The organism is Candidatus Pantoea communis (genome assembly GCF_011752685.1).
Classification (GTDB): domain Bacteria; phylum Pseudomonadota; class Gammaproteobacteria; order Enterobacterales; family Enterobacteriaceae; genus Pantoea; species Pantoea communis.
Map to the genome: position 1 here is coordinate 57,672 of NZ_VWXC01000001.1, position 57,671 is coordinate 115,342.

47 protein-coding genes (2 of these 47 cut by a window edge) are annotated in these 57,671 nt (G+C 54.2%); 19 read left to right on the forward strand and 28 right to left on the reverse strand.

The window, feature by feature from the left end; genetic code table 11:
- On the forward strand, positions 1-807 hold the 3' portion of the coding sequence (locus F3J37_RS00270; protein WP_166931076.1) for a purine-cytosine permease family protein. The gene continues 624 nt to the left of window position 1, outside the view; only the last 807 of its 1,431 coding nucleotides appear in the window; its start codon lies off the left edge, out of view; its stop codon occupies positions 805-807.
- A 36-nt stretch (positions 808-843) separates the two neighbouring features.
- Here the strand turns inward: F3J37_RS00270 and F3J37_RS00275 are convergent, their stop codons facing one another.
- Positions 844-1,395 carry a YbhB/YbcL family Raf kinase inhibitor-like protein gene (locus F3J37_RS00275; RefSeq protein ID WP_166931079.1) on the reverse strand — a complete coding sequence of 184 codons (552 nt, stop codon included), beginning with the start codon at positions 1,393-1,395 and terminating at the stop codon, positions 844-846.
- Between the two features lie 113 nt (positions 1,396-1,508).
- Between F3J37_RS00275 and F3J37_RS00280 the strand changes: the two genes are divergently transcribed.
- The gene (locus F3J37_RS00280; RefSeq protein ID WP_240154039.1) at positions 1,509-6,098 is read left to right on the forward strand and encodes an ATP-dependent helicase; all 4,590 of its coding nucleotides are present in this window, start codon (positions 1,509-1,511) and stop codon (positions 6,096-6,098) included.
- Here F3J37_RS00280 and F3J37_RS00285 read toward each other — a convergent pair.
- The 6 genes from F3J37_RS00285 to F3J37_RS00310 all read right to left on the reverse strand — a co-directional run bounded on the left by F3J37_RS00285 (position 6,095) and on the right by F3J37_RS00310 (position 14,006).
- Positions 6,095-8,194 (reverse strand): FUSC family protein, encoded by a 2,100-nt coding sequence (locus F3J37_RS00285; protein WP_166931085.1) that lies wholly within the window; start codon positions 8,192-8,194, stop codon positions 6,095-6,097. The genes F3J37_RS00280 and F3J37_RS00285 overlap by 4 nt on opposite strands.
- A 348-nt stretch (positions 8,195-8,542) precedes the next feature.
- A complete protein-coding gene (locus F3J37_RS00290; RefSeq protein WP_205298832.1) occupies positions 8,543-9,658 on the reverse strand; it encodes a lactonase family protein in 1,116 nt (371 codons plus the stop codon).
- A gap of 9 nt (positions 9,659-9,667) precedes the next feature.
- Positions 9,668-11,011: an enolase C-terminal domain-like protein gene (locus F3J37_RS00295; RefSeq protein ID WP_166931088.1), complete on the reverse strand. Its 1,344-nt coding sequence runs from the start codon at positions 11,009-11,011 to the stop codon at positions 9,668-9,670.
- Positions 10,989-12,344 (reverse strand): MFS transporter, encoded by a 1,356-nt coding sequence (locus F3J37_RS00300; protein ID WP_166931091.1) that lies wholly within the window; start codon positions 12,342-12,344, stop codon positions 10,989-10,991. Before F3J37_RS00300 ends, F3J37_RS00295 begins: the two co-directional genes overlap by 23 nt.
- A gap of 197 nt (positions 12,345-12,541) precedes the next feature.
- Positions 12,542-13,774: a type II toxin-antitoxin system HipA family toxin gene (locus F3J37_RS00305; protein ID WP_166931094.1), complete on the reverse strand. Its 1,233-nt coding sequence runs from the start codon at positions 13,772-13,774 to the stop codon at positions 12,542-12,544.
- The gene (locus F3J37_RS00310) at positions 13,767-14,006 is read right to left on the reverse strand and encodes a helix-turn-helix domain-containing protein (RefSeq protein ID WP_234473204.1); all 240 of its coding nucleotides are present in this window, start codon (positions 14,004-14,006) and stop codon (positions 13,767-13,769) included. Before F3J37_RS00310 ends, F3J37_RS00305 begins: the two co-directional genes overlap by 8 nt.
- Positions 14,007-14,159: 153 nt before the next feature.
- On the opposite strand from F3J37_RS00310, the gene curA reads away from it, so the two are divergent.
- Complete coding sequence (gene curA, locus F3J37_RS00315; RefSeq protein WP_166931097.1) at positions 14,160-15,197, forward strand: NADPH-dependent curcumin/dihydrocurcumin reductase; 1,038 nt, start codon at positions 14,160-14,162, stop codon at positions 15,195-15,197.
- 47 nt (positions 15,198-15,244) lie between these two features.
- Here the strand turns inward: curA and F3J37_RS00320 are convergent, their stop codons facing one another.
- Positions 15,245-15,394: a hypothetical protein gene (locus F3J37_RS00320; protein ID WP_160832916.1), complete on the reverse strand. Its 150-nt coding sequence runs from the start codon at positions 15,392-15,394 to the stop codon at positions 15,245-15,247.
- A gap of 110 nt (positions 15,395-15,504) precedes the next feature.
- Positions 15,505-16,386 carry a 23S rRNA pseudouridine(2604) synthase RluF gene (gene rluF / locus F3J37_RS00325; RefSeq protein ID WP_034823556.1) on the reverse strand — a complete coding sequence of 294 codons (882 nt, stop codon included), beginning with the start codon at positions 16,384-16,386 and terminating at the stop codon, positions 15,505-15,507.
- Between the two features lie 190 nt (positions 16,387-16,576).
- On the opposite strand from rluF, the gene F3J37_RS00330 reads away from it, so the two are divergent.
- Complete coding sequence (locus F3J37_RS00330) at positions 16,577-17,323, forward strand: HPP family protein (protein WP_160867311.1); 747 nt, start codon at positions 16,577-16,579, stop codon at positions 17,321-17,323.
- 35 nt (positions 17,324-17,358) lie between these two features.
- On the opposite strand, the gene F3J37_RS00335 is transcribed toward F3J37_RS00330, so the two are convergent.
- Genes F3J37_RS00335 through F3J37_RS00355 form a run of 5 tightly spaced genes read right to left on the reverse strand, consistent with a single transcriptional unit; the run spans position 17,359 to position 22,428 of the window.
- Positions 17,359-18,270, reverse strand: coding sequence for a metallophosphoesterase (locus F3J37_RS00335; RefSeq protein WP_369410636.1), 912 nt, complete (start codon positions 18,268-18,270; stop codon positions 17,359-17,361).
- A gap of 12 nt (positions 18,271-18,282) precedes the next feature.
- On the reverse strand, positions 18,283-19,101 hold the full coding sequence (locus tag F3J37_RS00340) for a carbohydrate ABC transporter permease (RefSeq protein ID WP_166931100.1): 819 nt from the start codon (positions 19,099-19,101) through the stop codon (positions 18,283-18,285).
- A complete protein-coding gene (locus tag F3J37_RS00345; RefSeq protein WP_034823561.1) occupies positions 19,098-20,009 on the reverse strand; it encodes a carbohydrate ABC transporter permease in 912 nt (303 codons plus the stop codon). Before F3J37_RS00345 ends, F3J37_RS00340 begins: the two co-directional genes overlap by 4 nt.
- 10 nt (positions 20,010-20,019) lie before the next feature.
- The gene (locus F3J37_RS00350; RefSeq protein WP_034823562.1) at positions 20,020-21,297 is read right to left on the reverse strand and encodes an ABC transporter substrate-binding protein; all 1,278 of its coding nucleotides are present in this window, start codon (positions 21,295-21,297) and stop codon (positions 20,020-20,022) included.
- A gap of 27 nt (positions 21,298-21,324) precedes the next feature.
- Positions 21,325-22,428 carry an ABC transporter ATP-binding protein gene (locus F3J37_RS00355; RefSeq protein ID WP_166931103.1) on the reverse strand — a complete coding sequence of 368 codons (1,104 nt, stop codon included), beginning with the start codon at positions 22,426-22,428 and terminating at the stop codon, positions 21,325-21,327.
- Between the two features lie 176 nt (positions 22,429-22,604).
- Here F3J37_RS00355 and F3J37_RS00360 point away from each other — a divergent pair, with 176 nt between their 5' ends.
- Positions 22,605-22,916 carry a hypothetical protein gene (locus tag F3J37_RS00360; protein ID WP_166931106.1) on the forward strand — a complete coding sequence of 104 codons (312 nt, stop codon included), beginning with the start codon at positions 22,605-22,607 and terminating at the stop codon, positions 22,914-22,916.
- Here the strand turns inward: F3J37_RS00360 and F3J37_RS00365 are convergent.
- The 7 genes from F3J37_RS00365 to F3J37_RS00395 all read right to left on the reverse strand — a co-directional run bounded on the left by F3J37_RS00365 (position 22,913) and on the right by F3J37_RS00395 (position 30,537).
- Positions 22,913-23,716 (reverse strand): DUF4225 domain-containing protein, encoded by an 804-nt coding sequence (locus F3J37_RS00365; RefSeq protein WP_166931109.1) that lies wholly within the window; start codon positions 23,714-23,716, stop codon positions 22,913-22,915. The two genes, F3J37_RS00360 and F3J37_RS00365, sit on opposite strands and share 4 nt — an antisense overlap.
- A gap of 218 nt (positions 23,717-23,934) precedes the next feature.
- Positions 23,935-24,900 (reverse strand): sugar-binding transcriptional regulator, encoded by a 966-nt coding sequence (locus F3J37_RS00370; protein WP_160867306.1) that lies wholly within the window; start codon positions 24,898-24,900, stop codon positions 23,935-23,937.
- 107 nt (positions 24,901-25,007) lie between these two features.
- Positions 25,008-25,865, reverse strand: coding sequence for a phosphogluconate dehydrogenase C-terminal domain-containing protein (locus F3J37_RS00375; RefSeq protein WP_166931112.1), 858 nt, complete (start codon positions 25,863-25,865; stop codon positions 25,008-25,010).
- Entirely contained in the window at positions 25,862-26,680 is an 819-nt protein-coding gene (locus F3J37_RS00380) for a sugar phosphate isomerase/epimerase family protein (protein ID WP_166931115.1), read from the reverse strand. Before F3J37_RS00380 ends, F3J37_RS00375 begins: the two co-directional genes overlap by 4 nt.
- Positions 26,680-27,453, reverse strand: coding sequence for a triose-phosphate isomerase family protein (locus F3J37_RS00385; RefSeq protein WP_166931118.1), 774 nt, complete (start codon positions 27,451-27,453; stop codon positions 26,680-26,682). Before F3J37_RS00385 ends, F3J37_RS00380 begins: the two co-directional genes overlap by 1 nt.
- A gap of 2 nt (positions 27,454-27,455) precedes the next feature.
- On the reverse strand, positions 27,456-29,201 hold the full coding sequence (locus F3J37_RS00390; protein ID WP_166931121.1) for a dihydroxyacetone kinase family protein: 1,746 nt from the start codon (positions 29,199-29,201) through the stop codon (positions 27,456-27,458).
- Between the two features lies 1 nt (position 29,202).
- Positions 29,203-30,537, reverse strand: coding sequence for an MFS transporter (locus tag F3J37_RS00395; protein WP_166931124.1), 1,335 nt, complete (start codon positions 30,535-30,537; stop codon positions 29,203-29,205).
- Positions 30,538-30,980: 443 nt separating this feature from the next.
- Between F3J37_RS00395 and F3J37_RS00400 the strand changes: the two genes are divergently transcribed.
- The 3 genes from F3J37_RS00400 (at position 30,981) to lplA (ending at position 34,730) form a co-directional block, all read left to right on the forward strand.
- Positions 30,981-31,439, forward strand: a complete 459-nt coding sequence (locus tag F3J37_RS00400) for an RpiB/LacA/LacB family sugar-phosphate isomerase (protein WP_039328632.1) — start codon at positions 30,981-30,983, stop codon at positions 31,437-31,439.
- Between the two features lie 29 nt (positions 31,440-31,468).
- Positions 31,469-33,460 carry a transketolase gene (tkt, locus tag F3J37_RS00405; protein ID WP_166931127.1) on the forward strand — a complete coding sequence of 664 codons (1,992 nt, stop codon included), beginning with the start codon at positions 31,469-31,471 and terminating at the stop codon, positions 33,458-33,460.
- A 253-nt stretch (positions 33,461-33,713) separates the two neighbouring features.
- Complete coding sequence (lplA, locus tag F3J37_RS00410; RefSeq protein ID WP_166931130.1) at positions 33,714-34,730, forward strand: lipoate--protein ligase; 1,017 nt, start codon at positions 33,714-33,716, stop codon at positions 34,728-34,730.
- On the opposite strand, the gene F3J37_RS00415 is transcribed toward lplA, so the two are convergent.
- From F3J37_RS00415 to F3J37_RS00425, 3 genes are all read right to left on the reverse strand, one after another.
- Positions 34,723-35,301: a TetR/AcrR family transcriptional regulator gene (locus F3J37_RS00415; protein WP_166931133.1), complete on the reverse strand. Its 579-nt coding sequence runs from the start codon at positions 35,299-35,301 to the stop codon at positions 34,723-34,725. The two genes, lplA and F3J37_RS00415, sit on opposite strands and share 8 nt — an antisense overlap.
- Positions 35,298-35,894 carry an NAD(P)H-dependent oxidoreductase gene (locus F3J37_RS00420; RefSeq protein WP_166931136.1) on the reverse strand — a complete coding sequence of 199 codons (597 nt, stop codon included), beginning with the start codon at positions 35,892-35,894 and terminating at the stop codon, positions 35,298-35,300. Before F3J37_RS00420 ends, F3J37_RS00415 begins: the two co-directional genes overlap by 4 nt.
- 839 nt (positions 35,895-36,733) lie before the next feature.
- Positions 36,734-37,414: a pirin family protein gene (locus F3J37_RS00425; protein ID WP_166931138.1), complete on the reverse strand. Its 681-nt coding sequence runs from the start codon at positions 37,412-37,414 to the stop codon at positions 36,734-36,736.
- A gap of 222 nt (positions 37,415-37,636) precedes the next feature.
- Here F3J37_RS00425 and F3J37_RS00430 point away from each other — a divergent pair, with 222 nt between their 5' ends.
- Positions 37,637-38,200, forward strand: coding sequence for a TetR/AcrR family transcriptional regulator (locus tag F3J37_RS00430; RefSeq protein WP_058959940.1), 564 nt, complete (start codon positions 37,637-37,639; stop codon positions 38,198-38,200).
- Positions 38,201-38,202: 2 nt separating this feature from the next.
- Here F3J37_RS00430 and F3J37_RS00435 read toward each other — a convergent pair whose 3' ends face one another.
- From F3J37_RS00435 to F3J37_RS00450, 4 genes are all read right to left on the reverse strand, one after another.
- A complete protein-coding gene (locus F3J37_RS00435; protein WP_160867455.1) occupies positions 38,203-38,784 on the reverse strand; it encodes a TetR/AcrR family transcriptional regulator in 582 nt (193 codons plus the stop codon).
- Between the two features lie 136 nt (positions 38,785-38,920).
- Positions 38,921-40,345: an efflux transporter outer membrane subunit gene (locus F3J37_RS00440; RefSeq protein WP_034823599.1), complete on the reverse strand. Its 1,425-nt coding sequence runs from the start codon at positions 40,343-40,345 to the stop codon at positions 38,921-38,923.
- Between the two features lies 1 nt (position 40,346).
- Positions 40,347-43,508 carry an efflux RND transporter permease subunit gene (locus F3J37_RS00445; protein ID WP_166931141.1) on the reverse strand — a complete coding sequence of 1,054 codons (3,162 nt, stop codon included), beginning with the start codon at positions 43,506-43,508 and terminating at the stop codon, positions 40,347-40,349.
- Between the two features lies 1 nt (position 43,509).
- On the reverse strand, positions 43,510-44,658 hold the full coding sequence (locus F3J37_RS00450; protein WP_166931144.1) for an efflux RND transporter periplasmic adaptor subunit: 1,149 nt from the start codon (positions 44,656-44,658) through the stop codon (positions 43,510-43,512).
- Positions 44,659-45,454: 796 nt separating this feature from the next.
- Here F3J37_RS00450 and F3J37_RS00455 point away from each other — a divergent pair.
- From F3J37_RS00455 to tssM, 10 genes are all read left to right on the forward strand, one after another.
- A complete protein-coding gene (locus tag F3J37_RS00455) occupies positions 45,455-47,701 on the forward strand; it encodes a type VI secretion system Vgr family protein (RefSeq protein ID WP_166931147.1) in 2,247 nt (748 codons plus the stop codon).
- Between the two features lie 50 nt (positions 47,702-47,751).
- The gene (locus F3J37_RS00460; protein ID WP_166931150.1) at positions 47,752-50,046 is read left to right on the forward strand and encodes a DUF2169 family type VI secretion system accessory protein; all 2,295 of its coding nucleotides are present in this window, start codon (positions 47,752-47,754) and stop codon (positions 50,044-50,046) included.
- Between the two features lie 2 nt (positions 50,047-50,048).
- The gene (locus tag F3J37_RS00465) at positions 50,049-51,134 is read left to right on the forward strand and encodes a pentapeptide repeat-containing protein (protein WP_166931153.1); all 1,086 of its coding nucleotides are present in this window, start codon (positions 50,049-50,051) and stop codon (positions 51,132-51,134) included.
- Positions 51,121-51,729, forward strand: a complete 609-nt coding sequence (locus tag F3J37_RS00470) for a DUF3540 domain-containing protein (protein ID WP_034823608.1) — start codon at positions 51,121-51,123, stop codon at positions 51,727-51,729. Before F3J37_RS00465 ends, F3J37_RS00470 begins: the two co-directional genes overlap by 14 nt.
- Positions 51,730-51,740: 11 nt before the next feature.
- Complete coding sequence (locus F3J37_RS00475) at positions 51,741-52,121, forward strand: DUF4150 domain-containing protein (RefSeq protein ID WP_034823609.1); 381 nt, start codon at positions 51,741-51,743, stop codon at positions 52,119-52,121.
- Positions 52,122-52,258: 137 nt separating this feature from the next.
- Positions 52,259-52,762: an SH3 domain-containing protein gene (locus F3J37_RS00480; RefSeq protein ID WP_370662119.1), complete on the forward strand. Its 504-nt coding sequence runs from the start codon at positions 52,259-52,261 to the stop codon at positions 52,760-52,762.
- Positions 52,762-53,253: a type VI secretion system lipoprotein TssJ gene (gene tssJ / locus F3J37_RS00485; RefSeq protein ID WP_166931156.1), complete on the forward strand. Its 492-nt coding sequence runs from the start codon at positions 52,762-52,764 to the stop codon at positions 53,251-53,253. The genes F3J37_RS00480 and tssJ overlap by 1 nt, the downstream gene beginning before the upstream one ends.
- Positions 53,254-53,272: 19 nt before the next feature.
- A complete protein-coding gene (gene tssK, locus F3J37_RS00490) occupies positions 53,273-54,616 on the forward strand; it encodes a type VI secretion system baseplate subunit TssK (RefSeq protein WP_166931159.1) in 1,344 nt (447 codons plus the stop codon).
- 21 nt (positions 54,617-54,637) lie between these two features.
- Positions 54,638-55,861, forward strand: coding sequence for a DotU family type VI secretion system protein (locus tag F3J37_RS00495; protein ID WP_166932000.1), 1,224 nt, complete (start codon positions 54,638-54,640; stop codon positions 55,859-55,861).
- Between the two features lie 11 nt (positions 55,862-55,872).
- On the forward strand, positions 55,873-57,671 hold the 5' portion of the coding sequence (tssM, locus tag F3J37_RS00500) for a type VI secretion system membrane subunit TssM (RefSeq protein ID WP_166931162.1). The gene runs 1,795 nt beyond the window's last position; the window shows 1,799 of its 3,594 coding nt (coding positions 1-1,799); the start codon lies at positions 55,873-55,875; its stop codon lies beyond the right edge, outside the window.

Here is a 57,671-nt window from a genome sequence, read left to right on the forward strand (position 1 = left end):
TTTCTGCTGGCCGTTTCGCTCTCTTCCTCCTGGCAGATAGCATTTTGCCCGTATGTCTCTGATTACTCACGCTACCTGCCGGCCAACGTATCGGCGAAGAAGCTGTTCAGCTCGGTGTTTTTCGGCACCGTTTTAGGCACCCAAGCCTCAATGACGTTGGGCGTGATTGTGGCGGCGATTGCCGGAAAAGCGTTTTCCGGCAATGAAGTGGGATATATCGTGGGTCTGGGCAGTAGCGCGACCATGGCAATGGTGATCTACTTTGCTATCTGTTTTGGCAAGATTACCTTCACTACCCTGAATGCTTACGGCAGCTTTATGTCACTCACCACCATCGTGTCAGGCTTCCGGCAGCAAACGTCCCTCAGCCGTGGCGGTCGGGTTATGTTTGTGGTGTTGATGGTCACGATCGCCTGCATCATCGCCCTGATCAGTGAACCGGCCTTCCTCAAGTCGTTTACCCATTTCCTGTTGTTCCTGCTGGCCTTCTTTGTTCCGTGGAGCGCAATCAGCCTTACCGATTTTTGTCTGATCACCAAAGGGCGCGTGGATATTCCGGCACTTTCACAGCCTGATGGTCGTTATGGGCGCTGGAACTGGGCAGGGATTGTGGTCTATTTCCTGGGTGTGATGGTGCAACTGCCGTTTATTGATAATCCGCTGCACCATGGCTCATTGACCTGGATATTTGCAGGCAATGATGTGTCGTGGATTATTGGCTGGTTTGTCACCGCATTGCTGTGGTTAGCCGCACGCCGACTGGATCGTCGGGGCGCGTTGGCAGAATCTATCTATCCTGTAGAGTGACGTTGTCACGGCCGCCAGTTCAGGCGGCCGTATGACTTACTTATCGTTGGTAAACCGTCCCACAATGGAGGCAGCCCCCAAGGTATGGCCTTTCAATTTGGCGATCAACTCATCATGTGTCAGTCCGCCAGGTAATTGATTTACCGGCAAATCTGTTGCCACCATCACGAAGTTATAATGATGTATGCCACTTCCCACTGGCGGGCAAGGACCGTAATAACTTGTGGTGCCCGGCGAATTCTTACCTCCAGTGTATCCTTCGCCTTTACTTAATTCGCCCTGCGCAAACTGCGTGCGATCCGCCGCGATGTTATAGGCCACCATATGTGTCACGCCTAAGCCTTTTCCTCCTACGGGATCGGTCAGCATCAGCGCAAAGCTACGGGTGCCGGCCGGTGCATTTGACCAGCTTAGAGCGGGAGATACATTGTCGCCGGTGCATGACGGGTTACTTTTGTTGTTGCCTGCAAAGGTTTTATTCAGCATGGCACTGTCGTTAAAATCCGATGATTGCAGCGTAAAGACCGGGGCAGCCAGCACGCTTCCCGGCAGCAGCGCCAATAATAGTGCGCGTTTGAACATCATCATTTCTCACTCCTGTTGATGAAAAAATCAGCCAAAACATCAAGTATATAACCTGATCACATTCATGCCGCAGGCTACACTGCTGAATGTCCTCTTTGAAACCCCAGGAGCATCGGATGCCAGCCTCTTCACTCGCGTTGTTTACCGCCGCCACGCAGCAATGGTTTCGCGACTCCTTTAAGGCGGCGACGCCCGCACAACAGGAAGCCTGGCAGGCCATTTCGAGCGGTAAGAACTGTCTGGTGATTGCGCCCACCGGTTCTGGTAAAACGCTGGCGGCATTTCTCTATGCGATTGATGCCCTGTTTCGTGAACGCAGTGCCGAAGATCTCCCCGAACGAAGCCACAGAACACGCATTCTTTACCTCTCTCCGGTGAAAGCGTTGGCGGCGGATGTTCAGCGCAATCTGCAACGGCCTTTAGCGGGGGTGGCTGAAGAGCGGCGCAAACGCGGTGAAGCCAAGATCACCCTGGAGGTGGGCATGCGATCGGGCGATACGCTCAGCAGCGAGCGGGCAAAATTACAGCGGCGCCCACCGGATATTTTGATCACCACGCCCGAATCATTATTTCTGATGCTGACATCAAAAGCCCGCGACACGCTGCGTGGCATCTCTACGGTGATTGTTGATGAAGTACATGCCATCGCGGGCAGCAAACGCGGTGCGCATCTGGCGCTCAGCCTTGAACGACTGGATACGCTGCTAACGCACCCTGCGCAGCGTATCGGCCTCTCCGCCACGGTAAAACCGCCGGAGGCCGTCGCACAGTTTCTAGGGGGGAGTCGCGAAACGCTGATCGTGAATCCGGCCGCACAGCGTCCATTGCAGCTCACCATCCGCGTGCCTGTTGAAGATATGACGGATATTCAGCAGCGCCCCGATAGCCGTTCAGTGCAGGATGCCACACTGTCCGCAGGATCCATCTGGCCACACATTGAAGCCGGGATTCTGGATGAGGTGTTACGCCATCGCGCCACTTTGGTGTTTACCAATTCCCGTGGATTGGCTGAAAAACTTACCGCGAGGCTGAATGAGCTCTACACGCGTCGTCTCGGAGAAAAGCCCACTGCGCCAGAAGAGTCCTTTGCCTACGGTTCCTTTACCGGCGGTACAGAGAAACGCACCGTCACACCGAATGACTTATTGGCCCGATCCCACCACGGTTCTGTTTCTAAAGAACAACGGCTTGAAATTGAAAACGCGCTAAAAGCGGGCGAGCTGCGTTGCGTGGTCGCCACATCAAGTCTGGAGCTGGGTATTGATATGGGCGATATCGATCTGGTGATTCAGGTGGGTGCGCCCCCTTCGGTTGCCAGTGCACTCCAGCGCGTGGGCCGCGCAGGTCATCAGGTCGACGGTACGCCGAAAGGCATCATCTGGCCGCGCACCCGACGCGATTTGGTGGATGCGGCTGTCATTGTTGAGTCGATGTTGGCGGGTGAACTCGATGCGATTACCCTGCCACACAATCCGCTGGACCTGCTGGCTCAGCACACGGTCGCCGCCGCCTCAATGGACACGCTGGAAATCGACAGCTGGTTTGAGCTGGTACGGCGTGCAGAACCGTTTAAAACGTTACCACGTCACGCATTTGACGCCGTATTGAATATGTTAGCCGGTCGCTATCCTTCAGAAGAGTTCGCCAACTTACGTCCACGCGTGATATGGGATAGGCAGAACAATACGCTTACCGGCCGACCCGGCGCACAGCATCTGGCTGTCACCAGCGGTGGCACCATCCCGGATCGTGGGATGTTCAGCGTTATGCTGCCCGAAGGTGAAGAACAGACGGGCGCACGACGCGTCGGGGAATTGGATGAGGAGATGGTTTATGAGTCGCGGATTAACGACATCATTACCCTGGGCGCAACATCATGGCGCATTCAGCAAATCACCCACGATCAGGTGGTGGTGGTGCCTGCACCGGGCCGTTCAGCGCGTCTGCCATTCTGGCATGGCGACAGTCTCGGCCGTTCAGCGACACTGGGTGAAGCGATTGGTGGTTATTTACGACAGGCCCATAGTGAAACGTCACTGCCAGGCGACAGCCTTGACGCCAATGCCCGATACAATATTAAAAGCCTGATCGCAGAACAAATTCAGGCAACCGGCGAATTGCCTACCGACCGCAACCTGTTGATTGAGCGCTGCCGGGATGAAACCGGCGACTGGCGCGTGATCCTGCACTCCCCTTATGGTCAACGCGTGCACGCGCCCTGGGCGCTGGCGGTGGCAGAACGCATTGGCCGCATCATGGGGATCGATCCGGCTGTGGTCGCCAGCGACGACGGTATCGTGGCACGCTTCCCCGATAGTGACGGTCGGGTGCCGGGTGCCGAGCTCTTTTTATTCGAACCTGATGAACTACAACGTATCGTCATGGCATCAGTCGGGCATTCGGCGCTGTTCGCCGCTCGTTTTCGCGAATGTGCTGCCCGTGCCCTGCTATTGCCACGCCGCAATCCCGGCAAACGTTCTCCTCTCTGGCAACAACGTTTACGCGCGAGCCAGTTGCTGGAAGTGGCGCGTCAGTTTACAGACTTCCCGATCCTGATTGAGACGGCACGCGAATGTTTGCAGGATGTATACGACCTGCCCGCGCTGCATCACCTGATGGCGCGATTACATCAGGGTGATGTGCGGTTGACAGAAGTCACCACCGAAACGCCCTCGCCGTTTGCCGCACCGCTGCTGTTTGGCTATGTCGCCGAGTTCATGTATGCCAGTGATGCACCGCAGGCTGAACGACGCGCTTCAATGCTGGCGCTCGACAGCAATCTGCTGAGTGATCTCCTGGGTCAGGCGGAGATGCGTGAGTTACTGGAACCCGCCGTGATTGCACGTGTTGAACAGGAGTTACAGCGCTGCGTGGCAGAGTATCAGGCGCGCACTATTGAAGCTCTGGTGGATATGCTGCGCGAACTGGGTCCGTTATCAACCGAAGAACTTGTTGCACGCTTCAATGGCGATGAGCCCCTTGAGCCCGGCTTACACGCGCTGCAACAGGCGCAGCGGATCGTCAGTGTGAAAATCGCGGGTATCGCACGCTGGGCAGTGGCTGAAGATGCGGTACGTCTGCACGATGCGCTGGGTTGCGTGTTGCCGACAGGCCTCCCGGCTGCACTGCTCGAACCGGTCATCCGCCCATTGCAGGATCTATTGGGGCGCTACGCCCGCACCCACGCCGTGTTTACCAGTTTGCAGGTGGCTCAACGCTTTGGCCTCGGTCGCGCCGTTGTGGATGAAGCTTTGGATCAGCTTCGCCAGCAGAATAAGTTACTTAAAGGCGATTTTCTCCCTCCCGGACCTGATGAGTCTGCGCAGTGGGCAGCAGAAAGCGTATTTCGCCGCTTGCGTGTGCGATCGTTACAGTCCGCGCGCCACGCCACTCAACCCGTTGCACCAGCCGCATACGTGGTGTTTCTGCTTGAGCGCCAGGGGCTGTTGAGTGATGCGAACGCGCGACAGACACAAGGCGCTTTCTCCGGTCTGAATGGCGTAATGAGAGTCGTTGAACAACTGGCAGGCGTGGTGCTGCCGGTATCACTGTGGGAATCGCAAATCTTCCCTGCACGCATTCGGGATTATCAGCCAGCCATGCTGGATGAATTGCTCTCATCGGGAGAGGTTATTTGGGTCGGTCATCCCTCATCAAACATGCAGGACGGCTTGGTTTCCCTGCATTTAAGTGAATTCGCCAGCGAAACCTTGCCTGTCCTGGACCATTCAGTGACATTGTCACCTATTGAAAATAAGTTAGTGACGCTGATGCAGGATGGCGCGGGTTGGTTCGTCAGACAACTGATGCCGCGCATCACTGAAACTGAGGATAGCGATGAACTGATTGAGTCGACAGACGTGTATCAGGCTCTTTGGCAACTTATCTGGCGCGGCGTCCTCACTATCGATACCTGGTCGGCACTGCGTAATCTCAGCCAGATTGCCAGCACGCCCAAACCGCGCCCTGTTCGTGCACGTCACGGACGGCATAGCCGCGCCAGTTTTAGCGCCAGTCGCACCACAGAACCCCGTTTATCGCTGAACACCATGGCCGGTCGCTGGTCGTTGATCCCCCGCCAGCCGATTGCTGACACCGAACGCGCGCTATCAATGGCAGAAAATATGCTCGACCGATTTGGTGTCATCACCCGAGGTGCCGCAATCGCCGAACAGATTCCCGGTGGTTTTCCGGCGCTGCAACCGGTGTTGCGCGGGATGGAAGATGCCGGCCGACTATTGCGCGGACGTTTTATTGCAGGCATGGGCGCCGCGCAGTTTGCTGATAACTCTGCTATCGATCGTCTGCGTCAACTCGATGCCGACAAGTCAGCGCGGCATGCCCCCGTTGTGCTATCAGCCATTGATCCTGTCAATCCCTTCGGGTTAACACTGCCATGGCCGATCAGTATCACGGGAACCAAACCCACGCGCCGCGCGGGTGCTTTTGCGGTGATCGTCAGGGGTTGCGTCATGCTTTACCTGCCACCCGGTGGCAAAGAGTTGATGACCTTTAATGCGCAGGACAGCGACGAAGATCTTCATGCCGCACTGGTTGCGCTGGGCCAGGCGTTAAGCCGCGAAAAGCATCTTAATTTCACGCTGGAACGGGTTAACGATCGACCCGTCGGACAATCCAACCTGCTCGCAGCGTTGAAAGAGGCGGGTTTCTCACGTGTCCCCAAAGGTTACAGTTGGTACGGTTAATAAGCGCGCTGACGATAATCCTGCAGTTGCATTCTTTCCAACTGGCGCGGCGTGGCAATGGGCCACGCTTGCTCAGGAAACAGGTAAAGACGAATGCTAAACAGATGAAACAGCGGTGTGAGTAACCCGTCATCCTGCTTTGCCAGCCGCTCCAGCAGCAGCAACAGCCAGTCGAGTTCGTCCAGCAAATCCTGGTGCGGTCGTGTTTGCAGCGATTTCAAACGCCGTTTCAGGAACAAAGCCAGCTCGTGAAACATCTGTCCGCTGTCCAGCTGATGTTTTGCCAGCAGATCTTTATGGCGGGCGTAGTAATCAAAACTGTTCACGCCCAGCCACACTTCCGTCAGCAACATCCCGGCGGTCGACATATCCGGTTGTGGATCCAGTCGTAAACGCGGCAGTACCACGTTGACCTTATCCAGCATCAAACTGATGAAACGCTGTCTGCCCAGCAGCGATGAACCGGTACGTTCAAGTTCCTTGATAAAGCGTAATAGCTCACGTAAACCCTGACGAACCGCACGACGCGCCGTCCATGAAGGCCGTTTATTACGCATCAGCACGGTGGCTATCACGGCGAAAAGTACGCCCGTCAGTGATGCAATGGCGTTGTTAATGAGCAGGACCAAATCGGGTTTCAGATGATGGCCCAAACCGATAAAGCCAGGAATCTGGATAGCCACGCTGATGCCAATCATATTGGTTGAGGGACGTGCAATCATCAGACCGAGTATCAGCAAGCCCGGCATCAGACAAATAATCAACGCTTCAAATGAGGTCGCCTGCGGCAACAGCAGCGCCACATAAATCACGCTGATAACAATGGCGACAATCACACCGCGCACGAACAATTTCATTGAAGTCAGTGGCGTATCCATACTGGCAAAAAGCGAACTCAGGATGGCAGCCATCACCGGTGCTGAGGCACCATCGTGCCACCCCGTGCCGATCCACAACAAACAGGAGCCAAAAATCGCGCAAAAGGCGGTTAAAGCAGAAAGCCTGATCAGCCCTTTGTCATAGAAACGATGAGTGCGTTTACCGCGTGCGGGTGTGGTGTCACCCGAGAGATCGCTGACCAACCCGCCGACGCTTTGATAAGCGCCCGCAATGCGCACAAAGTCCGCCATGCGCTCCAGCAAACCGGTAAACAGCAGGCAGTGCTCAATCGGTAACTCCCCGTTACGCCAGGACTGATTGATATCATTCTGACAACGGCTTAATTCCAGCTGGATACCGCTGGTTTCGCCCACGGCTTCGCCATCGTTGAGCCAATGCAAAAACAGGCGGAATGCTACCGCGACGTTGTCCGGGAAGGTAATCTGCAATGCCGATAATCGCTGCAGGCGTAGTTCAATCGCAGTGAGCGTGGGGATCAAATACGAGAGATGTTGATACTGCACGCTGACCAGACGAATCAAACGTCGCGCGGCATCGCCCTCGTAAACGCAGTGCGTAATCAAGATTTCCACTTGCTGTGGATTGGTCGCCATACGCGTCAGAATTTCATCGCGCTCGGGAGATTTATCTCCGGAGATGCCTGACAGCAAATCGTGGCAAAGTTTGCGCGCATTCAAATACCACTGGCTGACACTCTGTTCCAGCAAACTACGCATCGAGACCGGAAACAATAGCGCATGTACCAGGCTGCTACACACAGTGCCTACAGCGATCTCTTCAATACGGGATAACACGGTATTGGTGATCGACAGCGGCGTCATCACCTCAGGAAATCCCATGATGGCAGCGCTGTAACCTGCCAGCATGAACACATAGCTTTTCGGCGTGCGATCGTGCAGGGAAAGGTACAGGCACACACTCACCCACAGTGAGATAATGAAGCTAAAAAATAAGGGGTGTTCAACGGTGACGGGAAAAACAAAGAAGATAAACACGCCGCCCAGCAAGGTGCCGAGCATGCGAAACAGTGATTTCGAAATGGTGGACGCAGAGTATAGCTGAGAGGCAATGAAAACCGTGGTAATGGCCCAGGCGGGTTTATCCAGGTTGAGTTCCAGTGAGAAGTACAATGCCAAAAAGGCAGCCAGACAGGTTTTTACAGCAAAAAAAACGGCGTTTTTTGAAAACCACTGCATGACAGTATTGAGACCAGACGGCACTAAGTGCGGCGTATCCTGCCAGAATATTCAATCTACTCACGGCGATAAATATGTCAGGTTGTTACAGCATCAAAATTGGTGATATTGGCAGGCAATCAATATCAGGGTAATTATTAAGGGTTACTAATGGACCAAATGCAAATTCAGCTTCTATTTACAGAATCTCTCTGATTTATAAGCCTATTGCTTCACAACCTGTCATCAGTCGTATAAATGTGTTCTGGATCACACTTTTCTAAATAACCTCAATGATTACAACGGCTCCATAAAAACATTTCGCGCAATCTGGCGCAGAGCATTGCGCCAGATCATCGCAAGGGGGACTCAGTCACTTAGCACCGTTACCCAGTTCGCATCTTTACCAGCCGGCGCTTCACCCACACGCTTTAACGAACCACTTTTGGCATCAATGGCGTAGCTGCCTGTCACTGCGCTTTTTTCACCGCTGGCGATCAGCCATTTGCCGTCCGGTGTTATGGCAATACTGCGCGGCTGCTTCTCTACTGGCCAACTACCTATCAGCGTCAGTTTGCCACTGTGTTGATCATCGCGGTATCCGCTCACTGTGCTGCTGGTACGTTCGGTCACATACAGGAAATGACCGTTTGGCGTCAGATGAATATCGGCTGACCAGATGCGTGGCGTGGTATCGCTGTAACCTGCCGGTCGCTCACGTCCATGCTGCAACTTATACTCTGTGGCTACGGCGTTGGGGGTTTCGCTGACTTTGACCAGTTCGCCACTCGGCTCGCGACGGAACTGGGTGATGATGCCGCCCATCTCACCGACGTTATACAGAAAGCGTTGATCCGGTGATAACACCGAATGACGCGGGCCATTTTCGTCGGCGGTTTTGACATAACCGTTGCCCAGCGCGCTTAGCTCACCCTCCTCGCTCAGCTTCAACTGCAATACGCGGTCAGTACCGAGATTGCCGACGTAGGCGGTTTTACCGGCATTATCAACAATCACCGAATGTGCCGCATGGCCAGTCTTGTAGCTGCCCACCGGCGGTGCTATCACCTTGCCATCTTTGGCTAGCCGATAGACATGCACCACATCGCCATCGTAGGAGGCGCCCAGCAGGAATCGCCCCTGTTTATCGGTGCTGATATAAGGATAACTGGCCGTGGCAGGCACTGCCTCTCTGTGATTAAGGTCGCCCGTCGCGCGATCGATGTGCCAGCTCACCAGTTGCAGTGGTTTACTGCGAATGGCCGCGTATAAATGCTGGTGGTCGGCACTCAATGCCAGCGGCATCACTTTTCCGCCTGCCTGAGTGCGACCTAGCAGTTGCAATGCGCCGGATTGTTCATCCAGTATGTAGCGCGCGATGGTGCCATCATCGGCTTCTGAGACGTAAACAAAAGTTTTTGCCAGCAATGGTGCGCTGAGCGCCATCGCCGTAAGTAATGTGGCTATCTGAAAGGTTTTCTTCATTTAACTTCCTCAGCGAACCAGGGCCGGACGTTTGGCGTCAAAACGCCAGTTATCAATCAAAAACTGCATGCCCAATGCATCGTTGCGGTTCTTATCGGGCAGTGCGTTATAGAGCGCATGCGCCTGCTCGACGCGTTCCATATTCAGTTCGATACCCAATCCTGGCCCCGGCGGCAGCTCCAGGTAGCCGTCACGTATTTGCGGTGGCTGGTGGCTGAGTGGCTGGCCATCCTGCCATATCCAGTGCGTATCGAAGGCGGTTTGACGATCGCCGGGCGCTGCGGCACCAAGATGGGCCACCATCGCCAGTGAAACATCAAAGTGATTATTGGAGTGGCAACCGGTGGTAAGGCCCCATTCATTACACAGCTGCGCGACAACGTTGGCGTTGCGCATCGTCCAGAAATGGGGATCGGCAAGCGGGATGTCGATAGCGTTGAGCTGCAGAGCATGCTGCAACTGCCGCCAGTCATTGGCGATCATATTAGTGGCCACCGGCACGCCAGTGGCGCGACGGAATTCGGCCAGGGTCTCGCGCCCGGAATATCCCTGCTCTGCGCCACAAGGATCTTCCAGGTATGGCACTTTGCCTGCCAGCTGTTTACCAAAGCGAATGGCTTCATCCAGCGACCAACTGGCATTGGGGTCGACGGTGACGCGAGATTGTGGAAACCGCGACAGCAAGGCTTCCACGGTTTCGACTTCCTGCTCGCCATGCAGGACGCCGCCCTTCAGCTTGAAGTCCCGAAAACCGTATTGTTCTACTGCGGCTTCTGCGAGGCGCACCACTGCTGCACTGTCCATTGCCGGTTGGTGGCGTTGCCTGAACCAGCCATCCGCTTCGTTATCACCCGAACGGTAGTCCATATTCGTGCGTTTTCTGTCAGCGACATAAAACAGATATCCCAACACCGGAATACGCTCACGCTGTTTACCGCTGGCAAGCAGGTCCGCTACCGGCAGATCGAGGAATTTCCCCTGCAGATCGAGCAACGCAGCCTCAATAGCCGCCGCCGCGTTGTAAAACTTCTCTGGATTCATCTGCGGAATATGAATGTCATTGGTGTGCGAGGTGTGTTGCTGCCGCGCGTCGCTGGCGAACAGTTGGCTCAACGTGGCGTTAGCACGCATCAGTGAGCTACCGATAATCAGCGGGCGAAAATGTTCCAGCAGTTGCAACGTTGAAGCGTGGCACGGCGTTTCCCCCACGCCGCTGTTGCCCGCGGAATCGGTAAGGATCACCAGAATGCGCGTGAAATAGCAGTTATGCGCCCCGCCGATGTTTAGCAGCATGCTGTCGTATCCGGCAACCGGAACGATACGCATCGATTTAATGACTGGTGTGTCGGACATGGTTTCTCTCCGTGTGACCGAATGCAGGGGGAACAGGTTTGCGTCGCAGCAGCAGCCAGACACCGGTGATGACCGACACGCTGGTCAGCGCATACAGCCCGCCGGTGGTGCTGCCGGTATGAAGTTCAAGATAGCCAAACACGGTGGGTGCAAAGAACCCGCCGAGGTTGCCGATGGAGTTGATGAGGGCAATGCCAGGCGCGGCGATTGAAGCAGGTAATTCGCTTTGCGGCATTGGCCAGAAGAATGCCGCGCTGACTTTCGAGCCAATGCAAGCGACGATCATCGCGACAAAGCCAAACCAGGGTGTCCCGGTGGTGGCCATAAAGGTGCCGCACGCGGCAATCAGCATCGCAAGACCCAGCCCTTTATCCAGCTTATCGCGGTAGCGGTCGGTGGTTTTACCCAGCAGGAACAAGGCAACAATGGCACATAACCACGGAACGGCGGTCAGCAAACCTATTTCAAAGCTGTTGTAACCCTGAATACGCTGGATGATTTGCGGCAGCCAGAAGACCAGGGTGTAACCGGTCATGGTCATGGTGAAAAAAATCAGACAATAGAACAGTAAGCTGCGATCGCGCAATAAACCCCAGCGGCCGTGCTCTTTAGCATGTACGTCACGAGCTGCATCCTCTAACGCTAACTGTGCTTGCAACGCACGTTGTTCTGCTGGGTTAAGCCATTTGGCATCCTGCGGTTTAGAGACCAGCACTAGCGCGGCCAGCAAACCAATCACAATCGATCCGCCCCCTTCCAGGAACATCACCCATTTCCACCCGGCCAGCCCGTTCACCTCATGCAGCATCAGAATCGCGCCGGTTAAGGGGCCGGAAAACAGAAAGGCGCTGGCGGTGGCAGTCAGCACCATCGCGGTGGCACGACCGCGCCATGCGTTCGGCACCCATTGGCGAAAGTAGAATAAGACACCAGGGAAAAATCCCGCCTCTGCCACACCCAACAAGAAGCGCAGGACATAGAAATGCAGCGGCGTGCTCACAAAACCGGTTAACACCACCACGATGCCCCAGGTAATCATGATGCGCGTCAGCCACACGCGTGCCCCGAGTTTTTTCAACATCATATTGCTGGGCACTTCGAACAGCGCGTAACCAATAAAGAACAATCCTGCGCCCAGACCAAAGGCTGCGGCACTGATCCCCGCATCCGTCTGTAATTCGGCTTTGACGAATCCAATGTTGGCTCGGTCAATCTGGTTAACAATCAGCATCAGCGCCAGCATCGGGATGATGCGACGGAAAAACTTAGCGATTGCGGAGGCGATATGCGCGTCGTGATCTGCTGCTAAATCATAAGATTGTTGAACCGTCATGCGTCACCTATTGGGTTAATTGCACCGCTATAGGTATACGCAGTCGATTAAAGAGCGGTTATGTGAGAATGCCCGAGACCGTTTGTGCAGATGTTGAAGGGGCTTTTATGTTCAATGCGTTAGCGGTTTTCCCAGCGTAAAGTTTTGTGTGGGTTTGTGCGCTGGCTCACTGGGAAGATAGATACCTCCCAGCGCTATTAGAGCAATGAGTCAGTTTTTCGTTTTTTAGGTCGTTTGACGTCAGTGGTTAAAAATACATTGTTAGTCGCCACGCTGCGAGTCAGAGACTGGGCGATTGATTCCTTAAGCGCAGGGAAATCATCGAAAATCGGGTTGTTATTTATTTGGTCACTTATAATATCTGCGAATTGCTCAATGATATCAGCAGGCTTGATGATTTTAAGCTCACGCGCAAACTTCAGCAGATTATCTCGATTGGGGAATAGTTTGCTTTTATTTAATTTAAGCGCCAACTCTTTATCAGTAGTTGGATAAATGTCTGTATTGACCACGTCATAGAGTGGGGATAACTTGGGCGATCCATTATTTTCACTTGCATACAGTAATGAAAAATTCTTCAAATGCGCGTCACCGTTGCCTACCATGCAGCTAAAAAGAACATAGCGCCAATACAACTCAACCTGGGACTGATCGCGCGTAAATAAACTCACAATTTTCCCACCGGTTTCATAAGAACCACTGTATTTATGGTCTGATGTTTTCCCTGATAGCACACAGAAGTCCTCCATTGCCAGACGTCTATTATGCTGAATATCAAAGCGTTCCATAATAAAAAGTTCTTTATTATCTGAAAGCCAAAAATCGGCAACTGGCAAGCCACAAAGCTTCGCCATGGACATACAGATAAATTCATTTTCCGCTAATCGTGGGTACTCTTCATCACCCGTTTTCGCTATAAGATTTGGGTACAACACGGTGCCACGATTCTCAGTGCTGATCATTACCTTAGGCTGCACACCCGAAATGGAGGTTTGTAGCAGGTATTTATTCAGCAAATATTGAAAAGCGCTTTCTTTATGATCCCAGCGAAGCAAATCATCCAGTTTTTCCGGTGAAGGCCGCGGAAAATCGATCTCACTTTTATACGATAATGCGCCTATTCCAGTGTCCTGCTGTAATGCGAGGAAAAGCATATCACTCACGTTCCCCACATAACGGCGTAAACGTTCAGCGATGTGGTAGCGAACATAGCCTTCAGGTATGTTCATCTCAAAAATATTAAATAATCGACTACCGTTATAACTGATCCGATTTTCCGCCAACATGGTAAGCGATACGGGGCGTGCCATTTCAGAGAAATAACTGAAATTGTAACTCCCCCGTTCATGCAACAATCTTCCGCTGTACTCACCCCCGCTAAACACGTCAATGTAACGCAGTGGCTTTGCCAATTGGTTGAAATCAGTCATCGTTAAACAACTCCTCCAGTTCATCCAGTTGCGGTATGCCCGCAGACTGCACGGAAAGTTTTAGTTCGAGCGTATTGAGATACAACGTCAATACTTTGAGTGACCCAGAATAAAGGCCGTTCTCAATCTGCGAGATCACGGTGCGGTGAACACCCGAATGCAAGGCTGCTTTGGCTTGCGTCCACCTTTTCGCTTTACGTTTTTCCTGGCACTTTCTGCCGATATCTTGCATGCCTGGCAGCATACGCCTCCAAATGTTGTTATATAGCAACATATATGTAAAAAACACCTAATTGTTATTATATAGCAACATTTCAAGGTTGCGACAAACTCTTTAATAGGTTTCTACTACACTTGCCTGATTCAAATGAGTAAAGAGGTTTACATGACGCAATCCCCTGACAGCAATCAAGCCTGGCTATTGGCATCGCGCCCCGATGGCGAACCGATTAATGAGAATTTCCGGCTTGTTGAACAACCTATTCCCTCTATCAAAACGGGTGAAATGCTGCTTCGCACGGTTTACCTCTCACTGGATCCTTATATGCGCGGGCGCATGGATGACAGTAAATCCTATGCGCCTCCGGCACAACTCGATCAGCCAATGGTCGGCGGTACGGTTTCACAGGTGGTTGAATCGCAGCATCCCGATTTTAAAACCGGTGACTGGGTACTGGCAGGCAGCGGCTGGCAACGTTATGCCGTCTCGGATGGCACTGGCGTAGCGAAAATCGGCGATCTGCCCCACCCATCCTGGGCGCTGGGCATTCTGGGGATGCCCGGCTTCACCGCTTACATGGGCCTGATGGACATTGGCCAGCCAAAAGCGGGCGAAACCCTGGTGGTCGCCGCCGCGACGGGCCCGGTGGGAGCCACCGTCGGGCAACTGGGTAAGCTCAAAGGCTGTCATGTGGTTGGCGTTGCCGGTGGTGAAGAGAAATGCCGCTACGCGATTGAAAAACTCGGGTTCTCAGCCTGTCTCGATCACCATCGCGAGGATTTTGCTGAACAGTTGGCGAACGCCTGCCCGGACGGGATCGATATCTATTTCGAGAACGTTGGTGGCAAAGTGTTTGATGCCGTGTTCCCGCTGTTGAACACCGCCGCTCGCGTACCGGTTTGTGGACTGGTCTCAACCTATAACAGTGGCAAAACCCTACCCGCTGGCCCTGACCATACGCCACAAATCCTGAGTGGGATATTGAAGCGCCGAATCCGTATGCAGGGATTTATTATTTTCCAGGATTACGGTGATCGATATCCAGAATTCCTGCAGGCGATGATGCCGTTGGTTGAACAGCAGAAAATTCACTATCGTGAACACATGATCGATGGATTAGAAAATGCACCACAGGCGTTCTTCGATATGTTGAAGGGTAATAACTTTGGTAAAACCGTGGTCAAAGTGGCTGAAGAAGAGTGATAAGGGCCGGTTATTCTTAACATTAAATAACCGGCTAAATAACAGCGTTATCTCTGTTTGGCCTGCGGCAGCAAGAGTTCCGTCAAAATTTTATTACGCTGTTTTTTGGTCAGCCAAAACATGCGTGGAACCCACGCCGGACGCGGCTGCGCGGCATAGAAATGCTGCATTTCATCTAACCAGGTTGCGTTGTTCATTGTTCCCTCCTTTGTTAAAAAAAGTATGGAGGGAAAAAACCGGAACAAATAGTGAGAGGATTATAAAATTTGTTCCGGGTTTAAACAGTCATGGCAAATCCAGGGAAAATTTAACGCCCTTTCTTTTTACGACCAGGTTGAGCAAAGCGCTGACGTCCTGCCGGTTTGGCCGCAGCTTTCTCTGGAATCTTTGCACCGTTCGATGCGACTTTTTTCGCCGCTGCTGCGGGTTTCTTTTTCGCCTGGCTTTGCTGCGTTTTTTTGTCTTCGGATGAAGAATCCTCGATCAAGTTAAACAACTCAATCAATTCGTCATCAGTAAAATCACGCCATTCGCCCAGCGGGATGCCTTTCAGACTGACGTTCATGATGCGGGTACGTTCAAGCTTGGTGACTTCGAAGCCAAAATGCTTGGTCATTCGGCGAATCTGGCGGTTAAGACCCTGAACCAGGATGATACGAAACACAAAGGTCGACTCTTTCTTCACTTTGCATTTTTTGGTCACAGTACCCAGCATCGGCACACCCGCCGCCATCCCGGCAATAAACTCGTCGGTGATGGGCTTATCTACGGTCACCACGTACTCTTTCTCGTGGTTGTTACCGGCGCGCAGGATCTTATTGACCAGGTCACCGTGGTTGGTGAGGAAAATCAGACCCTGTGAGTCTTTATCCAGACGGCCGATCGGGAACACGCGTTTACTGTGGTTAACAAAATCACCGATGTTATCGCGTTCACCCTCTTCCATAGTGGTAATAATGCCCACCGGCTTGTTGAGCGCAATCAGCACTAAATCTTCTTCGTTACGCGGCTCGATCAGCTGCCCATTCACTTTCACTTCATCCCCGGCAAAGACCTGTGCGCCAACGGTCGCGCGCTTGCCGTTAATAAAAACGTTGCCTTGCTCTATGTAACGATCGGCATCACGTCGTGAGCAGATTCCGCTCTCGCTAATGTATTTGTTCAGGCGCGTGGATGAGTTGGGCAGCATGGTTCCTCCGAAAAAAAACGGACTATACAACAACCTTAGACGTTGTGTAAGACACGGTTAAACATCATTGTTCCAGCTTGTAACCTCATCACCGTTTGGTAACAGCACACTAACATTGTGGTTGTTCCTCAGGAATCGATCAGCGACAATCGCCATCCATCGCGTTTTCTTATGACAGAGTATGACCTTCATGACACACCTGCGTCGCGCCAGCTGGATAACATCGCTGCGGACTTTCCTTGCCCGTCTTTGGCCGCATCCGTTACCGGTCGCCAAAAAACAGAGAGTGATGGCCAGCATCGGTGCGGGCCTCGGCCTGATGATCACCAGCCTGACCAGCCATTGGCTGCTTGGTGAGGTCAACTTATGGTTTGTGGCACCGATGGGGGCGTCTGCAGTACTGCTTTTCGGCTTACCGAATAGCCCGTTGGCGCAACCCTGGTCGATTGTTGGCGGGAATCTGGTCGCAGGCGTGATAGGCGTGACAACCGCGATGTATGTGCCCTATCCCGCAGTCGCTTGCGGCATTGCGGCTTGTCTCGCCATTGCCGTGATGTTTCAACTGCGCTGCTTGCATCCTCCCAGCGGGGCGGTGGCGCTGACAGCGATTCTGGGCGGCAGTGGCGTTCAGCAATTGGGATATCAGTTTATTCTCTCTCCCGTGCTGCTAAATTCCGTGTGTCTTGCTGTACTGGCAATCATTTTTAATAATCTTGCGGGTCGCCGTTATCCGCATCCGCTGGCTGCAAACGAACCTAAAACGAATTCAGTGGCGCTTGAAGTGCCAATTACTCGCGATGATCTGCATCAGGCACTGGAGAACGGTCAGCTTCTCGACATTGACGAGGATGATTTGCAGCAGTTATTACAGCGCGCTGAAGAGATTGCCCGTCGTCGGCAACAGTTACCGCCACAGCCCCTGAAGCGCGCCAGTTAAATTGCAGGCGATATGAGCCCCGTCGGCTGACCGCATTAACACAAACCTCGGCTTATCTCCCCGCCGAAGCCGTGAATCCTTACACCATTATCATCCACTTCGACCACCGCAAAGGGTATTTCGCTTGGACCATCGAGCATGCCCTTCATGGTATAAAACCCTGTCTGAGCGATGTATGCAGCGTTGCCGCGGTGGTCATGTCCTGAGAAGCAAAAATGTATGTTGTAACTAGAAAGGAGTTCCACCAGCACACTGGCGTTCATCAGTATGTGCGTGGTGTGAGGCGCCAGCGGGTAATGACCAAACACCCCCACTTTTTCCCCCCGTTGCTGAGCTTCAATCAATTGCTGTTCAATCCAGTTCAGCTGCTGCTGACCGACGGCACCGTTCCATGGCTGAGCCTGCGGCTGTCGCTGCGCCTTTAATTCCGCCAGCAGGTTCTCCGCCTGGTAGTAGTCGTCACCATTCTGCGCGTTGCAGTACAAACTGACATCGTTACCGTCATAAACGATGAACCGCCACCCCGCTAAACGAAACGCGTAATAACTTTTAGGGAGTGCCGCACGATTATTCAGATGCTGAGCAAGGGTTTGCGCATCATGATTCCCCAACACTACCGCATGCGGATGCACCAACTGGTCATACAGCGGCAGAATGGCGGCATAGCTGGCCCAATCGCGGTCAACCAAATCCCCCAGCGTGACAACAAAATCCAGCGGTTGCTGATTCAGGGCTTCAATTGCCTGCGGTAACTTATCAAGTGCATGACGGTAGTAGAGGTTATTGGCGATATCAGCTTCGACATCGGCATACTGCGGATCAGCAATCACACCGAAACGCAGCACATTATCCATCATTGCAGGACGTAAATCAGGTAAAGCATATAGCTCGGCCACATCGCCGAGAAGTTCGCGCTGCAAGGATGTCAATGGATGCGGATGAGTCACGAAAAACACTCCTTAGCGAATACCAGCACGCATGAACGACTGAATAAACTGGCGCTGGAAAATCAGGAACAGCACCAGTAACGGCAAGGTGGTCATCAAGGTAGCGGCACCAATGAGCGCCCACTGTACGCCCTGCTCTGGCGCCGAGAACAATTGCAATCCGACGGTGAGCGGTCTTACGTTGACGGAATCGGTAATCACCAGCGGCCACAAGAAATCATTCCAGTGGAAACTGATCGAGACCAGGGCAAAAGCGATGTAGATCGGTTTCGCCAATGGAATGTAGATTTTGCGCAAGATATAAAACCGACTGGCTCCCTCCACAATCGCCGCCTCTTCCAGCACCAGCGGGATGCTTTTAAACGTCTGACGCAGCAGAAAAATGGCAAAAGCAGAGGCGAAATACGGCAATGCTATTCCCGTTAAGGTATCGCGCAGCCCAAACGCACCGATGGTTTTGTAATTGTTCAAAATCAAAACGTCTGGACTAATCATCAACTGCAGCAGGATCAGCGCGAAAATAACCCCTGAGAATTTCATTTTGAAGCGCACCAGCGCATAGGCCGCCATGGTCGCTAAAATCAACTGCACCAGCACAATCATCAGCACCAGCAAGGTGGTATTGAGGAAGTAGCGGGCAAAAGGCGCGGCATGCCAGGCCTTGATAAAGTTATCGAAGGTCAGCGGCGAAAAAAGCGAAAAACTGGCCTGATCCGATGCCGGATGGATCGCCACCCAAAGTGCCACCATAATCGGCAGCAGCCATAGCAGCGCCGCCAGCCAGATGGTGAGATTCAGACACCAGCCACCCAACGCGTTCGTCTTATTCATTGATAATGGGCTCGCTTGTCCAGCAACGTAAATTTAATCAGCGCAATCGCCGCGAGGATCACCAATAACACCACGGTCATGGCCGCAGCAGCAGGCATATCCCAGAAACTGAATGCGGTGCGATAGATATAGAACAGCAGCAGACTACTGCTGTTGTTGGGGCCCCCGTTGGTCATGGCAATCACCTGATCGACAATGCGGAAGGCGTTCATCGAAGCATTGATCAACACAAATAGCGTCGTTGGCATCAACAGCGGCCATTGCACGCGACGGAAAAAGTAACCGCGTGAAGCCCCTTCAATCGCTGCCGCTTCATTGAGGCGGGGATCGATCTGCTGCAAGGCAGCAAGATAGAAGATCATAAAGAAGCCCGCTTCACGCCAGACAGAAACCGCCATCAGACAATAAAGGGACGTGCCCGGCTCACCGAGCCAGTTCACGGCAGGCAGTGAGAACAGCGCCAGCAACTTATTCAACAGCCCCAGCTGCGGAGTGTAGAAAAACAGCCACAAATTAGCGATGGCAATCATGGGGAGCAATGATGGGATAAAAAACGCCGCGCGGACCAGCGAATTCGCTGCCAATCGTCGATTCACGGCCAGCGCCATCATCAAAGCCAGCGTGACGGCCAGCGGAATGGTGATCAGTGCATACAACAAGTTGTTCCAGAGCGACTGGATGAAGATATCGTCATCCAGCAAGGCCATGTAATTATCCAGCCCAACGAAGTGGGCCGGATGATTATTACGGGAAGCGCTGAACAGACTCTCCCAGATCGTCGCCACCGCGGGATAATGCGTAAACAGCAGCAAAAAACTCAGTGCTGGCAAAATCAGCAGGTAACCATAAAGCTGCGTCGACCAGAATGCGGGACGACGCTGCGCCGTACTGGCAATTATCGTGCTCATCGCGCTTCCATTACTGGTAGGACTTCAACAGGCGATCCGCTTGCTTCTGCGCACCTTCAAGTGCTTCTGCCGGGGTTTTTGCCTGGGTCACCGCCGCTTCGACAGCATGGTTCAACGCATCCTGAATCTGTACGCTGTTGTAGGTCGAGAGTTCTGGCTGCGCATACTTCAACTGCTCACGCGCGACCAGCGCCTGAGGGACCTCTTTCACGTAGTCTTTCATCACCGTGGTGTCCCATGCCGCTGGAGATGTCGCCACATAGCCGGTCGCGATACTCCAACGCGCAGCTTGCTCCGGTGAGGTCACCCAACGGATAAATTCCATCGCGGCTTTTTGCTGCTCGGGTGAGGCATTCTTAAAGACGTAAAGGTTACCGCCGCCGGTTGGGCTGCCACGCTGGGTTTTCTCTGGCAGCATCGCCACACCAAACGGGAATTTGGCGTTATCGCGCACGTTGGTCAGGTTACCGGTGGTGGTGACCATCATGGCGGTTTTACCGCTGATAAAGTCCTGTGGTGTGGTACCCCAGGCGATGGCGCCTTTCGGTGACACTTCTTCTTTTTGCCCGAGGTCGGTCAGCCATTGCAGTGTTTCAACGTTACCAGGGGTGTTGAAATGTACGGCCGTGCCTTTTCCGTTATCCAGACGACCGCCATTGGTGGCAGAGAGTCCCTGGAAGTTCCAGTAGCCGTTAGGCGTTGACGGAATCTCGATGCCCCATTGGCTCACGCCGTTAGCATCTTTGATGGTCAGTTTTTTACTGAATTCCACCACCTGCTGCCAGTTGGCCGGCGGTGTGTCGCCATTCAAGCCAGCTTTCTCGAAGGCCTGTTTATTCCAGTACATCACCACGGTTGAACGCTGGAATGGCACGCCCCACACTTTGCCATCAATGTGACGCAGGAACGCTGGATAGAATCCATCGATCCATTTTTTACCTTCATCACCGGTCGCCAGATCGCTGGCGGCGACAATCGCGCCCGCATCAATCAGGGAATAAGCCTCAATGTCACCAATGACCGCCAGCTGCGGAGCATTGCCACCCCGAAACGCGGTCAGCGCTTTGGTGACGGTTGTCGCATAGTCACCGGTGTAAACCGGCTGAATGCTCACTTCCGGATGCACTTTTTCGAAATCAGCCACCAGCGCGTCAACGGTGTGACTGACTTTGCCACCGACCGCGATCGGATAGTACATCTGCAATTTAACCGGATCGGCGGCAAAAGCGGAAACCGTAGTACAGAGCAGTAAAGCAGAGGCCAGGCGTGAGTAACGAATCGCAGACATGATTATCCCTTGGGCGAAAAACAACGGTTAAACAGCGTATTTTTTCTGTGAAACAAACATCTGTTGCTCGGCAGACACACAGCGCTTGCCGGTCGTGGTGGAAAACAGATATTGACGGGTTGCTGACCACTGCAAGCCGACCTGGCTGTCCTCGACAAAATGCTGCATGCCGGGCACTTTCACGGTGATGGCATCGGACAGACCCGCGAGTTGGCACACCAGCAAGGTATCAGCACCCATGTATTCGTAGCTGATCACTCTGGCCTTTAAGGCAGCGTGTTCAGGTGAGATCAGCTGAATATCTTCCGCTCGTAAACCGAGACTCAATGCCACCTCATCGCAATGCTCAACCACCGGCGCCGGTAAGTGGCTCAGGTAATGATGGTTTTCTTTGTTGTGCAACGGCAGGATATTCATGGGTGGCGCGCCGATAAACTGCGCGGCAAAAACCGTGGCGGGGTTGTTATAGAGATCGTTCGGTGTGTCTTGCTGCTCGATATGGCCGTCATTCAGCAGAATAATACTGTCCGCCATGCTCATCGCTTCGGTCTGGTCGTGCGTGACATACAGCATGGTGAGCCCCAGCTTCTTCTGTAAGGCACGAATCTCACGGCGCATGCTTTGGCGCAGCTTGGCATCAAGGTTGGACAGAGGTTCATCCATCAAACACAGGTTGTTATTCGCGATAACCGCCCTTCCCAGCGCGACACGTTGCTGTTGCCCCCCAGACAGTTGCGACGGCAGGCGATCAAGCAACTTATCCAGTTCCATCAGCTTGCTGACGTCATCCAGTCGGGCCGTAAAAGTCTGCTTATCTTCACCGCGTGCTTTTAAGCCAAACAGCAGATTCTCGCGGACATTCAGATGTGGAAAAAGCGCATAGGATTGAAAAACCATCGAGAGTTTGCGCTGCGATGGGGGCAAATGAGTGATATCAGCGTGTTTAAAGTGGATTTCACCGCGGTCGGCAGTTTCCAGCCCAGCAATGGTGCGCAGCAGAGTGGATTTCCCACAACCGGAGGGCCCAAGCAGCGCAACAAAGCTCCCTTCTGCGGCATCAAAGGTAATGTCATTGAGGGCAATTTTTTCCCCCCAGGCTTTAGTGATGTGATGTAGCGAAAGGTGGCTCATGCATCCGCAGTCCTGAAAACAGAATGGCGGTAAGCTAGCTCAGGGAAATGAAGGATTTATGTTGCTGGAGTGACGGTTGGGTGACTGGAATAAATCTCAGATAACAAGACGATAAAATTGGCATTATTCTGTGGTAGTCTCAGATAAATGCCCTAATGAGTGAGGATATAGGACTTATGGCCATCAATGAACAGACATTACTGAATTCCGGATTTACTCAGAAAGACGTTCTAAAACTCAATAGATACCAAAGAAATAACCAATTAACGCTTGATAGCGTCATTAGCGACTTGTCTAAACGCTTCCAGTCAGCATTATTATTGACGTCTGGTCTGGTGCTGGTTTATATCATTACGCTGTTCATCGCCTCACGAGAAAACATCATTTCCATGGGCATTGCCCTGATCGTCGCTCTGGCCATCACCTGGTTTTTTCAACCACCGATTTTGGCCTGGAAATCATGGCAATTTCATAAAAAACAACGTTAATGCTGTGGTTCTTGTTCGCCAATAAGATCCACGATGATCTTCGCTTTTAACCCATACCCCACCATTTTCATCGTGATCTTAGGCATACTCATGCTACTGACCTTGCGGTAATAGTCACTCGGCAGGTAGTGGAAAAGTCGCCATGCACCCGGTTTTCTCAGCAAACCGAATACACTGTAAACACTGGCAGCAAGGCTCACTGTGTTATAGAAGGCAAGTCCGCTTTCGGCTTTAAATCCCATAAATTCTGCCGCATGCATCGCGCCATCAGCAACAGCCCCTTGTGACTCAGGCTTATTCAAAAATTGATGGTTTACCTCACGAGAAATCCCATTCACACCGTCCATGACGAGAGTTGCACCAACCAACATACCAATGGGCGTCATGGTGCCAGCTAACGCGACACCACCTGCAATCGCAAAACCTGATAGCACCACCTTCACCGCACTGATGACATAGCCAACAATACGATCGTTCTGTTTGACCCACTCAACCTGGGCGTATAGCTGCGCGGCCCTGGTCTTCAGCATCGTTGATTGCTGAATTAAACTGTCACGCTCAGCACGCAAGTTTTTAATACAGAGCATACATTCTTCATCAGTCTTGGCCTTACGGGCCAGAGTAAACTGCTGATCAATATAGCCCTTAATCTCTTGCATAAATTTGATCCGGGATAGACCATCACGTAAATGCTGTGAACCTACGCGATTCGCGGCCTGAATAAGATTGCGTGCTTCGAGATTGACCATAGTATCGCTCCATGCACGGTTTCGTTGTCCGGCCAATAATGCGGCATCCATCAGTCTCACTCCTTTTAATATGCCCTGATTTTCTTTTACCTGAGCTTGAATACATTAAAGTGACATGTGAATAAGAATTATGGAGATAATGATGATTATTTCGTGACGTTTTTCAATTTCAGGCGTGTTAACTGCGAGTGGGGTTGTACCAGGCGGAGTGACAAAATTGGATGGCGGTAAAAGAGCGACACCGCATAGTGCCGCCATAAAATAATACCCTACTGCGACATACTCAAAATCGTCCGAATATTTTGCGCCGTGGTCGCCACAATGTCGATCGCCCCTGTACGCAGTGCGCCGAGCAGTGCCATCGCTTTGGTATTCTCGGAGGCAATGGCAATCACGCAGGGAATTTTACGTAATTCCTCGATGCTAAGACCAATCACCCGGTCATTCATCACCGTATCCACATGCTGTCCCTGGGCATTGAAGAAGTCATAACCCGCAACATCCCCGGTGACGCCCTGATTCACATGCGCATCGATGATCTCATGCGGCGTAAACCAGCCGAGTTTCACCATATAGCTGTTTTCATTCATATCACCGATGCCCACCAGCGCCACATCGGCCTTACGTGCGCGATCGAGCGTCTCTTTGATGGTGCCGTTCTGCATAAAGGCATCGCGCAGCGCACGGTTCTCGACATAGGCAGGTGCGTACAGGGTTTCACTGATACCGCCAAATTTCTTGGCGAGTCGACGGCTGATATGATCGGCGTTAATCGCATCACCGGGACGATGAGTCCCACCAATGCCGCTGATAAACAGGCAGTTACGTGTCGGCACCTGGCCGGGGTAATCGGCGACAGCGGCGACGTTGCGCCCTTGCCCGACAGCGACAATCGCATTGTCTTTTAATGATTGTGCCAGATGGGCTGAGACTAACGCCGCTACCTGACGACGCTGTTCTTCATCGTCCGGCGAATCCAGTGCAATGAGCGCACGTTGTAGTTGGGGGAAACGGCTTTGCAGCTGCTGTTCAAGGCGCGTACTGAACACCGGATGGTAGCGCACATTAATTTCGACGATGCCCTCTTCACGCGCACGTTTGAGCAGTCGGCCAACTTTAATGCGGGATATCCCAAACTTACGCGCAATCTCCTCCTGGGTGATTTCGTCCTGATAATAGGCCACCGCAATTTCTGTCAGCAGCTCGGAGTCCTGAGAAAGCGTGTTTTTTTCCATCCGTTACCTGTCTTGTATCGTGACACCTGATTTAAGGAGGGAGTTATATCATTGATACGACTCGCTTCGCCAGACAGCAGCGAGGCGAGTCGCAGGTTGCATCACGCTTAACGCTTAATGGCGTCGATTTTCAGCATGCGGGCAATCACGATATCCAACTCTTTCTGATCGAAGATCTGTTTCCAGTCTGGCTTCACAATCTTCTCGCGACCGTATTCCATGGCAATCATACAGGCATCAGAGAACGGGTTGGTGGCGCGGAAGGCCACGGCCAGTGCGATCTGAATATGGCCATACAGCATCGCTTTGGCTGCTTCTTCCGGCACGCCGCTGTGCTTGACGGTCTCATCCAGTGCTTCTTTCATAAAAGCACCCACCATGCAGGCCACGGTTTCCACCAGCGTTGGCTCCAGATAGGCCAGCTGCGTCACCGTGACCCAATGCACTTCCTCTACCGGACCGTACATCACGCTGATGACTTTGCTCAGTTCGGCTTTCTGCGCATCTGAGCCGGTTTCATACGAAGCCGCCACATGCTGTATCGCCGCGATGCCACCAAAGGCATCCGCGTGCTCTTCTTTGGTGTAGCGCTCCAGGAACACGGATGGATGGCAAGGATGCGCCACCGCATATTCGATGCCGTCACGATGGGCAATCAGGTTTGCGTAAGCCGCAGCCGGGTCCAGCGTCAGCAGAATCGCACCGGCCTTCATCTGTGGCACCACGCCCTCAGACACTTTGCCCAGAACGATATCCGGTACCGCCAGAATTACCACGTCACTGACCGGCACAACGGAAGCGGCATCAGACAACTCACGGCCTTGCGCCGTGACTTGTTCCTGCGCTTTCGGTGAGTTCTCAACGTAAAACACCTGGTAATCGCTTTTCTGGAAGTTGGCAGAAATGCGCATACCCATTTTGCCGCCTGCGCCAATTACGGTGATGGTTTTCAATGCATTGCTCATTGGTATAACTCCTGATCTTGTTTACTACGTAAGAATTCAACGGTGCGGCGCGTCCATTCGGCTTCGCGCTCGCAGGTCAGCACGGCATCGTCCTGCCACGGCAACCAGTGTTCAACGATTTGATTAATCTCTCTTTCTGCCGGACGCACGCTGGCGATCATCCGGTCATAGTCCAGCAGGCCTTCGCCCATCAGGCAGCCAGCATAGGTAAAGCCGACCCAGCCATCACGACGCGTAAAGGCAAAATCTTTGATGTGCAGGTTGCCGACGCGCGCCGCCGTATTGGCGATCACCTGTTCAGGCAATTCCAGTCCTGCTACGCAGTTAGCGGGATCGAGACACACGCACAACCACGGCGACAGAAACTTGTTAATGACCGACATCATCGCGCCGCTGTTGACCTGCTCATACGTCTCCAGGCACAGACGCACCTGCTGACGGGCGAAATCAGGCAGCACAGCAGCAATCAACTCTGCGGCTTCATCCAGTGACGGACGGTGATCGGCGGTGTAGAACATGGAACGCACCACATGGGCATCGAGAATATTCGCCATATGCAGGTAACGGCGCAGATGCGCAGTGCCTAAGCCACGTGTGCCTAACTCCAGCGTGATGCCCAGCTTGTCGGCCAATTGGCGAAGGTCCTGCAACTGCTCATCTGACCAACTTTCAATCGCCGGATAATCACAAATCTGGAATACCGAGACATCCATCTCGGCGGTCTGCTGCAACATCTGCTCCAGCGATAGCGGGTTGGGCACTTTGCTGGACATGCGCCAGAAAAAGGCATAAGTACTGAGTCCGATACGGCTCATTAACGGATCTCCTTCGCCAGCACGCTGGCCTCTTCAATGATTTGCGCCAGTGCATTCGGGTCGTGGGCAAAACGGCCCAGGAACAGACCATGAACGTCAGTCCCCAGACGCTGAATCAGCCCCGGCCCGGCGCTGCCGCCATAAATGATTTTTAAGGTGATACCCTCCGGCGTTTTCAACTGTTGCAGGCCCGAACACACTGCGCGGATATAGCTATCCGGTGCAGGTTGTGGTGCACCAATCGCCCACTGCGGCTCATAGGCAAAGAACACTTCGCCGCGTAAACCTTGTTGCACTGCATCAGCCAATGCTTCCGCCAGTTGCTGTTCGCAGAGTGCGATAGCCTGATCCGGCCCGGCCTGTTGTTCTTCGCCGATACACAGCACCGGTGTTAATCCGTGTCGCAGCGACATAGCCACTTTGGCAGCAATCTGCGCTTTATCTTCATGAAAGTGGCGACGACGTTCAGCGTGACCGATTTCGGCCAGTGAGCAACCGAGCTCCTGCAACATGCTGGCGCTGACCTCACCGGTCCAGGCGCCGTTCTCAGCCTGGCAAACATCCTGGCCGCCATAGCGCACCGGTGTTTTTGCGAAAATGTCAGCCACAGCGGGAATAGCCGGATAAGCGGGCAGTACAAACAACCCGACATCACCGTTTTTCACCGCCGGCAACTGAGCCAATCCGGCGACTTTGCGGCACCAGTCCAGTGTCTGCTGGTAACCGAAATACATTTTCAGGCTGACGCCGAGCCAGATTTTGGGCTGAGACATCATTACGCTCCTTGCTGAGAGGCTTTATGTTCTTTTAGCAGATCGCCAACGGTATTGACGATCATCGCCAGTGAAATGGCTCCCGCATCTGGCGTACCGACACTTTTTTCGGCTAGCGGACGCGCACGACCCATTTTCGGCACCAGCTGAGCGGTGTCTTGTGCGGCCTTATCGGCTACCTGCGCCGCCGCCAACCAGGCATCGGTCAGTGAAGCACCCTCTGCGACTGCAGCGTTAAGGCTGTCGCTAAACGGCACCAACACATCGACCATGGTTTTATCGCCCACCTTCGCTTTGCCAAAGTGCATAATGCCCTCTTTGGCTTCGCGTACGCCGGTTGCGACGCGTTGCGCATTCGGTGACTGCTGATCGCCAATGGCCGTCCCCAGCGCAGTTAATGCCACCCCCCACAGCGCACCCGAGGTGCCGCCTGCTTTATCTGCCCAGGCATCCGCAGCACGGCACAACAGGCTGCCGGCACCTGCACCACGCGCAGCCACTTCACGCGCCTTGTCCACCGCGCCCAGCACGCCACGTTCCATACCGATACCGTGGTCACCGTCACCGGCCACTGCATCGATATCACCTAATTTTTTCGCGTTACGCTGTAACAAATCTGCCACTGATTCCAGGATATGTAACACGCGCTGTGCGCTCTGCTGGGACTCAGCTGAAGCCTGCGGCAATGCTTCTTCCGTGCTCTCTTCACGCTCTTCCGCACTTAGCGGTTCCGCGATCAGTACGCTTCCTTTGCGATAGGCTGGTGCATTTGCCGGCGCACACCACAGTGTCTCCAGCTCATCGTCCAACCACATCAGCGTCAGCGATGCGCCCGCCATGTTGAAGCTGGTAACAAACTCACCGACATCGGGCTGAATCACTTTAAGTCCTGCAGCGTCCAGCAGTTGTGCCACGCGGCGATACACCACGAATAACTCTTCGTACTTCACTGAACCCAAACCGTTGAGGATCACCGCCACGCGATGACCTTCAATCTGTTTGACGTCGGCAGGCACTTCGCCTAGCAGACGTTCAACAAACAACTCGGCCAGCTCATCGGCACTCGGCACATCAGTCTCACTGATACCCGGCTCACCGTGGATGCCCAGACCCAGCGCCATGCGCCCTTTCTCGACTTCAAATAACGGATGCGTGGCACCCGGCAAGGTACATCCGCCAAATGCCACACCGAAAGTCCGCGTACGATCGTTAGCATGCTGCGACTTCTTAAGTACGGAGGCTAAATCATCGCCCGCTTCCGCTGCTGCACACGCCGCTTTAAACACACACAAATCCCCGGCCACACCACGGCGCTTCACCCGTTCGTCTTTACTGGCGCTGGAAATATCATCGGTTACCGCCAGAATTTCACAGGCAATACCTTCGGCACGCAGGCGTTCGCAAGCCTGGCCGAAGTGCAGTACATCGCCCGCATAGTTTCCGAACATCAGCAACACGCCCGCGCCGTTATGTGCCGCTCTTGCCACGTTGTAGATCTGCTGAGCAGACGGCGAAGCAAACAGGTTCCCCATGGCTGCGCCGTGTGCCAGACCTTGTCCAACCAACCCGGCGAAGGCCGGATAATGACCGGAACCGCCGCCCACAATCACCGCAACCGTATTGGGTTGGCTGCGCGTGCTACGCACCACACCACCGGTGACCTGACGAACTTTATCGGCGTTGGCGGCGACAAAGCCTTCAATGAGTTCAGCAGCAAAGGCTGAAGGTTGGTTAAACAGGTACGTCATTTTAGTGCTCCTGTGCGATAGAGGTCGGCTGAGACTGCGGGCGCTGGCGATTCAATAACAGCATAAGGACGGCTGACAGCAGCATGAAGCCACCGACCACGAACATCGGTAACACATAGCTGTTGGTGGCGTCGTGCAGTGCGCCAGTGATGTAGCCCGCGGAGAAGCCCGCCACGTTTCCTAAGGTGTTGATAAGTGCGATAGCCGCTGCGGCTGACGCGCCGGTCAGGAACTGCGTTGGCAGCGTCCAGAAGTTAGGCAAGGCAGCAAAGATGGAACTGGCAGTAATCGCGATCACCATGATGGTGGTGAACGGTGAATCCATATACAGCGCCAGTGGCACGCTGATACCACCGGCCAGCGCTGGAATCGCGATGTGCCAGGTTTTGCAACCACGACGGGTGGCATCTTTTGACCAGAAGTACATCACCCCAGCCGCAATCAGGTATGGCACGCCGGTGATCAATCCCTTCTGCATCACGTTAAAGGTAGTGCCGAACTGCTGCTGGAAGCCGCCGATAATGGTTGGCAGGAAGAAGGCCAGCGCATACAGGCCATAGATAAAGCCGAAGTAGATCAGGCACAGCGTCCACACACGGCCGTTGCCCATGACGGAGCGCACGCTATGTTTCTTATGGCCCTGCTTCTGTTGATGCTCCGCTTCCAGCTCGTTGGTCAGCCAGGTCTTCTCATCTGCGGTTAACCATTTCGCCTGACGCGGTGAATCCACCAGCCAGAACAGCGCCACAATACCGATAAGAATCGCGGGGATGGAAACACCCAGGAACATCACGCGCCAGCCATCCAGACCGAACAGACCGTGTTGCTCAATCAAACCTGCCGCCAGGGGCGCACCGAATACGACGGTCAGCGGCTGTGCCAGATAGAACAAGGACAGGATTTTGCTGCGATGACGTCCCGGTACCCACATGCTCAGATAAAGAATCGCACCCGGGAAGAAGCCCGCTTCAGCAATACCCAGCAGCAGGCGCAGCGTATAGAGGCCTTCGACACTGCTCACCCAGGTGAACAGCAGCGAGACGATACCCCAGCTGATCATGATGCGTGCCAGCCAGCGACGTGCGCCGAACTTATGCAACGCCAGGTTGCTCGGCACTTCCAGCAGGATATAACCGATAAAGAAGATGCCGGATGCCAGACCGAACTGCACACCTGTCAGACCGAGGTCCTGCGTCATGCCATTTGGGCCAGCAAAAGAAATTGCGGTGCGGTCAAGGAAGTTAATAAAGAACATCAGTGCCACGAAAGGCACCAGACGCCAGGAGATTTTGCTGATAGCGGATTTCTCAACCGCCGTCATGTTTTGCTGACTCATAACGCACCTCCGTGACGTGCGTGGTTAAAACTGTTGTTTGGTGTTGACCAGACGCGAAATGAGCGCTGGCTGCAGGTGTACTGAGAGGTACGGTGTAAATGACACATGTTCGAGTCCTCAAGGGGTCTTCTTGTACATTGGTATCGTTATGCGAACAAATGAACACTACACGTATAAATGTGCATCTCTCAACTGCAATGATTGAAAATGTGAGCCTGCTCATGAGATTTGATTTTGGCCCTGAATCGGAAAAACACGCAGAAATACGGCGGAATCAGCGTGGTATCAGCGCCCTTCGCGCTTTGCAGCACACAATCAGCACGCAATACACATGAACAACCATTGAACATATGATTGGATTTGTGGCAGGCTATCGATGAACATCTTCTCGCCTGCATAACAAACGTTCAGGCGTCAGAACTAAACCCTGCTGGAGAATGACGATGAAAACTATCGCAATTGGCGCCGATGATGCGGCTATCGAATTGAAAAACATCATTAAAAAACTGCTTGAAGAGAAAGACTTTCAAGTGACGGACTACACCAACGACGCACAAAATGACCGTCCGATGTACCCGGATGTGGCATTTGCGCTGGCAACCGCTATCCAGAAGAATGAATTTGAGCGCGGCATCCTGCTGTGCGGCACCGGTATCGGCGTGGCAATCGTGGCCAACAAAGTGGAAGGCGTGCGTGCGGCACAGTGCCATGACACCTTCTCTGCTGAACGTGCCCGTAAAAGCAACAATGCTCAGATCATGACCATGGGCGCACGCGTTATCGGACCTGAACTGGCGAAGAACATCGTCAATGCCTGGCTGGCCTCAGAGTTTGAAGGTGGTGGCTCCACCGCCAAAGTCGAGAAGATCGGTTACTACGAACAAGTTTCACATACTAAATAATTACCGACTTCTTACCTCTGGAGAACCTTATGTCAACACGCCGGGAAAGAGCCAACGCCATCCGTGCTTTAAGCATGGATGGCGTACAACAAGCCAAATCAGGTCATCCGGGTGCCCCGATGGGCATGGCGGATATAGCGGAAGTTTTATGGCTCGACTTTTTACAGCACAACCCTACCAACCCCAAATGGGCCAACCGTGACCGCTTCGTATTGTCGAATGGCCACGGTTCGATGCTGATTTACAGCCTGCTGCACTTGAGCGGTTATGATCTGCCACTCAGCGAACTGAAGAATTTCCGTCAACTGCATTCAAAAACACCCGGTCATCCGGAATACGGTTATACGCCAGGCGTTGAAACCACCACTGGCCCGCTAGGTCAGGGGATCGCCAATGCCGTCGGCTTCGCGATTGCCGAACGTACGCTGGCGGCGCAGTTTAACCGCCCTGGCCACGACATCGTTGATCACCATACCTATGTGTTTATGGGCGATGGCTGCATGATGGAGGGCATTTCGCACGAAGTCTGCTCCATCGCCGGGACGCTGAAGCTGGGGAAACTGGTGGCCTTCTATGATGACAACGGCATCTCTATTGATGGTCACGTTGATGGCTGGTTCACCGACGATACCGCCGCCCGTTTCGAAGCGTACGGCTGGCACGTGGTGCGTGACGTAGACGGTCATGACGGCGACGCGATTAAGAAAGCGGTTGAAGCAGCCAAAGCGGTCTCGGACAAGCCTTCTCTGCTGATGTGCAAAACCGTGATTGGTTTTGGCTCACCGAATAAAGCGGGTACCCACGATGTGCATGGCGCACCACTGGGCGACGACGAAATTGCACAGACTCGTCAACAGCTGGGCTGGCACCACGCGCCGTTCGAAGTCCCTTCAGAACTTTATGCGCAGTGGGATGCGAAAGAAGCCGGCCAGGCGAAAGAGTCCGCGTGGGAGGCAAAAGTCGCGGCTTATGCCGAAGCTTACCCGGAACTGGCGGCGGAGTTTAACCGTCGTATCAAAGATGCGTTGCCGGATAACTGGGAAACTGAGTCGCAACAGTTTATCGAGCAGCTGCAGGCCAATCCGGCGAAAATTGCCAGCCGTAAAGCGTCGCAAAATGCGATTGAAGCCTTCGGCAAGATTCTGCCGGAATACCTTGGGGGTTCTGCTGACCTGGCACCCAGCAACCTGACGATGTGGTCGGGTTCTAAGCCGATCAATGAAGATCCCGCTGGGAATTACATTCATTACGGCGTGCGTGAATTCGGTATGACCGCGATCGCCAATGGTATCGCGCTGCACGGTGGTTTCCTGCCTTACACCGCCACCTTCCTGATGTTTGTCGAGTACGCACGCAATGCGGCACGTATGGCGGCGTTGATGAAAGTGCGTCAGATCATGGTCTACACCCATGACTCCATCGGCTTAGGCGAAGATGGCCCCACCCACCAGCCGGTTGAGCAGATGGCCAGTTTGCGCGTGACGCCGAACATGAGCTTATGGCGTCCGTGTGATCAGGTTGAGTCTGCAGTGGCATGGAAATACGCGATTGAGCGCGTCAACGGCCCTACTGCCTTAATCTTCTCGCGTCAGAATCTGGCGCAGCAAGATCGTACTGCTGAACAGTTGGCTAACGTGGTGCGCGGCGGTTATGTGTTGAAAGACAGTGAAGGGGTTCCAGAGCTGATCCTCATCGCCACCGGTTCAGAAGTGGAGCTGGCGGTTGCTGCGTATGAGCAATTGACGGGCGAGGGCCGTAAGGTGCGCGTAGTTTCGATGCCTTCAACCGACGCCTTCGACAAGCAGGACGCGGCTTACCGTGAATCTGTGCTCCCTAAAGCGGTGGCCGCGCGTGTGGCGATCGAGGCGGGTATCGCCGATTACTGGTTCAAGTACACCGGCCTGCACGGCGCGATTGTCGGCATGACCACTTTCGGCGAATCCGCGCCAGCGGAGCTGCTGTTCAAAGAGTTTGGTTTCACCGTGGAAAACGTGGTTCAAACGGCGAAATCGATTCTGTAAATGGTCAACGCCAGAAATGGCGTGCGCCTGGCTACATAAGATGTGAGATGCACCCAGGGGCGGCAGGAATGCCGCCCTTTTTCAGCCATTTCAACACAGCACTGATTTTTCGCTCGGCGTGACATCATCAATGGCCTCCTCTGGTTGCAGGATGCGCACCTGACTCAACACGAAAATCACTCCGCTTATCTTTGCATCCGAATCAGCGTATTCTGTCCTCCGCTTGCCCTTTTCTCACGGAACTGGAGGAAACATGTCCACCTTACGTTTGCTGATCTCTGATTCACACGATCCCTGGTTTAACCTCGCGGTGGAAGAGTGCATATTCCGTCAGATGCCCACCACGCAGCGCGTATTGTTCTTATGGCAGAACGCTGAAACGGTGGTGATTGGCCGCGCGCAAAACCCGTGGAAAGAGTGCAACACACGTCGGATGGCGGAAGATGGCATCAAACTGGCGCGACGCAGCAGCGGCGGCGGTGCGGTGTTTCATGATTTGGGCAACGCCTGTTTCACCTTTATGGCCGGTAAACCGGAGTATGACAAAACCGTCTCGACGGCGATTATTTTGCAGGCATTGGAAAAACTGGGCATGCACGCCGAAGCCTCGGGGCGCAACGATATCGTGGTCAATGTGAATGGCGAGATGCGTAAGATTTCCGGTTCCGCCTATCGCGAAACGCCGGATCGCGGTTTTCACCACGGCACTTTCCTGATGAGCGCCGATCTCTCACGTCTTGCCGATTACCTCAACCCGGACATCAAAAAGCTTCAGGCCAAAGGGATCACCTCGGTGCGTTCACGCGTGGCGAACATCGCGGATTTTATTCCTGATATCCGTTTTGCAGACATCCGTCGTGAGGTGATTGCGGCTTACTTCGCGCATTACCATGAAACCTGCGAGCCCGAGTTTATTTCACCCGAAGCCCTGCCAGACCTTCCCGGCTTTAAGGCGCAGTTCGCCCGCCAGAGCAGCTGGGAGTGGAATTTTGGTCAGGCGCCTGATTTCTCACATCTGCTGCAGGAACGTTTTGTCTGGGGTGGCGTTGAGATTCACTTTGACGTTGAGCGTGGCACCATTACCCGCAGTCAAATTTTCACCGATAGCCTCAATCCCGCACCGCTAGAAACGCTGGCGATGCAGTTGCACGGTGTGGCGTATCGACCGGAGTCACTGCAGGCTGAAATGCAGAAACTGATTGCGGCGTTTCCGGAACAGCAGAAGGAACTCACCGAACTAACAAACTGGCTGGTGAACAGCATCAGATAAGGTGGCGCTGCACCAGCGCCTCAATCAGTCCCTGCAATTCTTTTACGCCATCCAGTTGTCGGATATCGCCGCACACTACAGCGTTTGAGAGGGCGTCTGCCGCGCCCAGTAAGCCCCACAGGCTGGATTGCGGCAGCTTCGCCTCAGTAAACCACAGACGAAGCTTTGCCATAAAATCGAGTTGGTATTTGCGCTTTACTTCAGCCAGTTCAGGCGAGCTATTGAGTGCTGACAGCACATCGGGAATTTCGCGCCCTTGTGTCAGTACACAGTTCACGTAACAAGCGGCTACCGTGCTGGCGCGTTCTGCCAGATCGTCTCCCGCTTTTGCCATCGCCGCGTCAATAACAGCGTTTTGCCGCACATCGAAGTCCTCATACAGCGCAGCCAGTAAACCGTGGCGGGTGCCAAAATGCTCATACACCACAGGCTTACTGACACCCGCTTCAATCGCCACTCGACCTAAGGTCAGAGCATCGCTGCCGTGCTCTCGCACCAGATTCCACGCTGTGTTAATCAGCTGCTCGCGGCGGGCGTCAAAGGTCATACGCTGGCGCGTGGGTGAGTTCATGCAGGTTCCTTCAAAGTGAAAAGTCGCTGCCCCAGTTGCCGGGCAAGCGCGTAATGCGCATCAGGATAACCCTCATCGGACGGCAACAACAGTTCGCTGGTGATCACCGGCGCGCCGCAATAACCAAATATTCCCTCATCAATCTGAGTTCGCATGCTGCTGAAATAGCCACGTCGCAGATAAGTGCGCGTATTCGCCGCGCCCAGTGCCAGCAGATGCACCTGCAGATGACCCAACTTTTTGATGACCTTTTCGCCGGTGTCGTCATACGCCCAGCCCTGAGTAAACACGCGGTCAATCCACCCTTTTAACTGTGCCGGGAAAGACCACCAGTAAATCGGATACACCAATACCAGCGCATCGGCACGATTCAGACGCTGCTGTTCGGCCAATACATCCTGAGGCGAAGGGGTTCCCGATTTAAACTGATCGACATCCGCCTGATTGAAGCGTGGATCAAATTGCTCAGCCGCTAAATCGGCGATTTCAACACTGTGTTGGCCGCTCGCTGAAATGCCTTTAACCAGCTGTTCAACCACAGCATGGGTGTGTGAATGGTGATCCGGATGGGCCGTAACGATAAGCGTGTGCATGGGTTAACCTCCGACAAAGATTGACCTACTATTGGTAACTTACCAATGGTAGGTTGTCAATTATTCGTTTGCTGTTGGACTTAAGCGTGGGATGACTGCGCAGGCTGTGATTGTCTGGGTGCGCAGGTGATGACGCATTCTGAAGCCGCTTAGGGGCTGGCGTCCTCGCGCCGCTGACGCGGTACCCTCACTTCATTCGCCTGCCTGACGGAACGGCGGGGGATGGCACATCCATGCGCCGCCCCGCCTTTCGCCCGCGTCCCTGCGGGCTATCCTGGCAGACTCACTCTGCTCGGCGCTGCGGATTGCCAGCCCTTAAGCCGCCCCAGCCTGCTCATTAACTTCGGTGCGTTCTGCCAAAAGGGCCGCCGGCTTGTTAGATTTAATGCGTTCTGTACAAGGGCCTGGCTTTCTCGTTTGATTCAGTGTGTGCTGTAAAAGGAAAAACGACCGGCTCGTTTGATTCAATGCGTGTTGTTGAAGGATTAATCTGCTGGATTGAATCAAGACATCCTCTCAAATTGACCTAAGTCTGCTCGGAAGCTTCAGTGGGTTTTATCAAAACGGGCACCATATGAATGGCCGTAGCACCTCTGATGCTGCAAGGGCTATCCGCAGCGCTGAGGCTTTGACGTTGGGCCAGGAGATCCACGCAGGGATGCGTGGATCAGTTCGGGGCCGACCAGGGATGGTCGATCCCCGAATGTTCCGTCGGCACGACGTGGAAGCCGAGGGCACCGCGTTAGCGGCGCGAGGACTGCCCGGCAGCAGCAGAGGTGCTACGGCCCGCACCACCGCACACAAAAAGCTGCCATTGATTTAACAATGGCGGCCTAAACTCACACAAACGTGACACCGTCACTCACCAAAAAAGCAATCACAGTCGCGTCACGCTCGCCTCGGACTGCAGGCAATGCGCCCTGCTCGCTGATAGAATCCCCCTGCAACAGCCGCTCCTCGCCAACAGTCACAATGCCATCCAGCAAGGTCAGCCATGTTGAGTAACCGGCAAGGTGTGGCACCTCAACCTGTGCGCCCCGCTCCACTTTCAGATCATAAATAAACACCTCCTGACCCAACGGCAGCGGTGCGTCGCTAGTTTCGGGTCCCGCCAGCAATGTCCAGGCGTTGAGCGGCACCCCATCAGCGCGAGTAAAATCCAGGGTGCGTGGTGCACCGCCGCTTTTGGCCGGACGGATATAAGCCTGCAACATCTCGGTTTCGACAAAAGGCGCAGACTCTTCATAACGCACGCCACTTCCTGCACTCACCACCATGGCGCGTTTGGCATTCAGCGCGGTTTTGTCGCCATTTTCAGCAAGGTGCTGCGCCGAACCACGCCAGACGTAGCTGAAAATCTCTTCGTCCTGACGGCTGTGCATCGGAATACGCGCATCCATTTTCAACGACATCTGATCAATAATCGTCAGCGGGCCAAAAGCCTCGCCAAGCCGTTGCCGGCGGATGGTAAAGGGACCGTATTCAAACAGTTGGTCACGCTGGGCACGCATTACGTTCATAATTTGCTCCTCAAAATGTGGCTATGCTCATCATGATAGCGACAAGAAAATCCCTGAACAGGTGTTCAATTTGCTCACTTAAGTCAAAATTTTTGAATATTGATAACTAACAGCAATAATAAGAAAAAGAAACAATCTAAAGAACGCGACTATTTAGCATTCAGGATTAGTCAGGCTGCTTGTTTTTGCGTAAAATACGCTTTTCCGTGATGAGTAAATAACATGAATCGCAGCGAACAGATTCTTGATGCAGCTGAACAGTGCATGCGCCTAAAAGGGTTTCATCAAACGTCTATTCAGAATATTGCCAGCCAGGCAAATGTTAGCATTGGTTTAATTTATAAATATTATAAAAACAAAGATGCCATTATCGAAGCGCTGGTGACCAATGTGGTGCAACGCATGATCGCATTATTAAACGCTGATTTTGAACGAATTGCCCATGCGGGAGGCGTCACGCATTCGGTGCAGGACATTGTGCCGCCCGAAGTTGAGCACAGTATTGTCTTGTTGATGGAAGTCTCATCTGAAGCCACACGTAACGAGCGTATTCGTCAGATAATGAATGATGCGTGGTTGGTATTAAAAAACAACTTTATTGCTCAGGAGCAGACGCTCAATCCGGCGCTGAAAGCCGACGTCATCAACACCCGACTGCATATCATCTCTCTGGTGATTGATGGGATGATCATTCGCCGTTGCATGAAACAACGTGACGTGCCCGACGGATTTATGCCCTTTTTTGATGCCATCACGCGTGACATCAATCAGCATGATATGGCCTGAAATCAGCCAAACAAATGATGTGTGAGAATGCCATTGATCCTGCCCTGTTCGTGATGATCCAGGTTCTTATCACCAAATGCGCGGCAGGCAACACCGTCTACCAGCATTAACAAAAATTGGATACGCTCATTACGCTGCTGTGGACTCACTTGAGCATACTGGCGGCTAAATGCTTTTTCCAAATCAGCAATCAATAGCTGTTCTTCTTGAGCCAAAACTTCCCGCACAGATTGATTACGCGACGCTTCCGAATACATCTCCAGTAATAAGCAGCGGTCCTGATAGGGCCAGTCCTGCCAAAATGGCGATTCCGCATCAATAATATCGCGGGTGCTGCTTTGCTTCGGCAGATTATCTTGTAAAAAAACACGCCAACTCGTGGCTATACTTTTAATCGTTTCACTGACGATGAATTCTTTGCTCTCAAAATAACGATATATCTGCCCTGCACCCAAACCTGATTCCCGGCTTATATCAGCCATGCTCGCCCCGTGAAAACCGGAGCGACTAAAACATATTTTTGCAGCGGAAATAATTATTTGCTGTCGCTGTCGCACGAAGGCGTCATTCTCTGATTTGCTCAACATAACTCCTAAAAGTGGCCGGCGCGTAATTATTGTTTTTTCCTATCATACGCGAAGGGATTTATAGCCGATATGCTGGCTATAAATCCGGTTACATTTTTTCCCTGGTCGCTAACGCATCGACCCGGGGCGATCATCACAGTTTCAGTTCAGATTCTTTCAACGCCGTACCACCACCCATCACTTTGTAGAAAGTATTGAGGTTCTGGTAGTAAGCCTGCTCAACGCTCACCAGGCTGGTGCGTGCTGTATACAGCGTGCGCTGTGCAGTTAACGCATTCAGATAGGTATCCACACCATTTTGATAGCGCAGATCCGCCAGGTGGTAATAGGTTTGCGAAGCAGCAACATTATTACGCTGACTGGTCAGCTGATCGTTGATGGTGCCGCGTCGTGCCAACGCATCGGCCACTTCTGAGAACGCCGTTTGGACCGCCTTCTCATACACCGCCACGTAATACTCTTTCTGCGCTTTGGTGTAGTTGAGGTAGGAAACGTTGTAGCCGCCTTTGAAAATCGGCAGCGAGATACTTGGGGCAAACGACCAGATTCCCGCACCGTTCTTGAACAGCGAAGACAAATCTGAACTGCCCACCCCACCGCTGGCGGTGAGGGAGATGCTTGGGAAGAAGTTAGCGCGTGCCGCCCCGATATTGGCATTAGCGGCTTTTAAGTTGTGCTCTGCCTGCAACACGTCCGGGCGATTATTCAGTGCATCCGATGACACGCCAGCAGGTACGGCTTTCAATGCATCGCCAATGGACTCAATGCTTTCAGGCAACAAATTATCTGGCACGCTTTTGCCTACCACCAGATCCAGCGCGTTTTTATCCTGCGCCACGCTGGTGGTGTAACTGGCCACATCCGCCTGAGCAGATTGATAAGTGGTCTCTGCTGACGCGACATCCACCATCGAATCCACACCGTTCTGCAGACGCTTGCGCGTCACTTCCAGTGACTGACGCGCACTCTCTGCCGTCTCTTTAGCGATCGCCAGATTGCTGCGATCGGCGGCCAGCTGCAGCCAGTAATCCACGGTGTTATACAGCACCGTCAGGCGCGTACTGCGGGCGCCCTCCAGCGTGCCGAGATAAGTTTCATACTGCTGGCGCGACAGACTCTGGTTCTTGCCAAACAGATCCAATTCAAACGAGCTGACGCTGCCCTCGGCTGAATAGGTATTGCTGAGCGCAGTTTGATTTCCCTCCCCGGTTAGCGCGCGTGAACGTGTGCCGCTCACGCCAGCGCTCAGGCTGGGGAACAAATCGGCACGCTGCTCACCATACTGAGCATGAGCCGATTTCACACTGGCGACCGCTTCACGCAGATCGCGGCTGCTGTCCAGCGCCATCGTCACCACCTGGCGCAGCTTCGCATCCAGCACATAATCCTGCCAGCTGATATCACGATAGTTAGCCGGTGTGCCTTGTAACGTCCGATAGGCATCGCCGGTGGGCGCGGTGGTATTCACCGCATCCTTTGGCCGATCGTAATGCGGATCGAGAGATACGCAACCCGCAAGGAAACACGGCAAAAACACCATTAAAAGTTTTGCAGACATATTACTCCTCCGCCTTCACAGCAGATTCGGTTGACTGTGCATCGTCATGCGGAATCGCCGGGAAAACGCGACGGACCAGAACAAAGAACAGCGGTACAAAGAAGATGGCCAGCAAGGTCGCGGTCAGGGTGCCGCCGATAATGCCGGTGCCGATAGCGATACGGCTGTTCGCCCCCGCACCGGTGGAAATCGCCAATGGCAGTACCCCAGCGGTAAACGCCAGCGAAGTCATGATGATCGGACGCAAACGCATAGTGGCGGCATGCACCGCGGCTTTCACCAGGTTCTCACCCTTGCGATAGTTCTCCTCAGCGAATTCCACGATCAAAATCGCGTTCTTGGCCGAGAGTCCAATGATGGTCAATAGCGCGACCTGGAAATAGACGTCGTTTTCCAGACCGCGTAGCGTAATGGCCAGCAAGGAACCGATGACGCCCAACGGCACCACCATCATCACCGAGAACGGCACTGACCAACTTTCATACAGCGCGGCCAGACACAGGAACACCACAATCAGGGAGATGCCATACAACGACATCGCCTGGTTGCCGGAGAGTTTTTCCTGATAAGAGAGGCCGCTCCATGCATAGGTGGTACCGGTTGGCAGTTTGGCCGCCAGTTTTTCCATAGCGGTGATGGCATCGCCCGAACTCTTGCCCGATGCTGACGATCCTTCAATCTCATAGGAAGCCAGGCCGTTATAACGTGACAGCACATCTGGACCGTAAGCCCATTTTGAGGAGGCGAACGACGAGAACGGCACCATGGTGGTGTTGCTGCTGCTATCCGTTCCGCGCACGTACCATTGATCGATATCTTCAGGCTTACTGCGGAACTGCTGATCGCCCTGCATGTAAACCTTCTTCACGCGACCACGATCGGTGAAGTCGTTGACGTAACTGCCGCCAATCGCTGCACTCAAGGTGGTGTTGATGTCACTGATGGTCAGGCCCAGTGACTGCGCTTTTGCATCATCAATACTCACATCCAGCTGAGGCAAATCGGGTAACGAGTTGGCACGCACCGCGCTCAACACCGGATCCTGATTGGCTTCAGCGATCAGCTGGTTACGCATCTTCAGCAGTTGGTCACGATCGGTTGCGCCGCGCGCTTGCAGTTCAAAGGTAAAGCCGTTGGACTGGCCCAGTCCCGAGACAGAAGGCGGTGACAACACGAAAATCTGTGCATCACGAATACTGGACAGCGCAGCCATGGCGCGTCCTGCTATCGCATCGGCGCTGTTCTCTGTGCCTTTACGCTCACTCCAGTTTTTCAGCGAGATAAAACCAATACCGGCGTTCTGTCCGCTGCCCGCAAAGCTGAAGCCGTTCACCAGCATGCTGACGTTAACGTTATCTTTCTCTTTGGTCGCGAAATACTGCTGAACCTGCTGACGGACTTCACTGGTGCGGTTTTCCGTGGCACCCGGTGCCAGCTGATACTGCACCATGATATAGCCCTGATCTTCGGTCGGCAGGAAGCCGGTCGGCAGGCGCAGATACAGCACCGCACATCCGATCAACAATACGCCGTACAGCAGCAGATAACGTACTGAACTGTGCACCACATGGCCGACGCCGTTTTGATAGCGCCCCTGTACTTTTTCGTAGCTACGGTTAAACCAGCCAAAGAAGCCTTTGGTGCCGCTTTCATGGTTATGTGGTTTCAGCAAGGTGGCACAGAGTGCCGGCGTCAGCGTCAGCGCGACGATCACCGACAGCACCATCGACGACACAATGGTAATGGAGAACTGGCGATAAATGACGCCAGTTGAGCCACTGAAGAAGGTCATCGGCAGGAACACCGCCGACAGCACCAGGGCAATACCGACCAGCGCCCCCGTAATCTCTTTCATCGATTTTTCGGTGGCCTGTCGCGGTGGTAATCCCTCTTCGCGCATCACACGCTCAACGTTTTCCACGACGACAATCGCATCATCGACCAGCAAGCCGATGGCGAGCACCATGCCGAACATGGTTAAGGTGTTAATCGAATAACCAAACAGCGACAGCACGCCAAAGGTGCCCAGTAACACGACCGGCACGGCAATCGCCGGGATCAGTGTGGTACGAATGTTCTGCAGGAACACGAACATCACGATGACCACCAGAATCACCGCTTCGATCAGCGTTTTCACCACTTCTTCAATCGAGATTTTTACAAAGTCGGTACTGTCGAGCGGATAAGCGATCTCATAGCCCGCAGGCATACTGCTGCGGAACTCATTGATGGTGGATTTCACCTGTTCGGCGGTGGAAAGCGCATTGGCACCCGACGCCAGCTGAACCGCGATACCCGAAGCGGGATGGCCATTCGCCAGCACGTTGGCACTGTAATCCTCATCACCCATCTCGACGCGCGCCACATCACTCAGGCGCACCACGGAACCGTCAGACTGGCTTTTCAGCACAATATTACGGAACTGTTCTGGCGTTTGCAGACGTGAACGCGAACGCACCGTTGCCACCAGTTGCTGCTCTTTACTGGCAGGCTGCGCGCCCAACTGACCGGAAGAGACCTGGGTATTTTGGCTCTCCAGCGCGGTGGTGACATCCGACGGCATCAGCGAATAGGAGGCGAGTTTGCTCGGATCTAACCAGATACGCATCGCGTATTCGGCACCAAATACCTGCACGCTCCCGACGCCGCTGACACGCGCCAGCGTATCTTCCATATTACTGACCATATAGTCAGCCACATCGGAAGAGCTGCTTTTATTGGTTTTATCGTACACCGCAAGGATCAGCAGGAAGTCGCTCTGCGCTTTTTCCACGGTGACACCCTGTGTGGTCACGGCGGTAGGCAAACGGCTTTCTGCCTGCTGAACCTTATTTTGTACCTGAACCTGAGCGATATCCGGGTCAGTGCCTTGCTGGAAGGTCACATTGATTTTTACCTGACCGGTCGATGCGGTGCTGGTGGAGTTGAAATAGAGTAAACCATCCAACCCGGTCAACTGCTGCTCAATCACCTGGGTGACACTGCTCTCCAGCGTTTCCGCCGAGGCTCCGGTGTAGGTGGCCTGAATGCTGATCTGTGGCGGCGCCACATCGGGATATTGCGCCACGGGCAGGCTGTTAATACTGAGTAAACCGAACATCATGATGCAGATGGCGATAACCCAGGCAAACACCGGCCGACGAATAAAGAACTGAGCCAACATATCAGTTGCCCTCGCTGGTCGCGGCTTTATCGTTTGGCGTCACTTCTACGGCTTTAACGCTCATGCCCGCCTGCACTTTACCGGTACCTTCAACAATCAGTTTGTCGCCGCTGTTGAGACCAGAGGTAATCAGCCACTTATTGCCGATCACCCGATCGGCCACCACTTCACGGCTCTCGACTTTATTCTCTTTATCCACCACCAGCGCGGTGGCATTGCCTTTGGCGTCACGCGTAATACCCTGCTGCGGCGCGAGGATCGCATCGGTTTTAACGCCGTTGGTCACATTGGCGCGCACATACATGCCCGGCAACAGCTCATGTTGCGGGTTAGGGAAAATCGCGCGCAGCGTCACGGTGCCCGTCGCTTCATCTACCGACACTTCCGTCAGTTCCAGCTTGCCCGGATGGTCATAAGCACTGCCATCTTCGAGTTTCACCGTCACCGGCACCGCATCCGTGCTCTGCTGCAAGGAAGCCTGCTGACGTTTCAGTTTGAGCAGCTGAACGCTGGATTGGGTGAGATCGACATAAATAGGATCGAGTGCGCGAATGGTCGCCAGCGCGGTGGTCTGGCTGGCAGTCACCAGCGCACCTGGCGTCACGGAGGAAATGCCAATGCGTCCACTGATTGGGGCTTTGATCTGCGTATAATTAAGATTGATGCGTGCACTTTCAACCGCAGCACGATACTGATCCACAGATGCGACATTTTGCTGGTAAGTGGCTAACGCGTCATCTGCATCCTGACGCGACACACCGTTTTCTTTTACCAGTGCTGCATAGCGCTCCGCTTTGAGTTTGCTGCTTTTCACCAATGCCTGAGCATTCTTTAATTGTGCCAAAGCCTGATCGTAACTGGCCTGATAGCTGGCCGGATCGATTTGATATAGCACCTGACCGGCTTTCACTTCATCCCCTTCGGTAAACAGCCGCTTCAAAATAATCCCTTCAACCTGGGGGCGCACTTCTGAGGTCATACTGCCCGTCACGCGGCCCGCGAGCTGGCTGTCCAGCGCCACTGACTCGCTTTGCAAGGTTTTAACACCCACTTCGGTGGTCGGAGTGGCGGCTTGTTGACTGCTGTTTTGATCGCAGGCGGCGACTAACATCACCAGCCCGGCGATCACACTGCGCTGAAAATTCTTCATGAATTACCCTGTAGTGAACGTTCATTCTCAGCACGCAGTCTAACAAATCATCCTGAGATCGACTGTCAGGAAAATGAAAAGAGAGCGATTGTCGCTAAGCTTAATGTGCGGTGGTGCAGAGGGAGCATAGTGAGAGGGGAAACCCATACAGGTATCATTTGGAAACATGAACAAAATTGAATCAAAGAATGAAAGATTGTCATGTTACAAAACAACAACATATATTAACGGAAATTACTGTGTTATTGATATTTTTCTGATGATATTTGCCTTATGTCGATCAAATAATCTATGCTAATTTCATCGTGACTTTTGGAAAGGCAATTCTCAATAAATAACCCACTGGTAAAGTCACTGCTGACATCTTCCCAAATTAATATCATCACCCGCCGCTATATTCCCTGCCATTGATCCCTAAGCGAAACGTCTATTTCGTCATAATAAAAATTTATTTTTCGCTTCAAATTAAAGTCATATGAAAAATACAGCTTTCAATGACCACCGCGCAAGCCAATAAATATAGGGCCTGCGCTATTTGTCATACTAAAGATGACAATTTTAATTAATGCGTTATGTTTTCGTTAACAAAGCGTTTAGGAAGTTTCTTATCTTCACAGAGTCCAGCAAATAATATAAAAACATCGAAAGATTTGTAAATTCGACAAATAACAAGGCGCTTCTGCTTAGGCAGAATTAATTGCGCCCAAGATTTTTATTGCCAATTTATTTCAGGATGCAAAATAGAGATTTTGCGATCCGTGCGGTAGCTATGCCGAAATAAAAAGAAAGGGTCATTATGGATCGTGTCGTCGTTGCGCATTCTCCTTTAGGTGAATCACTGTTATTCAAGAGCATGACGGGCCATGAAGCGCTGTCCTGCATTTATCAATATGATATTGAATTTCTTTGCAAAGATAACAGCATCTCTCTACCAGACCTGCTGGGTAAACCGATCACGTTAGCGCTGAATCCACGCCCTGGCGTTACCCGCTATTTGAGCGGTATTGTCACTCGGATGGCCTTTCTCGGACATGAAAAACACCGCGAAGAATATTATACCTATCGTGCGGAGGTCAGACCTGAAATATGGTATCTGACTCAAAACCGAGGTTTTCGCATTTGGCAGAAACAAACGGTGAAGCAGATCATCGAAATGGTCCTGAATGACGCAGGCATTATCTTTGAGGACCGACTGACTGGCACCTATCGCGAATGGGAATTCTGCGTGCAGTATCAGGAGACCTCGTTAGATTTCATTCAGCGGTTGATGGAACATGAAGGGATCTATTTTTATTTTGAACACGCGATGGATAAACAAACGCTGATTCTGGTGGATGATCCCTCCGTGCATAAGCCTTTTCCCGGCTACGACAGCATTGAATATCATCAGGCCGCTGCGGGTGGCTATGTGAATGATGAAAGCATCAATATCTGGCAAGCCACTGCCGCCATTTCTCCCAGTCTTTATCAGCACGATGATTACAATTATCTGGAAAGTAATGCTGATCTTTCCGCAAATGGGCAAATCAGCCAGTCGCATGCGGAGAAAACGGCGACCCAGCGTGAATGGCCGGGACACTACCCGCAGCAAGGTGATGGGCAAAATTATGTCACGGTGCGTCAACAGGAGTTTGCGGCGCGCCAACTGGAGTCCGATGGCGTGGGTGATGCCTTTGGACTGGCACCCGGTTATACCTTCGCGTTGACTAAAGCTCCGCGTGCCAGTGATGAAGGCCAATCATTCTTAATTACCGCCGTGGACTATCAGCTGGTAGAGAACAGCTACGCCAGTAACGACGAAGACTTCACACGTCACTGCTTCCAGTTCCGCGTGGTGCCAGCCACGGTTAACTGGCGCCCTGCCCGCACAACCCGCTGGCCACGTACCAGCGGGCCGCAAACCGCCGTGGTCATTAACGCTCCCGATGCCAGCAAAGGCGATAACAGTACGGTAGCCACCGACGAATACGGCCGCGTGCGGGTGAAATTTCTGTGGTTTAAACCGGATAACGAGCAGGATCTTTACTCCTGCTGGTTACGCGTAGCCAGCGGCTGGGCGGGCAGCCAGCAAGGTTATTATCAGATTCCGCGCGTCGGCGAAGAAGTGGTGGTGGACTTTATCAACGGCGATCCACATCTGCCAGTGATCACTGGCCGGGTGTTTAACAACTTGCAAACTCAGCCGGTAGGCGAAAGCCTGTTGACCATCGGCAGCGAGAGCGATGTCGCTGACAGCGACACCATCACGGCAGAAGCCGCCTCATCCTGGTCATGGTCGAAAAGCGGTTTCTGGACACGCTCTGTGGGCAACAGCGATGCCAGCAATGGCAACTTTATCTCGTTCGAAGATTTGTCCGGCGAGGAGTCGCTGGATATTCATGCGCAAAAAGATCTCAACCTCTCGGCAAACAATGCCATCAAAATTTATGCCGCCAAAGAGGGTGACGGCGCACTGAAAATCTGGGCGCCCGGTAAAGTCACCATCCATAGCAATGACACGGTTTCAACCAGCGCACCTACCACCTATCACACCTCGCGTGGCAGCTACTACACAGTCACCGGCGCGAACTTCACCACCACCGGTATCGGCCTGACCATCAATGGCGTCAACGGAACGGTGAATGCGGTGAGCAACGTCGCGGCCACCACCACCGATTTTGCGGTGAAGGGCTTGAGCATGGATTACACCTACATCAAACGCAGCAAAACCCAGGTCGAGTACAAAGCCGACTTGCAGCGCTTCGAGCAGGTGCCGTTTTACACCCTGCGCACCAACATGATGTCGATCATGAGCGGTGCGGTGAGTGAAGGCCTCGGCAATACGCTGCAAGAAAAGATCAAAAAGCTCACCGATGAGCGCGATGCACGTAAAACCATCAAACAAGAAGCCGACGACAAGAAGAAAACCGACTGGGAAAAACAGCGCGAAGAGAAGGTGACGCAGAAGAATAACCCGCAGACGCGTGAGCAGGCTGAACGAGAAAACAACAACGGTGATAACGACAGCGATGCTGACAGCGTTTATTTCGATGCTGAAGGCTGAGGGTATGACTTATGACCACGTTTGCTCATTTCTGACCGGGATGTTTAGCAATGAACATGATTAAACCAAACCACTTGAGCGTGCTCTCACGCCCCTACCGCTGGCAGCAGCAGGATTATCTCGGTGTAGCGGTGATCGCACTGCTGGATATGGCACCCCAGCCTGCACTGCGTGATGAGCAAACGCTGTGGCAGCGCGTTAGCGAGGTGCTGCAATCGCCCGATGGCGTGCTGGATATGGCGATACCCAAACAGTGCGCAGAATTCCTCGCCAGCGGTTATGGCTATGCTGCCGCTGACCAACCTGAGTGTGAAGTGGGGATTCAGGTGGCTGAGTTGCGTAAACAGCTGGCCGTGGGTTCGGGTCAGGTGGCACCGTTGCACGCCCTTTCCATTGATCATCCGATGCGTCAGGCCTTAATGGGCAAAAATTACGATGACCAGTGGCAGCAGCACGATTACCCCGGATTTGCGCGTGATACCGACTGGCGGGTATTCAATCAGGCCCCGGCAGATCAGTGGTGGTCGGAACGCGATAGCCTGCCGCGCGGCGCGGCGTGGCGCATTGAGAACATGCATCCCGATCAGCCGTTGCAACAGGGACAATTACCGCTGTGGCAGGCTCGTGCCTTTGTCACCCGCCAGCGTCAGGATGCGTTGATATTTGAAACACTAGCGATGCGAGCCACCACCCTGCACTTTCTGCCGCATTGCAACGAGCTGATAGTGATTTGGCATGGCCGTTGCGCCATTAACGAAGATGATGCGTTTGATGTGCAGTCACTGATGGTGGCGCTGGAGCGGGATGAAGCACCGCGTGGAGATGAGCACTATCGCCATATCCAGCAGCTGCGCACCACCGATGCCGATGCCGCCCTGCATGCACTCCGCGAAAGCGATTTGATTGATGGGGAGATCCTCGCCAACACCAGTACCCCAGCGATCAATCGCGATCCCGGCCCCCTGGTGCATAACCTTAATCGCTATGAACAGCAGCAGCGCCAGCAGTTTGATCAGCCGGTAGCGGCGAGTGCGCTCAGCGATTTCAAGGTGGAAGCGGATATAGCGGCGCAACTGGCGCGTCAGGAAGCTGAAAGTGAGCAGCAGTATGAGCAGATGATGGCGCGCTATCAGCAGGAGTCGCAGCGCAGCGATGCGACAACGCTGCCGATGCCCGATGGTGCCACGCAGTATCGCCAACAGCGGGATGAGCTGCATGCCAACCGCCATCTGCTTGGGCCCCGTGCGAGCAATATTGCGCGCAGCGAGCAGGCTTTGCTCGACAGTTATCGCCTGACCGCACAGCAGCAAAAATCCGCTATCCGCCTGACGCTCAGCGAGTCAGAGGCACAGCGTCAGTCGCTGATGGCCTGTATGGCCCGCGATAAAGATGCGCGCGGCTGGGATCTCACCGGCGCCGACCTCTCTGGCTTAGATTTGCGCGGCATGGATCTCGAAAATGCCCTGCTGGAAAACGCCGACCTTAGCCATTGCCAGCTGGACGGTGCCGATCTACGCGGCGCGGTACTGGTGCGGAGCGAACTGCATCACAGTAGCCTGACGCACTGCTTACTCGACGGCGCCAATCTGGCGCAGGCGCAATGCTGGCACAGTGATTTCAGCGACAGCAGTCTCGCCAGCGTCGAGCTGGAAGAGACTGAAATTGAGCACTGCTGCTTTGAACGCGCCCTGCTGCGCCAGCTGTTTGTGCAACAGGCAACCATCAAGCACTGCAACCTGCAGCATGCCCTGCTGGATCGCTGCGATCTGCTGGATTTAACCCTTGAAGCGCTCGATTTCAGCCACGCGCAGTTCAGCCAGTGCAACCTGATTCGCTGTGCGTTGCGTGCCGTGCAATTTAACCATGTCACGGCGCAAGGGCTGTCGCTGGTGACCTGCCAGTCACAGGATCTCTGCTTTGACGACGCCAGACTGACCCGCTGCCTGTTTACCGCTAACAGCCAATTGCCGCATGCGCGCTTTCGCCGCACGACGCTGCTGGAGTGCAATCTGCGTGACATCGATCTTCAGGCGGCAAACTTTGATCAAGCTTCGCTGGACAACAGCGATCTGAGCGGTGCCGATTGCCGCCATGCCAGCCTGCGATTGTTACGCACCCGATTAAGCCGCTTTGTGCGTAGCGATCTGCGTCAGGCGCGCTTTAACGGCAGCCTGTTACTGGGGGCTGACCTGCAGAAGAGCCAGCTTGCAGGCTGTGACTTCAGCGACTGCAACCTGTTCCGCGCCGATTTATCGCAAACCCTCACTGATACGCACACGCGCTTCAACGATGCGCTGACCGACAGCATGAAAACGCTGCCGCGTCGCCGCGAACAGCAGGTATAGCCATGACGCCAACTGAGATTCAGCAAACGATCAAGTCGGGCAACATCATTCATGCCGTTGCCCCTGAACAACGCAACTTTGCCGGTATGGACCTCTCTGGCGGCAGTTTCATCGCCGTCGACCTGATGGGCGCTGATTTTCGTGGCTGCAATCTGCACGAAACCCAGTTCAGTGAATGCGCACTCTCTGGCGCGCAGTTTGATGACGCGCAGCTGCGCGGCACTCTGTTCAGCCAGTGCCGCATGGTTGCCACGCAGTTTAGCGGCTGCACGCTGACCGACTGCCTGTTCAATCAGTGTCAGTTAATGGAGAGCGACTTCAGCGAAAGTATTCATATCAACAGCCAGTTCAATAAAGGCGACCTCAGCGACAGCAGTTTTCTGCTCGCGTCGCTGTATCAAAGCGGTTTTATCGAATTACCCGTGCACCAGTGGCTGCTGCGCCATGCCAGCCTGGAGCAATGCACGCTAATGAGTCTTGACCTGCGACGTAGCGATCTGCACAGCGCTGGCTTCGCCCTGTGTACTTTCTACCAATGCGATTTGCGCGGTGGCGATTATCGTCGGCAACGTTTTGCGCGCAGCCAGTTCACTGCCAGCAAGCTGGAAGAAGCCAGTTTCTTCGGTGCTGAACTCACACAATGCAATTTCAGCCAGGTGTCTCTGCGGGCGGCTGATCTGCGTCAGACCCAGGCCAGCCAGGCGTTATTCACCGGCAGCGATTTGCGTGAAGCGCGTTGCTCGGAGGCAAATTTCAATCAGGCAATCTTGATGCAGACACTGCTGGATGAGGCCGATTTCAGCCATAGCCAGCTATCACGTGCGGTGCTGCAGCAGGCCCACGCGCCACGCGCCAATTTTCAGCACAGCCAGTTGCAATACGCCGACCTCTCTTACGCCACGCTGGATCATGCCGATTTCCGTGATGCGCACTTTACTCACACGCGTCTGCATCGTGCCAGCCAGCAGCAAAGTCACTTTTCCAGCCGTAACGGCATTATCGAACAGGACGAAGCGCTGTATGCCGCTGAAAACTGGCGACCGCACACGCGCTTAACACCGCACGAGGACCACCATGAATCACGCTGAAAAAACCGTTGCGATCCCGCTGGATTTACCGCTACAGGCGGAGGGACAGGTGCTGGCGCTTGACACCGATTATGGCGTGCAGGTGCTGATCGACGGGCGTCGCTGGCACTGCCAACGTGCCGCCAGTTGCCTGCTGTCGCCGCAAGTCGATGACCGCGTGCTGGTGAGCCGGGCCGGGGAACAACTGTGGTTGTTAGCCGTATTGGTGCGCGCCCAGCCAGAACAGACCGCTGAGCTGCACTGTGAGGGCAAATTGACCCTAAGCAGCAGCCAATCCTTAAGCCTGCGCAGTCCGCAGTTTCAGCTGGAAGCGGAGCATGGCGACTGCCAGGTCACTGAGATGAGCTACCGCGGCGAAAAGGTTTCCGCCTGGGTCACGCTCAGTCGCGTGTTCGGTAAACGTTGCGAAAGCCTGTGGGAGAGCCTGAGCCAAATCAGCCATCACCTGCTGCGCCGCACCACCCATACCGAGCAGGTGCGCGCCGGACAACTCGACATCAAAACCAGCCAGCTTACCCGTCTGCATGCGCCCACCACGCTGATCAGCAGCGAATCGCTAACGCGTGTCGACGGTAAACAGATTCACATGGGTTAAGAGGAAACAGCATGTTTGCAAATTGTCAGTGTGGTGGCACCGATCAGGCCGTCGCCGATGTGTGTAAAACCCCGGCCCCGGTCACTTTCGTCAACCTGGCGCTCGGCAATACCGCAGTGCCGACCGCCAGCACCGTACTGTTTACCGGGATGCCGGCGCATAACCTCTCCACGATCACGCCAATCACCCAGGGCGATGAAGCGGGCGTGCTGGGCGGTGTGGTTTCAGAAACTTTTATGGGCCTCTCGCGCCATCTGACCGGCTGTAATTCGCTGCTGATCAATGGCATGCCCGCTACCCGCATGGGCAGTGTGACGCAACAGAACGTTGCCAACGCGCCCGGCGTACGCATCACCCCGAGTCAAACCACGGTGGCATTGCTGGCGACATAGCCATGCACATGACGAAACAGCCCGAAAAAACGCGCGATCAACAAACAGTGCTGCTTACGGCGCATAGCGTCACCGCACGCCGCGACCACTGCTACCCCTTTTGAAGACTGATGTTTTTACACAGGACGTTGATAAAAATGACAATACTGCACAGCAAACTGCCCTTTCTCGCTGCCCTTTTTGCCACCGCCATCACGGCCGGCTGCAAAGCGCCGCCTCCCATTGTGACGGCGGACACCCTTGAAACCAGCACCGTCAACGCGGTGCCGCTGGTGCATATGCACATCATCCAACCCCCACAGCAGTTCACACCGGTCAACGCCGCTTATCGCACCCTTTATCCGGCATCACTCATGAACCGTCCCGACTTCAGTGGACTGCGTATGGAGACGCTGGAAGCCGGTGCCACGCTGCAAGTTCTGGGCGAAGTGGAGAACAGCTGGCTGGCCGTTTCGACACAAGATAATGGCCAGCTCAGCGGCTATATCCCTTATCGCGCAGCCGTGACGGCCGATCGCTACAGCGCCACGGTGAAAGCCCAGGCCGCGCGTCCACGTCGGGCTCAGCAGCAGTGTATTGGCGTCGGCGAAGGTGACAAAGCCTGCCGCAAAGGCAGCTCATCAACCTGGATTATTCAGTAATGAGCGCGCGCATCGCAGGATTGTTCGGACTGCTGCTGTTGCTCTCGGGCTGCATGTCATCGTCACGTCAGGTGCCAGCAAACTGGCAGTTGACGCTCAACAGCGACGCTAGCGCCAATGCGGGCGCGCCGCTGAAAGTCCGGGTGTTCGTGCTGCGCTCCGATGCCAATTTCCAGTCAGCTGACTTCTATTCGCTGCAAAACAACGCCTCTGCGGTGCTGGGCGGTGATTTGCTGGATACCCAGCAGCGTTTCCTCACCACGCAGCAGCCGCAACAGGTGCTGAACGGCAATCCGTCGCTGGAGGCGCACTATCTCGGCGTGATGGCTGAATACGCCAATATCAACGGCAAGGCCTGGCGCGTGGTCGTGCCGCTGCCCGCCCCCACTGAAACCAATTTCTACAAGTTCTGGCAGTTCTCGCCCGACGCGCTGCATGGCCGTATCAACGCCACCGCAGCCGGGCTGCATCTCACCGCTCATGACGAATAAACGAACTCAGGAAGGCGCTATGCACACCGCAGACAAGGTGATTTGGAGTGAAGGGATGTTTTTGCGTCCTCACCATTTTCAACAGTCGGAACGCTGGTTAGAGGCGTACAGCCGCAGCTGGGGCAAATTGCAGTGCCCGTGGCACTGGGGTTTTATGACCCTCAGCATCGATCAGGCGCTGCTGCGTCAGGGCAAACTGGCGATTGCCGAGGCCAGTGGCCTGTTACCTGATGGCACGCCGTTTTCCATCACTGGCGCGGATAACGCCCCGCCACCGCTGGCCTTCAGCGAGATTCAGGAGCCGATCGATGTGGTGCTGGCACTCCCGGAGCAGCGTCAGGGACAAACCGAAGTCATCTTCAGCGATGCCAGTGATTCCCTGGCACGCTACCTGAGCCAGGATCGCGAAGTCGACGACCTCAACGCCTCTTCAGTGGGCCGTGCGCCGATGCAGTTTGGCCGCTTGCGCCTGTGTCTGATGCCTGCTGCTGATTTAAATGCGGAATGGACCGCCATCGGCGTGGCACGCGTCAAAAGCAGCGGCAACGATCGCGCTTTGATCCTCGACAGCGACTACATCCCACCGCTGCTCAATGGTCACGTTTCCCCGGCCATTAATGCCTTTCTTAACGATATGCACGGTCTGCTGCAGCAGCGCAGCGAGCAGATGGGTGAGCGTTTGCAACAGGCGGGACGCGGTGGCAACACCGAGATGATCGATTTCATGCTGCTGACGCTCATCAACCGCTACATCGGTCAGGTGGCGCACAGCCGCCGTTTGCCGCAGTTGCATCCGGAACGCCTGTTCAGTGAATGGCTGCAGTTTGCCACCGAACTCGCCAGCTGGTCGCCATCACGCCGCCCCAGCGAACAGCTGCCGGTGTATGACCACGATAATCTCTACCTCAGCTTCAGCCGCCTGATGATTCAGCTGCGCCAAAGTTTGTCACTGGTGATGGAAGAAAACGCACTCCAGCTCACGCTCACCGAACGCTCGCACGGACTCTATGTCGCCACCGTTTCCGACGTCAGTCTGATCCGCGATTACGGTTTTGTGCTGGCGGTGCGCGCCGATTTACCGGGCGAAATGTTGATCACCCACTTCCCGGCACAGATGAAAATTGCCCCTGTGACGCGCATCCGTGACCTGGTGCAACTTCAGCTTCCCGGTATTGGCTTGCGAGTGATGCCAGCCGCACCGCGCCAGATTCCGTGGCACTCCGGTTATGTCTACTTCGAACTGGAGCGCAGTGGCGAGCTTTGGCAACAGATGGCGAAAGCGGAAGCCTTTGCCCTGCATCTGGCCGGTGAGTTTCCCGGCCTCGACCTGCAACTTTGGGCATTGCGCCACGCACGCAGCTAAGCACGGAGAGAAGCGACCATGATGCAGCCGCAGTCACTTAATGGCGAACTGGAAGCCAGCACGCAGCATGAAAATCCGCTGGTGGCGATTGCCAATCCCTTGATCAACGCCATTGCCCAGCTACGCCATTCGGTCTCCCACGACAATCCGGCGGGCCTGCGCCAACAGTTAATCGATTTGGTGCGGCGCTTTGAAGTGGCCTGCCAGCAGGCACAACTGCCGTATGAAACCATTGTTGGGGCGCGTTACTGCCTTTGCACTTCACTGGACGAGGCAGCAGCACTGACGCCGTGGGGCAGCCGCGATGTCTGGCCGCGCAGCGGATTGCTGGTGACCTTCCATAACGAAACCTGGGGCGGCGAGAAGTTCTTTCAGCTGTTGGCGCGCCTGTCACAGCATCCGCAGCAAAACATCCTGCTGCTGGAGCTAATGAACGCCTGCCTGCTGCTGGGCTTTGAAGGGCGTTACCGCATCATGGAAAACGGCCGCACGCAGCTGGAAACCCTGAAGTTGCGTCTGCTGCAGTTGATTCGCTCGGTGCGCGGCCCCTACCCGCCGCCGCTTTCGCCACAGCCGCTGGATGAACCGGTATTGCAGAAATTATGGAAGCCGCTGATTCCGCTATGGAGCTTTGCTGCGCTGCTGGCGCTGCTGGGATGCGCGGTCTACATCACGCTGAACTGGCGCCTCAATCATTTTACCGCACCCGTGCTCTCGGCTATTTATCAAACCGACCTGCCGAAAGTCGATATCGCCCGCCCTGCGGCTCCCGCTGCACCGGCACTCGATTTACGTCATTTCCTTGCGCCGGAGATCGCTGAAGGACTGGTCACGGTCAACGATGAAGCCACCCGCAGCGTGGTGCTGCTGCGCGGCGACGGTCTGTTTGACTCTGCGGCCACCACTATCCGCGATCGCTACCGCCCGGTGATCCGCCGCATTGCACAGGCGATGGACAACGTTAACGGTCAGATTCGCGTCAGTGGTTACACCGATAACGTCCCGATCCGCAGCGCGCGCTTTAACTCTAACTACGCGCTGTCACTGGCGCGCGCTCAGTCGGTGCAGGAGATGCTGGCCCAGGACCTGCGTCAGCCACAGCGCATCATCGTTGAGGGACGCGGTGAGAGCAATCCGCTGGCAGCGAATGATTCTGCCGCCAATCGTGCGCGCAACCGCCGTGTTGAAATCACGCTGCTGGTCGCGCCGAAACAGACTGAATCTGAACTCAACAGCGTGCATTAAAAGGAATAGCCATGATTCGCACTGTCTTTTCCATCGCCACCAGCCGTCTGATGTGGAGCGGCCTGGGCATTACAGCACTCTGTTTGCTGATCTGGACCGTGGGTCCACTGGTGGCGATTGGGGATTATCGTCCGCTGGAGTCGGCGCTGTATCGTTACATCGCCATCGCCGTGCTTTACGCACTGTGGATTAGCTACCGCGTCGTCCCTCGTTTGTGGCGTCGCTGGCAGAACCGTCGCCTGGTGCAAAAAATGGCACCGGCGCCAACGGCAACTGACGAGCACGATGAGATGTCAGCCGAACACCCACTGGCCGAGCGATTCAGTGAGGCAACGCAACTGCTGCGTCAGGCGCGTTTCAACCGTCCGGAGAGCCGCCGCTGGCCGCGCTGGATGCAGAAGCTCAATCGCCAGTATCTCTATCAATTGCCGTGGTACATGCTGATTGGCGCACCGGGTGCCGGTAAAACCACCGCGCTGGTCAACTCGGGTCTGCACTTCCCGCTGGCCGCGCAGTTTGGCAAAACCGCACTTCGAGGCGTAGCCGGAACGCGTCACTGTGACTGGTGGTTCACTGACGAAGCGATTCTGCTGGACACCGCTGGCCGCTACACCACCCAAGAGAGCGACCGTCAGCAGGATGCGCAAGAGTGGCGCAGCTTTATGGGATTGCTGAAAAAGTATCGCCCACGCCAGCCGGTGAATGGCGCGATCATCACCATCAGCGTCGGCGATTTACTTAGCGAGTCCGAAGAAGCGCGCCATCAGCAGGCCAGCGCCCTGCGCAAACGCCTGCTGGAATTACGCGATCAGCTGGCGATCCCCTTCCCGGTTTACGTATTGGTCACCAAATCTGATCTGCTCAAAGGGTTTACCGCCAGTTTCGGGGCGATGAACAAGGCTCAGCGCGATCAGATTTGGGGCTTTACCTGGCCGTGGAGCGATCAGCAACTGGCCGTCGGGAGCGAATTCGAGCCACAGTTTGACCGCCTGCATCAGCGTCTGGATGCCGGTCTGGCAGATCTGATGATCCACGAACATGACAGCGTGAAACGCGCCGAAATGTACCTGTTCCCACAAGAGTTTCTCGCTCTGAAACCCTTGTTGAAACACTACCTCGACGTGGTGTTTGCCACCTCCGGCTATGATGCAAAGCTGATTCCGCGCGGCGTCTACTTCACCAGCGGCACCCAGGAGGGCCTGCCGTTTGACCGCGTGATGGGCCAGATGAGCCGCGCGCTGGGCTTGCCCGCGCTGCGAGCCGCCAACAACGAACCGGCGCAACCCGGCCACGGCCAGAGTTTCTTCCTGCATCAAATGCTGACTGAAGTGGTGTTCAAAGAAGCCGGTCTGGCGGGCATCAATCGCTGGTGGGCGGTGCGAAATCACCTGGTGCATCTGATCACCTACGGCGTGCTGGCACTGCTGCTGTTGCTGGCGCTGATCGCCTGGTTTACCAGCTATCACCACAACAAAGGTTATCTGGCTGACGTGCAGCAGCGTGTCCCAGACATTGAGAAGCAGAGCAAGGCGCTGTCCCCGCTCAACGGCGAAAACATCTTCTCGCAGTTGCCGTTCCTTAATAGCCTGGCGGGTCTGCCCAACAGCGACAAGCTCACTGATTTGCAACAGCCACCGCTTAGCTGGCGTGCTGGTTTGTATCGCGGTGAAGAGGTCTCTACCGCGTCGGATTCGCTCTATCAGCGTGCGCTGGAACAGATGCTGCTGCCGGTGATTGCCCGCAACATCACCGACTGGCTGCGCAGCGACAACGGCAGTGACGTCGATTACAGCTATGAAGCGCTGAAAGC

Bases quoted from the DNA above. Each gene is read 5' to 3' on its own strand.
- F3J37_RS00275 (WP_166931079.1), bottom strand. From the start codon at position 1,395: ATGATGATGTTCAAACGCGCACTATTATTGGCGCTGCTGCCGGGAAGC.
- F3J37_RS00280 (WP_240154039.1), top strand. From the start codon at position 1,509: ATGCCAGCCTCTTCACTCGCGTTGTTTACCGCCGCCACGCAGCAATGG.
- F3J37_RS00285 (WP_166931085.1), bottom strand. From the start codon at position 8,194: ATGCAGTGGTTTTCAAAAAACGCCGTTTTTTTTGCTGTAAAAACCTGT.
- F3J37_RS00290 (WP_205298832.1), bottom strand. From the start codon at position 9,658: ATGAAGAAAACCTTTCAGATAGCCACATTACTTACGGCGATGGCGCTC.
- F3J37_RS00295 (WP_166931088.1), bottom strand. From the start codon at position 11,011: ATGTCCGACACACCAGTCATTAAATCGATGCGTATCGTTCCGGTTGCC.
- F3J37_RS00300 (WP_166931091.1), bottom strand. From the start codon at position 12,344: ATGACGGTTCAACAATCTTATGATTTAGCAGCAGATCACGACGCGCAT.
- F3J37_RS00305 (WP_166931094.1), bottom strand. From the start codon at position 13,774: ATGACTGATTTCAACCAATTGGCAAAGCCACTGCGTTACATTGACGTG.
- F3J37_RS00310 (WP_234473204.1), bottom strand. From the start codon at position 14,006: ATGCAAGATATCGGCAGAAAGTGCCAGGAAAAACGTAAAGCGAAAAGG.
- curA (WP_166931097.1), top strand. From the start codon at position 14,160: ATGACGCAATCCCCTGACAGCAATCAAGCCTGGCTATTGGCATCGCGC.
- F3J37_RS00320 (WP_160832916.1), bottom strand. From the start codon at position 15,394: ATGAACAACGCAACCTGGTTAGATGAAATGCAGCATTTCTATGCCGCG.
- rluF (WP_034823556.1), bottom strand. From the start codon at position 16,386: ATGCTGCCCAACTCATCCACGCGCCTGAACAAATACATTAGCGAGAGC.
- F3J37_RS00330 (WP_160867311.1), top strand. From the start codon at position 16,577: ATGACACACCTGCGTCGCGCCAGCTGGATAACATCGCTGCGGACTTTC.
- F3J37_RS00340 (WP_166931100.1), bottom strand. From the start codon at position 19,101: ATGAATAAGACGAACGCGTTGGGTGGCTGGTGTCTGAATCTCACCATC.
- F3J37_RS00345 (WP_034823561.1), bottom strand. From the start codon at position 20,009: ATGAGCACGATAATTGCCAGTACGGCGCAGCGTCGTCCCGCATTCTGG.
- F3J37_RS00350 (WP_034823562.1), bottom strand. From the start codon at position 21,297: ATGTCTGCGATTCGTTACTCACGCCTGGCCTCTGCTTTACTGCTCTGT.
- F3J37_RS00355 (WP_166931103.1), bottom strand. From the start codon at position 22,428: ATGAGCCACCTTTCGCTACATCACATCACTAAAGCCTGGGGGGAAAAA.
- F3J37_RS00360 (WP_166931106.1), top strand. From the start codon at position 22,605: ATGGCCATCAATGAACAGACATTACTGAATTCCGGATTTACTCAGAAA.
- F3J37_RS00365 (WP_166931109.1), bottom strand. From the start codon at position 23,716: ATGGATGCCGCATTATTGGCCGGACAACGAAACCGTGCATGGAGCGAT.
- F3J37_RS00370 (WP_160867306.1), bottom strand. From the start codon at position 24,900: ATGGAAAAAAACACGCTTTCTCAGGACTCCGAGCTGCTGACAGAAATT.
- F3J37_RS00375 (WP_166931112.1), bottom strand. From the start codon at position 25,865: ATGAGCAATGCATTGAAAACCATCACCGTAATTGGCGCAGGCGGCAAA.
- F3J37_RS00380 (WP_166931115.1), bottom strand. From the start codon at position 26,680: ATGAGCCGTATCGGACTCAGTACTTATGCCTTTTTCTGGCGCATGTCC.
- F3J37_RS00385 (WP_166931118.1), bottom strand. From the start codon at position 27,453: ATGTCTCAGCCCAAAATCTGGCTCGGCGTCAGCCTGAAAATGTATTTC.
- F3J37_RS00390 (WP_166931121.1), bottom strand. From the start codon at position 29,201: ATGACGTACCTGTTTAACCAACCTTCAGCCTTTGCTGCTGAACTCATT.
- F3J37_RS00395 (WP_166931124.1), bottom strand. From the start codon at position 30,537: ATGAGTCAGCAAAACATGACGGCGGTTGAGAAATCCGCTATCAGCAAA.
- F3J37_RS00400 (WP_039328632.1), top strand. From the start codon at position 30,981: ATGAAAACTATCGCAATTGGCGCCGATGATGCGGCTATCGAATTGAAA.
- tkt (WP_166931127.1), top strand. From the start codon at position 31,469: ATGTCAACACGCCGGGAAAGAGCCAACGCCATCCGTGCTTTAAGCATG.
- lplA (WP_166931130.1), top strand. From the start codon at position 33,714: ATGTCCACCTTACGTTTGCTGATCTCTGATTCACACGATCCCTGGTTT.
- F3J37_RS00415 (WP_166931133.1), bottom strand. From the start codon at position 35,301: ATGAACTCACCCACGCGCCAGCGTATGACCTTTGACGCCCGCCGCGAG.
- F3J37_RS00420 (WP_166931136.1), bottom strand. From the start codon at position 35,894: ATGCACACGCTTATCGTTACGGCCCATCCGGATCACCATTCACACACC.
- F3J37_RS00425 (WP_166931138.1), bottom strand. From the start codon at position 37,414: ATGAACGTAATGCGTGCCCAGCGTGACCAACTGTTTGAATACGGTCCC.
- F3J37_RS00430 (WP_058959940.1), top strand. From the start codon at position 37,637: ATGAATCGCAGCGAACAGATTCTTGATGCAGCTGAACAGTGCATGCGC.
- F3J37_RS00440 (WP_034823599.1), bottom strand. From the start codon at position 40,345: ATGTCTGCAAAACTTTTAATGGTGTTTTTGCCGTGTTTCCTTGCGGGT.
- F3J37_RS00445 (WP_166931141.1), bottom strand. From the start codon at position 43,508: ATGTTGGCTCAGTTCTTTATTCGTCGGCCGGTGTTTGCCTGGGTTATC.
- F3J37_RS00450 (WP_166931144.1), bottom strand. From the start codon at position 44,658: ATGAAGAATTTTCAGCGCAGTGTGATCGCCGGGCTGGTGATGTTAGTC.
- F3J37_RS00455 (WP_166931147.1), top strand. From the start codon at position 45,455: ATGGATCGTGTCGTCGTTGCGCATTCTCCTTTAGGTGAATCACTGTTA.
- F3J37_RS00460 (WP_166931150.1), top strand. From the start codon at position 47,752: ATGAACATGATTAAACCAAACCACTTGAGCGTGCTCTCACGCCCCTAC.
- F3J37_RS00465 (WP_166931153.1), top strand. From the start codon at position 50,049: ATGACGCCAACTGAGATTCAGCAAACGATCAAGTCGGGCAACATCATT.
- F3J37_RS00470 (WP_034823608.1), top strand. From the start codon at position 51,121: ATGAATCACGCTGAAAAAACCGTTGCGATCCCGCTGGATTTACCGCTA.
- F3J37_RS00475 (WP_034823609.1), top strand. From the start codon at position 51,741: ATGTTTGCAAATTGTCAGTGTGGTGGCACCGATCAGGCCGTCGCCGAT.
- F3J37_RS00480 (WP_370662119.1), top strand. From the start codon at position 52,259: ATGACAATACTGCACAGCAAACTGCCCTTTCTCGCTGCCCTTTTTGCC.
- tssJ (WP_166931156.1), top strand. From the start codon at position 52,762: ATGAGCGCGCGCATCGCAGGATTGTTCGGACTGCTGCTGTTGCTCTCG.
- tssK (WP_166931159.1), top strand. From the start codon at position 53,273: ATGCACACCGCAGACAAGGTGATTTGGAGTGAAGGGATGTTTTTGCGT.
- F3J37_RS00495 (WP_166932000.1), top strand. From the start codon at position 54,638: ATGCAGCCGCAGTCACTTAATGGCGAACTGGAAGCCAGCACGCAGCAT.